This is a genomic window from Roseibium sp. RKSG952, from assembly GCF_009711355.1.
The window spans coordinates 1-56,742 of sequence record NZ_SMMF01000942.1; the positions used below are offsets into that span (position 1 = coordinate 1).

General features: G+C 57.2%; 55 protein-coding genes and 2 tRNA genes (1 of these 57 only partly in view). 35 read left to right on the plus strand and 22 right to left on the minus strand.

Going from position 1 to position 56,742, the window contains the following annotated elements; translation table 11 throughout:
- Nucleotides 1–105: 105 nt before the first annotated feature.
- Complete coding sequence (locus tag E1297_RS28695; RefSeq protein ID WP_155144302.1) at nucleotides 106–1,080, minus strand: complex I NDUFA9 subunit family protein; 975 nt, start codon at nucleotides 1,078–1,080, stop codon at nucleotides 106–108.
- Nucleotides 1,081–1,247: 167 nt separating this feature from the next.
- Between E1297_RS28695 and E1297_RS28700 the strand changes: the two genes are divergently transcribed.
- The 20 genes from E1297_RS28700 to ptsN all read left to right on the plus strand — a co-directional run bounded on the left by E1297_RS28700 (nucleotide 1,248) and on the right by ptsN (nucleotide 20,310).
- Nucleotides 1,248–1,334, plus strand: a tRNA-Leu gene (locus E1297_RS28700).
- 336 nt (nucleotides 1,335–1,670) lie between these two features.
- A complete protein-coding gene (locus E1297_RS28705) occupies nucleotides 1,671–2,549 on the plus strand; it encodes a Rossmann-like and DUF2520 domain-containing protein (RefSeq protein ID WP_155144304.1) in 879 nt (292 codons plus the stop codon).
- 228 nt (nucleotides 2,550–2,777) lie between these two features.
- On the plus strand, nucleotides 2,778–4,979 hold the full coding sequence (locus E1297_RS28710) for a TonB-dependent receptor (RefSeq protein WP_155144305.1): 2,202 nt from the start codon (nucleotides 2,778–2,780) through the stop codon (nucleotides 4,977–4,979).
- A 65-nt stretch (nucleotides 4,980–5,044) separates the two neighbouring features.
- A complete protein-coding gene (locus E1297_RS28715) occupies nucleotides 5,045–6,367 on the plus strand; it encodes an MFS transporter (protein WP_155144307.1) in 1,323 nt (440 codons plus the stop codon).
- 117 nt (nucleotides 6,368–6,484) lie between these two features.
- Nucleotides 6,485–6,904: a hypothetical protein gene (locus E1297_RS28720; RefSeq protein WP_155144308.1), complete on the plus strand. Its 420-nt coding sequence runs from the start codon at nucleotides 6,485–6,487 to the stop codon at nucleotides 6,902–6,904.
- A 12-nt stretch (nucleotides 6,905–6,916) separates the two neighbouring features.
- Entirely contained in the window at nucleotides 6,917–7,615 is a 699-nt protein-coding gene (locus tag E1297_RS28725; RefSeq protein WP_155144310.1) for a MotA/TolQ/ExbB proton channel family protein, read from the plus strand.
- The gene (locus tag E1297_RS28730; RefSeq protein WP_196223428.1) at nucleotides 7,605–7,985 is read left to right on the plus strand and encodes a biopolymer transporter ExbD; all 381 of its coding nucleotides are present in this window, start codon (nucleotides 7,605–7,607) and stop codon (nucleotides 7,983–7,985) included. Before E1297_RS28725 ends, E1297_RS28730 begins: the two co-directional genes overlap by 11 nt.
- A gap of 10 nt (nucleotides 7,986–7,995) precedes the next feature.
- On the plus strand, nucleotides 7,996–8,391 hold the full coding sequence (locus tag E1297_RS28735; protein ID WP_155144312.1) for a biopolymer transporter ExbD: 396 nt from the start codon (nucleotides 7,996–7,998) through the stop codon (nucleotides 8,389–8,391).
- Nucleotides 8,388–9,518 carry a TonB family protein gene (locus E1297_RS28740; protein ID WP_155144314.1) on the plus strand — a complete coding sequence of 377 codons (1,131 nt, stop codon included), beginning with the start codon at nucleotides 8,388–8,390 and terminating at the stop codon, nucleotides 9,516–9,518. The genes E1297_RS28735 and E1297_RS28740 overlap by 4 nt, the downstream gene beginning before the upstream one ends.
- A 54-nt stretch (nucleotides 9,519–9,572) precedes the next feature.
- Nucleotides 9,573–10,640, plus strand: a complete 1,068-nt coding sequence (locus tag E1297_RS28745) for a siderophore-interacting protein (RefSeq protein WP_196223429.1) — start codon at nucleotides 9,573–9,575, stop codon at nucleotides 10,638–10,640.
- Between the two features lie 337 nt (nucleotides 10,641–10,977).
- Nucleotides 10,978–13,398, plus strand: coding sequence for a heavy metal translocating P-type ATPase (locus tag E1297_RS28750; protein ID WP_155144317.1), 2,421 nt, complete (start codon nucleotides 10,978–10,980; stop codon nucleotides 13,396–13,398).
- 11 nt (nucleotides 13,399–13,409) lie between these two features.
- On the plus strand, nucleotides 13,410–13,793 hold the full coding sequence (gene cueR, locus E1297_RS28755; protein ID WP_155144424.1) for a Cu(I)-responsive transcriptional regulator: 384 nt from the start codon (nucleotides 13,410–13,412) through the stop codon (nucleotides 13,791–13,793).
- A gap of 189 nt (nucleotides 13,794–13,982) precedes the next feature.
- Nucleotides 13,983–14,399: a cytochrome c gene (locus E1297_RS28760; RefSeq protein ID WP_196223430.1), complete on the plus strand. Its 417-nt coding sequence runs from the start codon at nucleotides 13,983–13,985 to the stop codon at nucleotides 14,397–14,399.
- A 225-nt stretch (nucleotides 14,400–14,624) separates the two neighbouring features.
- Nucleotides 14,625–15,245 (plus strand): ribonuclease D, encoded by a 621-nt coding sequence (locus tag E1297_RS28765; RefSeq protein ID WP_155144320.1) that lies wholly within the window; start codon nucleotides 14,625–14,627, stop codon nucleotides 15,243–15,245.
- 27 nt (nucleotides 15,246–15,272) lie between these two features.
- Nucleotides 15,273–15,929, plus strand: coding sequence for an LPS export ABC transporter periplasmic protein LptC (lptC, locus tag E1297_RS28770; protein WP_209016049.1), 657 nt, complete (start codon nucleotides 15,273–15,275; stop codon nucleotides 15,927–15,929).
- On the plus strand, nucleotides 15,926–16,462 hold the full coding sequence (lptA, locus tag E1297_RS28775; protein ID WP_209016050.1) for a lipopolysaccharide transport periplasmic protein LptA: 537 nt from the start codon (nucleotides 15,926–15,928) through the stop codon (nucleotides 16,460–16,462). Before lptC ends, lptA begins: the two co-directional genes overlap by 4 nt.
- Nucleotides 16,463–16,553: 91 nt before the next feature.
- Nucleotides 16,554–17,342 carry an LPS export ABC transporter ATP-binding protein gene (lptB, locus tag E1297_RS28780; protein WP_368669724.1) on the plus strand — a complete coding sequence of 263 codons (789 nt, stop codon included), beginning with the start codon at nucleotides 16,554–16,556 and terminating at the stop codon, nucleotides 17,340–17,342.
- Between the two features lie 72 nt (nucleotides 17,343–17,414).
- The gene (gene rpoN / locus E1297_RS28785) at nucleotides 17,415–18,956 is read left to right on the plus strand and encodes an RNA polymerase factor sigma-54 (protein WP_155144322.1); all 1,542 of its coding nucleotides are present in this window, start codon (nucleotides 17,415–17,417) and stop codon (nucleotides 18,954–18,956) included.
- A 237-nt stretch (nucleotides 18,957–19,193) separates the two neighbouring features.
- On the plus strand, nucleotides 19,194–19,781 hold the full coding sequence (gene raiA, locus E1297_RS28790; protein WP_155144324.1) for a ribosome-associated translation inhibitor RaiA: 588 nt from the start codon (nucleotides 19,194–19,196) through the stop codon (nucleotides 19,779–19,781).
- Between the two features lie 61 nt (nucleotides 19,782–19,842).
- Entirely contained in the window at nucleotides 19,843–20,310 is a 468-nt protein-coding gene (ptsN, locus tag E1297_RS28795; RefSeq protein WP_155144326.1) for a PTS IIA-like nitrogen regulatory protein PtsN, read from the plus strand.
- A 116-nt stretch (nucleotides 20,311–20,426) separates the two neighbouring features.
- Here the strand turns inward: ptsN and mdoH are convergent, their stop codons facing one another.
- Nucleotides 20,427–22,205 (minus strand): glucans biosynthesis glucosyltransferase MdoH, encoded by a 1,779-nt coding sequence (gene mdoH, locus E1297_RS28800; protein WP_155144328.1) that lies wholly within the window; start codon nucleotides 22,203–22,205, stop codon nucleotides 20,427–20,429.
- A gap of 175 nt (nucleotides 22,206–22,380) precedes the next feature.
- Here mdoH and E1297_RS28805 point away from each other — a divergent pair, with 175 nt between their 5' ends.
- Genes E1297_RS28805 through E1297_RS28820 form a run of 4 tightly spaced genes read left to right on the plus strand, consistent with a single transcriptional unit; the run spans nucleotide 22,381 to nucleotide 25,681 of the window.
- Nucleotides 22,381–23,409: a zinc-binding alcohol dehydrogenase gene (locus E1297_RS28805; protein ID WP_209016051.1), complete on the plus strand. Its 1,029-nt coding sequence runs from the start codon at nucleotides 22,381–22,383 to the stop codon at nucleotides 23,407–23,409.
- 17 nt (nucleotides 23,410–23,426) lie between these two features.
- Nucleotides 23,427–23,828 carry a 6-carboxytetrahydropterin synthase gene (locus E1297_RS28810; protein ID WP_155144329.1) on the plus strand — a complete coding sequence of 134 codons (402 nt, stop codon included), beginning with the start codon at nucleotides 23,427–23,429 and terminating at the stop codon, nucleotides 23,826–23,828.
- 3 nt (nucleotides 23,829–23,831) lie between these two features.
- Nucleotides 23,832–24,896 (plus strand): glycosyltransferase family 4 protein, encoded by a 1,065-nt coding sequence (locus E1297_RS28815; protein WP_155144331.1) that lies wholly within the window; start codon nucleotides 23,832–23,834, stop codon nucleotides 24,894–24,896.
- The gene (locus E1297_RS28820; protein ID WP_155144332.1) at nucleotides 24,893–25,681 is read left to right on the plus strand and encodes a class I SAM-dependent methyltransferase; all 789 of its coding nucleotides are present in this window, start codon (nucleotides 24,893–24,895) and stop codon (nucleotides 25,679–25,681) included. The genes E1297_RS28815 and E1297_RS28820 overlap by 4 nt, the downstream gene beginning before the upstream one ends.
- A 3-nt stretch (nucleotides 25,682–25,684) precedes the next feature.
- Here the strand turns inward: E1297_RS28820 and E1297_RS28825 are convergent, their stop codons facing one another.
- The 3 genes from E1297_RS28825 to E1297_RS28835 all read right to left on the minus strand — a co-directional run bounded on the left by E1297_RS28825 (nucleotide 25,685) and on the right by E1297_RS28835 (nucleotide 28,916).
- A complete protein-coding gene (locus E1297_RS28825) occupies nucleotides 25,685–26,692 on the minus strand; it encodes a glycoside hydrolase family 5 protein (protein ID WP_209016052.1) in 1,008 nt (335 codons plus the stop codon).
- Between the two features lie 378 nt (nucleotides 26,693–27,070).
- Nucleotides 27,071–27,832 carry a cobalt-precorrin-6A reductase gene (locus E1297_RS28830; protein ID WP_155144336.1) on the minus strand — a complete coding sequence of 254 codons (762 nt, stop codon included), beginning with the start codon at nucleotides 27,830–27,832 and terminating at the stop codon, nucleotides 27,071–27,073.
- Nucleotides 27,822–28,916 carry a cobalt-precorrin-5B (C(1))-methyltransferase gene (locus E1297_RS28835; RefSeq protein WP_155144338.1) on the minus strand — a complete coding sequence of 365 codons (1,095 nt, stop codon included), beginning with the start codon at nucleotides 28,914–28,916 and terminating at the stop codon, nucleotides 27,822–27,824. Before E1297_RS28835 ends, E1297_RS28830 begins: the two co-directional genes overlap by 11 nt.
- Nucleotides 28,917–29,037: 121 nt before the next feature.
- On the opposite strand from E1297_RS28835, the gene cobA reads away from it, so the two are divergent.
- The gene (cobA, locus tag E1297_RS28840) at nucleotides 29,038–29,907 is read left to right on the plus strand and encodes a uroporphyrinogen-III C-methyltransferase (protein WP_155144340.1); all 870 of its coding nucleotides are present in this window, start codon (nucleotides 29,038–29,040) and stop codon (nucleotides 29,905–29,907) included.
- Nucleotides 29,904–31,217, plus strand: coding sequence for a cobyrinate a,c-diamide synthase (locus tag E1297_RS28845; protein ID WP_155144341.1), 1,314 nt, complete (start codon nucleotides 29,904–29,906; stop codon nucleotides 31,215–31,217). The genes cobA and E1297_RS28845 overlap by 4 nt, the downstream gene beginning before the upstream one ends.
- On the opposite strand, the gene E1297_RS28850 is transcribed toward E1297_RS28845, so the two are convergent.
- From E1297_RS28850 to E1297_RS28895, 10 genes are all read right to left on the minus strand, one after another.
- The gene (locus E1297_RS28850) at nucleotides 31,205–31,834 is read right to left on the minus strand and encodes a class I SAM-dependent methyltransferase (protein ID WP_155144343.1); all 630 of its coding nucleotides are present in this window, start codon (nucleotides 31,832–31,834) and stop codon (nucleotides 31,205–31,207) included. The genes E1297_RS28845 and E1297_RS28850 overlap by 13 nt on opposite strands.
- Before the next feature lie 82 nt (nucleotides 31,835–31,916).
- A complete protein-coding gene (cobM, locus tag E1297_RS28855; protein ID WP_155144345.1) occupies nucleotides 31,917–32,693 on the minus strand; it encodes a precorrin-4 C(11)-methyltransferase in 777 nt (258 codons plus the stop codon).
- Nucleotides 32,690–34,537: a precorrin-3B C(17)-methyltransferase gene (gene cobJ, locus E1297_RS28860; RefSeq protein WP_368669719.1), complete on the minus strand. Its 1,848-nt coding sequence runs from the start codon at nucleotides 34,535–34,537 to the stop codon at nucleotides 32,690–32,692. Before cobJ ends, cobM begins: the two co-directional genes overlap by 4 nt.
- Complete coding sequence (gene cobI, locus E1297_RS28865; RefSeq protein ID WP_196223431.1) at nucleotides 34,507–35,232, minus strand: precorrin-2 C(20)-methyltransferase; 726 nt, start codon at nucleotides 35,230–35,232, stop codon at nucleotides 34,507–34,509. The genes cobJ and cobI overlap by 31 nt, the downstream gene beginning before the upstream one ends.
- Complete coding sequence (gene cbiE / locus E1297_RS28870) at nucleotides 35,229–36,440, minus strand: precorrin-6y C5,15-methyltransferase (decarboxylating) subunit CbiE (protein WP_155144349.1); 1,212 nt, start codon at nucleotides 36,438–36,440, stop codon at nucleotides 35,229–35,231. Before cbiE ends, cobI begins: the two co-directional genes overlap by 4 nt.
- A complete protein-coding gene (locus tag E1297_RS28875; RefSeq protein ID WP_155144351.1) occupies nucleotides 36,437–36,694 on the minus strand; it encodes a hypothetical protein in 258 nt (85 codons plus the stop codon). The genes cbiE and E1297_RS28875 overlap by 4 nt, the downstream gene beginning before the upstream one ends.
- Nucleotides 36,691–37,353 carry a precorrin-8X methylmutase gene (locus E1297_RS28880; protein WP_155144353.1) on the minus strand — a complete coding sequence of 221 codons (663 nt, stop codon included), beginning with the start codon at nucleotides 37,351–37,353 and terminating at the stop codon, nucleotides 36,691–36,693. Before E1297_RS28880 ends, E1297_RS28875 begins: the two co-directional genes overlap by 4 nt.
- Nucleotides 37,354–37,355: 2 nt before the next feature.
- The gene (locus E1297_RS28885) at nucleotides 37,356–38,459 is read right to left on the minus strand and encodes a sirohydrochlorin chelatase (RefSeq protein ID WP_155144354.1); all 1,104 of its coding nucleotides are present in this window, start codon (nucleotides 38,457–38,459) and stop codon (nucleotides 37,356–37,358) included.
- Nucleotides 38,456–38,704, minus strand: a complete 249-nt coding sequence (locus E1297_RS28890) for a DUF6732 family protein (RefSeq protein WP_155144355.1) — start codon at nucleotides 38,702–38,704, stop codon at nucleotides 38,456–38,458. Before E1297_RS28890 ends, E1297_RS28885 begins: the two co-directional genes overlap by 4 nt.
- A gap of 310 nt (nucleotides 38,705–39,014) precedes the next feature.
- Nucleotides 39,015–40,301, minus strand: coding sequence for an Hsp70 family protein (locus tag E1297_RS28895; protein WP_155144357.1), 1,287 nt, complete (start codon nucleotides 40,299–40,301; stop codon nucleotides 39,015–39,017).
- A 211-nt stretch (nucleotides 40,302–40,512) separates the two neighbouring features.
- Here E1297_RS28895 and E1297_RS28900 point away from each other — a divergent pair, with 211 nt between their 5' ends.
- The 4 genes from E1297_RS28900 to E1297_RS28915 all read left to right on the plus strand — a co-directional run bounded on the left by E1297_RS28900 (nucleotide 40,513) and on the right by E1297_RS28915 (nucleotide 44,185).
- Nucleotides 40,513–40,947 carry a DUF2946 family protein gene (locus E1297_RS28900; protein ID WP_155144359.1) on the plus strand — a complete coding sequence of 145 codons (435 nt, stop codon included), beginning with the start codon at nucleotides 40,513–40,515 and terminating at the stop codon, nucleotides 40,945–40,947.
- A 75-nt stretch (nucleotides 40,948–41,022) separates the two neighbouring features.
- Nucleotides 41,023–42,450, plus strand: a complete 1,428-nt coding sequence (locus tag E1297_RS28905) for a PepSY domain-containing protein (protein ID WP_155144361.1) — start codon at nucleotides 41,023–41,025, stop codon at nucleotides 42,448–42,450.
- Between the two features lie 159 nt (nucleotides 42,451–42,609).
- The gene (locus tag E1297_RS28910; RefSeq protein WP_155144363.1) at nucleotides 42,610–43,131 is read left to right on the plus strand and encodes a glycine cleavage system protein R; all 522 of its coding nucleotides are present in this window, start codon (nucleotides 42,610–42,612) and stop codon (nucleotides 43,129–43,131) included.
- A 70-nt stretch (nucleotides 43,132–43,201) separates the two neighbouring features.
- Complete coding sequence (locus tag E1297_RS28915) at nucleotides 43,202–44,185, plus strand: NAD(P)H-binding protein (protein WP_368669720.1); 984 nt, start codon at nucleotides 43,202–43,204, stop codon at nucleotides 44,183–44,185.
- Nucleotides 44,186–44,274: 89 nt separating this feature from the next.
- Here E1297_RS28915 and E1297_RS28920 read toward each other — a convergent pair whose 3' ends face one another.
- The 5 genes from E1297_RS28920 to E1297_RS28940 form a co-directional block, all read right to left on the minus strand.
- Entirely contained in the window at nucleotides 44,275–46,083 is a 1,809-nt protein-coding gene (locus E1297_RS28920; RefSeq protein ID WP_155144366.1) for a sulfatase-like hydrolase/transferase, read from the minus strand.
- Nucleotides 46,084–46,177: 94 nt separating this feature from the next.
- Nucleotides 46,178–47,977, minus strand: coding sequence for a sulfatase-like hydrolase/transferase (locus E1297_RS28925; protein WP_155144368.1), 1,800 nt, complete (start codon nucleotides 47,975–47,977; stop codon nucleotides 46,178–46,180).
- Nucleotides 47,978–48,209: 232 nt separating this feature from the next.
- Nucleotides 48,210–48,869, minus strand: a complete 660-nt coding sequence (locus E1297_RS28930; RefSeq protein ID WP_155144370.1) for a hypothetical protein — start codon at nucleotides 48,867–48,869, stop codon at nucleotides 48,210–48,212.
- A 574-nt stretch (nucleotides 48,870–49,443) separates the two neighbouring features.
- Nucleotides 49,444–50,316, minus strand: a complete 873-nt coding sequence (locus E1297_RS28935; protein ID WP_155144371.1) for a hypothetical protein — start codon at nucleotides 50,314–50,316, stop codon at nucleotides 49,444–49,446.
- A 353-nt stretch (nucleotides 50,317–50,669) separates the two neighbouring features.
- Nucleotides 50,670–50,759, minus strand: a tRNA-Ser gene (locus E1297_RS28940).
- Nucleotides 50,760–51,047: 288 nt separating this feature from the next.
- Between E1297_RS28940 and E1297_RS28945 the strand changes: the two genes are divergently transcribed.
- From E1297_RS28945 to pabB, 3 genes are all read left to right on the plus strand, one after another.
- Complete coding sequence (locus E1297_RS28945; RefSeq protein WP_155144373.1) at nucleotides 51,048–51,374, plus strand: hypothetical protein; 327 nt, start codon at nucleotides 51,048–51,050, stop codon at nucleotides 51,372–51,374.
- Nucleotides 51,375–51,428: 54 nt separating this feature from the next.
- Entirely contained in the window at nucleotides 51,429–52,079 is a 651-nt protein-coding gene (gene msrA / locus E1297_RS28950; protein ID WP_155144375.1) for a peptide-methionine (S)-S-oxide reductase MsrA, read from the plus strand.
- Nucleotides 52,080–52,320: 241 nt separating this feature from the next.
- Nucleotides 52,321–54,135: an aminodeoxychorismate synthase component I gene (gene pabB / locus E1297_RS28955; protein WP_155144377.1), complete on the plus strand. Its 1,815-nt coding sequence runs from the start codon at nucleotides 52,321–52,323 to the stop codon at nucleotides 54,133–54,135.
- Nucleotides 54,136–54,199: 64 nt separating this feature from the next.
- Here the strand turns inward: pabB and E1297_RS28960 are convergent, their stop codons facing one another.
- A complete protein-coding gene (locus E1297_RS28960) occupies nucleotides 54,200–54,805 on the minus strand; it encodes a nucleotidyltransferase family protein (protein WP_244327923.1) in 606 nt (201 codons plus the stop codon).
- 254 nt (nucleotides 54,806–55,059) lie between these two features.
- Nucleotides 55,060–55,509: a hypothetical protein gene (locus E1297_RS49255; protein WP_196223432.1), complete on the minus strand. Its 450-nt coding sequence runs from the start codon at nucleotides 55,507–55,509 to the stop codon at nucleotides 55,060–55,062.
- Here E1297_RS49255 and E1297_RS50975 point away from each other — a divergent pair.
- A complete protein-coding gene (locus tag E1297_RS50975; protein ID WP_305793818.1) occupies nucleotides 55,489–56,259 on the plus strand; it encodes a flagellin in 771 nt (256 codons plus the stop codon). The genes E1297_RS49255 and E1297_RS50975 overlap by 21 nt on opposite strands.
- A 204-nt stretch (nucleotides 56,260–56,463) precedes the next feature.
- A protein-coding gene (locus E1297_RS28970; RefSeq protein WP_155144379.1) for a hypothetical protein crosses the window boundary here: on the plus strand, nucleotides 56,464–56,742 show its 5' portion. Its footprint extends 81 nt past the window's final position; only the first 279 of its 360 coding nucleotides appear in the window; its start codon is at nucleotides 56,464–56,466; its stop codon lies beyond the right edge, outside the window.

Below are 56,742 nucleotides of genomic sequence, written 5' to 3' on the forward strand. Positions count from 1 at the left end.
CAGCTTCTCGAACGATGCCCCGCATCGTCCTTCGAAACTTGCTTGGCCGAACCGGCTGAAAACCGGGTCAAGAGGGTTAATCATTCGGGCTGTTGGTATAATGCGTCACGGGACCGGATGCGCGTCGTACTGTCCGTGTGTCCGGTAGCGCTCCAGATAGCTTGGCAGGATGGCGGCAAGCGTTGTCGGCTCAAGCCCCATGCCTTCAAGCGTCCGGTTGTCGGCTTTCGCTGTTTCGGAAACGATATTGTCGGACCTCAAAAGCGCGACCTGATCCGCGGTCAGCGGTGCGCCCGGCACCATCTGCAAGATCCGTCCCATGACGCTTGCGACCGGGAACGGCAAAGGCGCCAGCAGACGGCGGCGTTGGGTGATCTCCATCATCAGTTCAAGGCAGTCCTTGAATGTCTTGATTTCCGGTCCGCCAAGTTCGTAGGTGGCACCGGATTTCAGCTCGCCATCAACCGACTTGGCAATGGCTTCCGCAACATCGACGACATAGACCGGCTGGAATTTGGTTTGTCCGCCACCGATGAGCGGCAGGGCAGGGGCCAGCCGCGCCATGCTGGCAAACTTGTTGAAAAAGTCGTCTTCCGGGCCGAAGACGATGGAAGGCCGGTGGATAACGCTGCCGGGTAGCGTTTCGAGAATGCCGGCTTCGCCTTCTGCCTTGGACCGGGCATAGGCGGATTTCGAGTTGGCATCGGCGCCGATGGCCGAGACATGCACCACGGAGGAGAGGCCCGCTGCGCGGGTGGCTTCTGCGATTGCCCTTGGTCCGAAAGACTGGATGGCATCGAAGGATTGTTTGCCGCTCGGAGCCAGGATGCCGACGCAGTTCACAACGGCATCAGCCCCCAGAACGGCGCGCTCCACAGACCAGCGATAGCGCAGATTTGCCTGAACCGGCATGATCTGGCCGGGCAATCCCAAAGGCTGGAGATGCTCGGCAAGGTCTGGCCGCCGCACTGCCGCACGCACGCGGTATCCCCGCTGGGCAAGGGCCTGGACCACATAGCGGCCAACGAATCCGGATCCGCCAAACACGGTGACAAGTTTACCGTTATATCCCCTGGCCATATCTGTGCCCTCTGTCGCGTCAAAAAAGTCGCGGCTCTCCCGCCGTCGTCAGCTCGTCTCTTAGCCGGTTGATGTCGGCCTGTGAAGGGCTGCCTGTTGAAGAATGGAAAACTCTGCCATTAGGTGATTGACAAGTCTGTGACTGCCCCTTAGAAGCCCCTCTCACAGCCCAGGTGGCGGAACTGGTAGACGCGCTAGCTTCAGGTGCTAGTGCCCTTACGGGCGTGGAGGTTCGAGTCCTCTCCTGGGCACCAATTCCCCTCAGGCAAATGTCTGAGAAAATAAAGAAACCGGCCATTGGCCGGTTTTTTTGTTTTGGACGTTGGCGGAAGCGGATCCGGGATCATGGCCAGCGTACCAGGTCGAGGTCGCCGTTCTCGTTGCTGACGTCCGGCTTGGAGCGTTTGAATTCGTGTCACACATCGCTGATTGATCACTGCTGCCTTTCATTGGCAGAGTGAGGGCACTATTGCCTGTAATCTCTTCACTCACCCAACTGGCGAGCCAGCATTTTCCGGACCCAACTTGCCGTGGCTGGAGCATGGGGCGATCATGACGGAGCGCAGGTTTGCAGGGTAGGGTGATCAAGAATGCAGACACTTAACATAATCGGAGCCGGGAAGGCCGGATCCGCACTTGGTCTCGTACTGGCTGGCTCCGGGGTGCAGGTCCGGTCGATCCTGAGCCGTTCGTCCGCGTCGTCCGAACGCCTCGCCGGTCTGTTGGGGCAGGGGCATGTGGTGGACGAGATCGCAGATCTGGAACCTGCCAATCTGACGATGATCGCAACCGGCGACGATGCCCTGGCTGCGGTTGCGTCCAGCCTCGCCGAGAGCGCACCGTTTCAGGGTGACCGGTCAGTCGTTTTTCATGTCTCGGGAGCCGTCTCCTCTGCGGTTCTGGCACCTCTGTCCGGTCGTGGGGCAGCTGTTGCGAGCATCCACCCGGTTCAGACCTTTTCCAGCCCGAAAGCCGATGCCTCCCGTTTCGCGGGTACGTGGTGTGGAATCGAGGGGGATGAGGCCGCTCGTGCCGTCTTGAGGCCGGTGTTCGAGCGGGCCGGCGCACGCTGCTTTGACGTCTCAAGTGAAGGCAAGGGCCTCTATCACGCAGCGGCGGTGATTGCGTCGAACTACCTGTTTGCTTTGATCGAGGCCAGTTTCCGCTGCTATGAGGCTGCCGGTTTGGACCGGAAGCTGGCTGCGGAAGTTGTCAGGCCGATCCTTCACGCGACGGTGGACAATGCACTCGACCTTGGGCCGGCACAGGCTCTATCAGGTCCGATCGCACGCGGTGACCACGGCACGATTGAAAAGCATCTTGCAGCGCTGCAATCGGTAGCGCCTCCCGTTCCAGAGTTGTATCGGGTCATGGGCGCGCTTGCGCTGGAGTTGTCAGCAGAAAAAGGGGGCGCTGCAACGGAAGATCTTGCTCGGATCAAGGAGTTGCTGGCTTCAAGGAAAGCCTGACTGGAATACTGTCAGGGTTCCGGAACAGGGACAGGTCTGCCCCTACGGAATCATGACCCTACGCAATTGTGACCATATTGCAACGGCGCCCGGATGTGTGCGGTGCAACCGTAATAAAACTTGAATATTAAAGTCATGCATGATGGTTTGCGCGCCAAAGCGGTAGCCAGGCAGAGTGCAGTCGAGCCACCGTAACTTATTCAAATATATTGGAATTGGGGGCTCGATATGGTGTCGAGAAAGCTCGCGCTGTCGCTGATGGCGGGATTTGTGGTCATGCCGGCACAGGCGCAGGAAGCCGAACCGGCCGCAGCGCAGCAGGTCGAGGACGGCAGCTATCTTCTGGACACGATCATCGTCACGGCAAACCGTACAACCAGCGACATTGCAACTGTTGCGCAGTCGGTGATCGTTATCGATGAGCAGCAGATCGAGGAAGTCCGCTATGGATCGAATGATCTGGCAGACATCATCTCGTCCCTTGTTCCCGGCTATCAGCCGTCGAACCAGACCATTTCCGGGGCTGCTGAAACTTTTCGGGGCCGAAGTGTCCTGATCATGGTTGACGGTGTTCCCAGGAACACGCCGCTTCGCGACAACTCCCGTGTTCTTTCATTGATCGACATTGACACGATCGAGCGCATTGAAGTCGTGAATGGTGCGTCAAGCCTTTATGGCGCAGGCGCGACCGGTGGAACGATCAACATTATCACCAAACGCGGAACGAGCGAAAAGCCGGTTGTATCCCTGCGGACCGAGCTGAGCGCGTTTACGGAAAATCCGGGTGAATCGTTGTCACCGAGCGCCAATCTCAATATTGAGGGGCGAAAAGACAAGTTCGACTATTTCCTCAGTGTTTCCGGCCAGCTCAGTCAAAATGCCTATGATGGGTACGGAAATGAAATGCCATCCGATGCCTTGCTCGGCCAAGGCAGCAGTGACCACGCAAAACAGTTCAATCTCTTCGGCGGCGTTGGCTATGAAAACGGATCACGCCGGTTCGATGTGACCGCCGACTGGACGTACTTTCGGCAAGATCCGGACTATCTGACCGATTATTCGACAAGTCCGGTCTCACCCGACTACGGCACGGATTACTACGGCGATCCGGCAGAAGAGAACTCTCAATATTTCACGGCGACCTTCAGCGAAGCGGCTTTCCCGCTGGGTGCATTGGAGATCAAGACGTTCTTCAATCATATGGAAAAGACGTCTCCGTTTTCACAATACGATCCGATTGCGAACCATACAGTGTACACTGTCGGCGGTTCCACCGACTTCAACCAAACAAAACTGGTTTCTGATCGTGCCGGTGTCACCACAACAGTCAATTCGGAGCTGGATAAAATATTCGAAGGTGCTGGGGTTACTTGGGGGGCGGAATACGTTTTCGATCACACCCGGCAAGAGTTTGTAGATGGTGTCGATGCAATCGCGCCGATGACCCAAAACCAGATCGCGGCATTTGCTCAATTGGAAGTGCCTTTGCACGAACGTGTCCGGGTTCAAGGTGGCGCAAGGTTCGATCAGTTCTTTTTGACCGTAGATGATTTTACACGCCCTACTTATTACACTTCAGCGTATAAAGAGCAGGGTTTTGTGGGTGTCGTCCCTGCTGTTGATGTAACAGGTGGCTTCTTCACTTATAATTCGCCGACTTTCAATGCTGGTGTCGTGGTCGATTTAACCGAATATATGCAGGCCTTTGCCAATTTTTCTCAAGGTTATTCCTTGACCGATATCGGAGCCTACACACGGCGTGCAGGTACGAACACGGGTAAAGAAGCATTTGCCGTGATCGAATACGGATTAAGATCGATAGACTACAGCGACATCGCGCCAGACCCACAGATCGTCAACAACTACGAGATTGGCTTGCGTGGAGATTGGGGGCAATTCCGCGGAATGGTAACCGGCTACATCTCAACTTCCGAAGACGGCACTGTATTTGATCCAAGCGATAATCAGGTCTCGCAACAGGAAGAGCAGATCTGGGGTGCCGAAGTCACTGCCGAGTATGATGTAATCGATACGCTCACAATCGGAGGCGTCTTTTCCTACACGGATGGACTTTATGATGGTGACGGCACAGGAGGATTGAACTCCCGCATTCCGTACGGCCGCGTTCCAAGTACATTCAAGACCAATCTGTATGGTGAATGGCAGTTGCCACATGACTTCGTTGCGCGTGGTGAAATTGAACACTTCTCCGGGCGAAACGCCAATACGGACGAAGAGAAAGAGCTGAAGGGTGCGACGCTCGTCAACGTCGGCCTGACCCGGGATTTCGGCAAGGCGGGGGCGTTTGCCTTGTCGGTCCGCAACGTGTTTGACACAGACTACATCAATCCGACGGCAACGGCTTTGCGCGGTTATGATGTCGCGGGGCAGGGCCGGACCATCGCGTTGACCCATACCATCCGTTTCTGATCCCTTGATCCCAAGCGCCACGGTTTCTTTGGAGACCGTGGCGTTTTCCTGTTGAGGCCTGCCAAATGACCGAGCGCCAAGCGACTGCCGCAAACGAGCCTACCGCACCAACCGCGCCCCAAGCGGCTGGAGACGGAATTCGCGGGCAGATCCCGTTGTTCGTGACCCTCTCGGGGCTCTATCTGGCGCAAGGCATTCCGACCTATCTGATTGCGGCGGCCCTCCCGCCGGTCCTGCGGGAATATGGTGTGTCGCGCAGCGCCATCGGTTTCTTCTCGCTCTTGATGTTGCCGCTGGTCCTGAAATTTCTCTGGGCTCCACTGATTGACCGGTTCCGGCTGTTGCCCATCGGACACCGGCGCGGCTGGATTGTTCCGATGCAGCTGGTGACGGCCACCGGCATCGCCGCAATGGCGTTTGTCGAGCCGACCGACGTCATGGGCCTGTTTGCAATCTGCACCGTTCTGGCAGTCGCCATGTCAACGCAGGACATCGCGACTGACGGTTATGCCACGCAGAAGCTGACAGAAAGGACCCGAGGCATCGGCAATGCCTGCCAGGGAGGGGCGGTTGCCTTCGGTGTGGTGATCGGCGGAACCCTGTCGCTGGTTCTGTTTGAAACCTTCGGCTGGACCGCGACGCTTCTCTTCGTGGCCGGATTGAGCCTTTTGCCGCTCTTTGTGACCCCTCTCATGCGGGAGGCCGGAGCGGCTGAAGAAGATGGCTTGATGCTGCAAACACGCCAGATCCCCTCCAGGCCGTCCTTGCGGGCCTTTTTCAGGCGGCCGGAAGCGGTGCGGATCCTGATTGTTGCGCTGGTGTTTCGGGCAAGCGAGGGCCTGGTCAAGGCGATGGAAGGGCCGTATCTGGTGGATGCGGGCCTGCCGCTCTCCTGGATCGGTTATCTGTCCGGAGCATCCGCCGCCACTGCCGGGATCATCGGCTCGGTGCTTGCGGTTGCCCTGATCAAATGGCAGGGCACGGAAAAGGCGCTCCTGACCCTCGGCACGCTCAGAACACTGTGTTTCGGCCTGTTCGCGTTTCATGCGCTCGGTTGGGTCGATGGCATTGCGCCGGTCATGTCGGCTGCGGGTTTCCAGACCTTTATCCGCTACATGGAAATCGTGGTTCTTTATTCCCTGTTCATGTCGGTGGCCTCCAGGGACCAGCCCGGAACCGATTTTACCATCCTCGCCTGCGCCCAGCTGATCGTCTATCTGATCGGGTCAAGCCTTTCGGGCATGATCGCGGACCGGGTCGGCTATGACATGTTGTTCGTGATTGCCGCTGTCTTGTCCGGCCTGGCGGTTCTGCTGACGGGCAAGATTTTGGCCCTTCCCATTCGAGAGAACGTGAACTCTGAAATATCGGGGGTTGAAAACCGATAGCGAATTGGTGAAAACAGCGATGAAATTTGGAGTGTAAGTCTCAACAATCCGCCAATCGCAAACCGCATCGGGAATTTCTTGAAGCGATTACCGCCGATCAGCCAGGAGCCTTGACGCATGAAGAAACGGTCCATCGCCGGGGCGATCCTTGCAGCGCTGCTTGCACAGGAGGTTGCGGCCGGGCAGTCAGACGGACTGTCCATTCAGCTGAACAAGGCCGAAACGGTCGGTGATGCCTGCCGGGTGACGTTGGTCGTGCAGAACGGCATTGGTGCACCGGTGGAAGCCCTTGGGCTCGATCTGGTGTTGTTCGACCAGTCGCAGACGGTGTCCAGTTATGCAGCGGTCGATATCGGAGCCCTCCCGGCAGGCAAGACGCGGGTGCGCCAATACGATGTTGCCAAGGACGGCTGCGGCAATGTCTCCCGTGTCCTCGTCAACGATGTCAGGGCCTGCGAAATCAGCGGCGCCCAGAGCCCGAAATGCGCCGAGGCCCTCACACTCCAGTCCGCAATTGAAATCGATCTGATTTTTTAAGGCATAGGCCCCATGACCGCATTTCCAGCTTTTCTTCATCCGATTGCCGGTCTGGTGGACCAGGGCGGTCCGATCGTGGCAATTCTCCTGGGGCTGTCCCTTGTGGCGGTTGCCCTGATCATTGCCAAGGGGCTGCAATTTGCCGCCGCTGGTGTCGGAAGACACGGGCAGGCGCAAAAGGCGCTCGACCTGTGGCAGCGCGGGGATCTTTCAGGCGCTCAGGCGGCGGTCGACGGTTCCAGATCGGTCATGTCGGGCGTGATGGGCAAGCTGGTCCGCGCCGAAAGCATCGATGCGTCCGAGACCAAGGCTCTTCGTGAAGACATTGAACGGGTCTGCAATGTGGAGATCAACAAGCTGCGCGCCTACTTGCGCCCGCTCGACATGATTGCACAAACTGCCCCCTTGATCGGGCTGCTCGGCACGGTTCTGGGCATGATCGAGGCTTTTCAGGCCATGCAGGGGGCCGGAGCTGCCGTCGATCCGTCGGTTCTCGCGGGCGGGATCTGGGTCGCGCTGATGACAACCGCGGTCGGGCTTGCGGTGGCGATCCCGGTTTCGGCGATCGTTGGCTGGTTTGACGGCCGGATCGAAGCGGAACAGGCGGAAATGGAAGCGCTTGTGACAGCCTTCTTCACCGGTGCAATTGCCGACCGCGGGGTGCCCCGCGTGGTGGCAATGCAGGCCGGAGACCGGCGTCATGCGGTTTAAGCCGCGGCCGCGGCGAAAGGCTGTCGGCCTGACGTCATTGATTGACGTGATCTTTTTGCTCTTATTGTTTTTCATGCTGGCATCAAGCTTTACGCGCTATCAGGCCATGCCTGTGGCAACAGGCGGTGAAGGCGGCGGTGCGCCGGTCAAGCCTGCCTATTTGCGGGTTCATGCGTCTGAGCACATTGATCTCAATGGCATGTCCGTGTCCAAGGCCGAGCTTGCCGGACGGTTTTCCGAATTGGCAACCGGGGATGACAGAGTGCTTGCGATCTGGTCCGGGCCGGAGGCGCTGGTGCAGGATGTGGTCGATGTCATGTCGGCTGCCCGCAGTGCCGGTCTGAAAACCGTACTGGTGACCGGGAGGTAGCGGCGTCGCGATGGGATTGCGCAAACACACCAAACGCCAGCCGGTTGAAAACACCATTCCGTTGATCAACGTGGTTTTTTTGATGCTGATCTTCTTCCTGTTTGCGGGAACGATCCAGCGTGACGACGCCCGGGATCTGGAGCCGCCGTTCGACATCGTCGAGGACGAGGCGATCCGCTCGACCGGTGCGCTGATTCTGTCCCGGGACGGCAAGACCTATTTTGAAGGTCGGCAAGTGGGCGTGCCGGACTGGTTCGGCGCGAAGCAGCAAAACACGCCGGACGAGCCGGTCCGGGTTGCAGCCGATGCCGATCTCAAGGCCGATCTGCTCGAAATCGTCCTGAAGGATTTGAAACAGGCGGGCGCGGGCAATGTGGTCCTGATCACGCGGAAAGGCGCACCATGAGGTTTGGACGCTTCCTTGCCGCAGGTGCGGTGCTTTCGGCTGTCGCTCACGGGATCGGCTCGGCGCATTTTGCATCCGACCCGAATGAAGTCCAGGTCGGGGCCTCCAGGGGCGGTGCCGTCTCCGTCATCGGATCGCTTGAAGATCTGGTTCAGGGCACCAGTGTGCCGCTGGAGGCGGTCGAAACGCCGGAGGAGCTGGTTGAACCTGTCGAGGCAGCGGAGGCTGTGACACCGGTTGAGACACCGCAGGAGATCACGCCTGCCGCTATGATTGAAGCGTCGCCCGTGGTTCAAACGCCGGTGGCGGATGCGGTCCCGGTCGAACCGCTTCCAACCGAAGTTTCTGCTGTTACGCCGGACCTCGCACCCGTCAGTGAGGTCGCGCAGGTTCAGGGAGTGACAGGCACCCAGCCGGTTTTGCCCTCTCAGGAATTGCCGGTGGTTGAACCGCAAAAACCGGTCGAAATTGTCAAGACACAAAACACCTCTGCAGCCGTTGAATCACGAGAGACGATTGTTGAGGCTGAGCCTTCAAAACCCGTCGAGATCGCAGCTGCGTCTGTAGCTGATGTTGCGGCTGAAGTGACACCCGAGCCCGCTCCGGTCAGCGAAGTTGTTCCGGACGTAGTGGAAACACAGGACACGGAATTGCCTGTCACGGAAGCTGGCACTGTCCCGGCCCCAATGGCAAAGCCACCTGCGCCGAAACGCGAAAAACAGCAGGTCGCCCAGAAAGTGAAGCGCGGCAATGCCGAGCAAAACTCTGCCAAGGGTGGTGAGCGGGTCACAAGCAAGGTCGCAAAATCCAACGTCAACGGTCGAGCTGATTCAACCTCCAATGATGGCGGGCGGGCTGCAAAATCGAACTATTATGGCAAGGTGGTCGGGAAGGTCCGGCGCAAACTGAAATCCCAACGCCGCACACCTCCCAATGTCGCCAGAGTGGGGTTCACGATCTTGCGGTCGGGTGGCGTACAAAACGTCAGGATCGTGGTTTCCTCGGGAGATTCGCGGGCTGACGCAGCGGTCATCAGGGCGGTGAAACGAGCTGCACCTATGCCGAAAATTCCCGGGAATATCCGAGAAGAAAGACTTCCCGTCGTTATCCCGATCTCATTTCAATAATTCTTGCTGCGCGCACATGGTGCCGGGCGATCCCTTCTGATGGAGACAGCTATAATGTTCACCGCCTCATCTTCGATCGCCCTGGAAAATGCTCATTGTGTGTTCGAAGCGCTTCTGTCCCATATGCGCGAACACGAGGTTGTTCTGGAGCAGAATGCTGATCACGCATTCACCATCCATACCGGCGACAACCGGATCGAAGTTGCCGTTCAGGATCAAAACCTGGATCTGCGTGTCGCTGCAACATCCCCAAGCAGTCTGCATTTCTTGAAAGAAGCTGCGGTCCTGCATCTGGCCGAGCTTGATGGCTCTGCGGCAGAGACCATGAGATGGTTCGGCGAAGGAGCGGCTTTTGACAGGAACGACGCACGGCCCGTGAATTTCCAACTGGTACAGTTTGTCAGCCGAACGGACCTCTCGGACGGCATGATCCGACTTCGGTTGAAATGTGGCGATCAGTTCGAGGCCCTCTGGGACGGTGGCATTCACGTCAAGTTGATGTTGCCCAAGACACCGGGACGTACGCCGGTTTGGCCATCGATTGCGGCCAATGGCACGACTGTCTGGCCGCAGGGCGAGGACGCTTTGCATGTACGCTACTACACAATTCGCAGAGTGTTTCCGGGGCTGCGGGAAATCGAGGTGGATGTGGTCAGTCATCCCGGCGGGGCTGTTTCTGACTGGGCCCAAACAGTGTCTCCGGGGGCGGAGATCGGGCTGATGGGTCCGGCAGGCGGGGAAACGCCCGACCAAAATGCTCATGTCATGATCATCGGAGATCAGACCGCACTACCGGCAATCTACCGCATGCTTGAAGACCTGCCGGCAAGCGTTACCGGTCATGTGATCGGGGCCGCAGACGGCCTGAATGAGCTTGTGGCGTATTTACCGGAAACCGCATTGACGCTCCACGCGATCCCGGAAAGTGCTTTTGCAGAACAGGTCGTCGGGCGCGCGGACGAACTGGCGAGGGAAGGGACACCGACATTTGCCTGGTTTGCCGGTGAGTACCGGAACGCACAGGACCTCCGGAAGCTCTTCAAACGTTCCTTTGGCCTTGGAAAAGGGGCGCAATACGCTTTTACCTATTGGCGCAAAGGGCAGGAGCTGGATGCGCGTTAGGTGTTGCTACTGCGAAAATTCAACTAAAAATAGTATTTCATGCAGATCAACAGACTTGGTTGGTAGAATATAGGTTGTAAAACCTCACAATTTTGAAAATAATTTTTAATTATTTTGCGTGATTTTATTATCTTGGAGCAGCTGCTGTAACATGTCGACAAAGTTAAATTGGTTTAATGGCTTGGACGTGCTTGATTTAAGTTCATCATTTCTGACGTATTGTGATACCGTGTTTTAATGCTGGTTTGTGTCCCTCTGAGCACCTGATTCAGCCTTGACCTTCCAGTTACTGGAATCTCTATCTCCGGTAAGATTTGAACATGATGAGGTAGGTCACATGGCGCACGACACTGAATTGGAACCGGCCCACAAGCATCATTCACATGAAGGTTGCTCTGGCGGTCACCATCACCACCATCATGATGCGGTTGATGCTCATGAGGGGGAAAACGTTACAACTGTAAAAGATCCGGTCTGCGGAATGAACGTTCCCTTGGGCAAGGGCAAGCCGACCTTGTCCCACAAGGGAACGGACTATCATTTCTGCAGCAGCAAGTGCCACGACAAGTTCGAGGCCGATCCCTATTTCTACGTCTCCGGCAATGCCGTTATCAAGAAGCAGAAGGACGCCGAGAAAGCGGCAGACGGCAACCTTTTTACGTGCCCGATGCACCCGGAGGTCGTTCAGGAAGGTCCGGGTACTTGCCCGAAATGCGGAATGGCCCTGGAGCCGATGTCAGGGGTGTCGGATGAACCGAATGAGGAGCTGACCGATTTCACCCGCCGCTTGTGGATCAGTGTCGGACTGGGCATCCCGCTGGTTATTCTGGCGATGGCCCCTTACGTCGGGTTTCCGATTCGAAGCTGGATAGGCGAACAACTCTCTCTATACATCGAAGTGATACTTGGAACGCCTGTCGTCCTTTGGGCGGCCGCTCCATTCTTCAAGCGTGGTTGGGACTCGATCAAGACCCGAAACTACAACATGTGGACGTTGATCTCTCTAGGGGTTGGGGCTGCATATATCTACTCCATGATCGCGACATTCCTGCCGTTCCTGTTTCCGGACAATATGAAAACAGATGCCGGTCACATGCCCGTCTATTTCGAAGCGGCGGCGGTTATCATCGCGCTTGTGTTTGTCGGGCAGGTTCTGGAGCTCAGAGCCCGTGAAAAAACTGGAGACGCGATCCGGGCGCTGATGGATCTGGCACCGAAAACGGCCCGGCGCGTGACACCGGATGGCGACGAATACGATGCGCCGCTTGACAATATTCTCGGCGGCGACCGTCTGCGGGTCCGCCCGGGCGACAAGGTGCCGGTGGATGGCACAGTGCTGGAAGGCGCGTCTTCGGTCGACGAAAGCCTGATCACCGGTGAGCCGGTTCCGGTGGAAAAGACCGATGGCGACACGGTGACCGGCGGCACTTTGAACAAGACCGGCAGTTTCATCATGGAGGCGACCCACGTCGGCTCTGAAACGATGCTGTCCAAGATCGTTGAAATGGTCTCTTCCGCACAACGGTCACGGGCTCCTATTCAAGGGCTGGCCGACCGCGTTGCGTCCTATTTCGTGCCAACCGTTGTTGCGATTGCAGTCATCACCTTCTTTGTGTGGTTGGTATTTGGGCCGACACCTGCCCTGATCTACGGGATCGTGTCTGCGGTCTCTGTCCTGATCATTGCCTGCCCCTGCGCCCTTGGACTTGCCACCCCAATGTCCATCATGACCGCGACCGGTCGCGGGGCTCAGGCCGGAGTTCTGGTCAAGGACGCGGAATCACTCGAGCGGTTTGCCAAGGTTGACACGATCGTGGTGGACAAGACCGGGACCCTGACCGAAGGCCGTCCGCAAGTCAGCGATGTGATTGCCGCCAAAGGGTATCACGAGAACGATGTTCTTCTCTGGGGCGCCAGCCTTGAGCGGGCCTCCGAACATCCCTTGGCCGAGGCAATTGTTCGTGGTGCTGAAAGCCGTGGTCTTGAACTTCACAAGGCCGAAGACTTCGAGGCAATCGTCGGTCACGGCGTGCGTGGTCTGATCGATGGCAAGACAGTGCTGCTTGGCAGTGCGAACTTCCTCAAGGGCGAAGGCGTCAGCGTTGAAGATCTGCACGAAGGTGCCGGAGGATTGCAGGACGATGGCAAGACCGCCGTCTATATCAGCGCAGGCGGCACGGCAATCGGCGTGATCGGCGTCGAGGATCCGATTAAGCAGAACGCGGCAGAAGCTGTCGAGGAATTGCATCGGGCAGGCATGATGATTGTCATGGCGACCGGCGACACGGAGCGGACCGCAAAGGCCGTTGCATCCAAACTCGGCATCGATGATGTCAAGGCAGGTGTGAAACCGGAAGACAAGAAGAACCTTGTTGAGAGCCTGCAAGCGCAGGGCCGGAGCGTTGCCATGGCCGGAGACGGCGTCAATGACGCACCAGCTCTTGCGGCCGCTCATGTCGGTATTGCCATGGGAACCGGCGCTGATGTTGCCGTTGAAAGCGCCGGCTTGACCCTGCTGAAAGGGGATCTTGCCGGGATTTCGCGGGCTCGGCATCTGGCAAGGGCGACCGTTCGCAACATCAAGCAAAACATGTTCTTTGCCTTCATCTACAACACGGTTGGCGTGCCGATTGCTGCAGGTGTATTCTTCCCCATCTTCGGCGTCCTGCTGTCGCCCATGCTCGCAGCACTCGCCATGAGCTTCTCGTCGGTTTCGGTTGTTTCAAACGCTCTGCGTTTGCGCCGGATCAAACTCTAGAGGGAGAGATGATGAACATCGGTACTGCATCCCAAGAGTCCGGACTGCCTGCAAAAACGATCCGGTATTACGAGGAAATCGGCCTCGTGCGTCCAAACCGGGCAAAAAACGGGTACAGGGATTATTCGGAATCCGATGTTCATCATCTGAGGTTCATACAACGTGCCAGAGGACTGGGGTTCAGCATTGAGGAATGCCGCCTTCTGGTTTCGCTTTACGACGACAACAACAGGGCTAGCGCCGATGTCAAGGCGCTGGCTCTTGCAAAGCTGGCAGAGGTTGATCGCAAGATAGCTGAACTGCAGGTATTGCGGAAAACACTCTCGTCCCTCGCGTCTCACTGCCAGGGTGACAACCGGCCGGACTGCTCGATCATCGAGGGTCTTGCTGGTTAGGGTGCGGAGTTGACGCCAAGGCCTTGTCCGGATCATGACCGTGCCCCATTCATCTGCGATTGGATAAGTCAACCCGCCGCCTGTCTACCGGCGGGTTTCTTGCGGAAGATGCCGGATCATGAAGACTAGGGAAGTAGGTAATCGATGAGAGTATCAAAGCTCGGAACGATCTTGGGGGGAGGGGTCTTCGTGGCACTCGGCTTGCAAGCCTATGCACATACCGGCGCCACCGGTCTTGTCAAAGAACGCATGCAGGGAATGGAGGCCATTGCAGCCGCGACAAGGCAGGTCGGTCAGATGCTCAAAAACCCGACTGGCTATGATGCTGTTTCGGTCGAAGAATCAGCCCGCATTATTCAGGCACACGCGGGGCAGAACATGACAGCGTTGTTCCCGGAAGGCAGTTTGGAGCCGCCAACGGAAGCAAGGCCGGAGATCTGGACCGATTGGGCAACGTTTGAAGAATATGCAAAGGATCTCCAGAAACAGGCTTCCAGCTTGGAAATCGAGGCTGAACAGGGGCCGGACATTGCGAGACCGCGATTCGGGAAACTGGCGGCCAGCTGCAAGTCCTGCCATGAGCAATTCCGGGCGAAACACAATTGACCGGGGTTCAGCCGCAGAACACATTTCAAGGGGTTGTCGGTTTGAAGTTGTCGCCAATGAGAGAGGGCGGGTCTGAATTCCGCATCTCTTGCGCGCGGATAAACTTGTCATTCGCTTCGGTATGAATTACCTGACGGGGATTGTTCGAGTGACTTAAACGTCACTTTACAGACGCAATTCGCAGCACCAACTGCCCCAAGACGCCGCCAGGAGCCATGACGTCCCATGACGATCCGCTATCACAAGCATGACCTTCCGGATCTTTCCAAATACGCAACGGCGGAGGCGGTGGCGGTCGATTCTGAAACACTCGGGCTGAATCCTCATCGTGACCGGCTGTGTGTTGTCCAGTTGTCTCCAGGCGACGGCTCTGCGGACGTGGTTCAGATTGCCCGGGGGCAAACCGATGCTCCCAATCTCGCGAGTCTTCTGAGCGATCCAGCAAAACCGAAAATCTTTCATTTTGCCCGATTTGACGTTGCAGTCATCCGGCACTATCTGGGCATCCATATCACACCGGTATGGTGTACCAAGATCGCTTCGAAGCTTGTGCGGACTTACACGGACCGCCACGGTCTGAAAGATCTCTGCCGCGAATTGCTGGGAGTTGATTTGTCGAAGCAGCAGCAAAGCTCCGATTGGGCTGCCGAAACGCTGAGTGATGCCCAGCTTGCCTATGCTGCATCGGATGTCCTGCACCTTCATGATTTGCGGGAAAAGCTCACGGCAATGCTGAACCGTGAAGAGCGCCTCGTGATCGCTCAGGCGTGTTTTGAGTTCCTGCCGACACGGGCGGAACTGGATCTGAAGGGCTGGGACGAAACGGATATCTTTGCCCATTCGTAGCTTGCTGGAAAAGGGCGGATTACGGTCTTGGCCATATCGCAAAATCATGGCGCAGCACGATATTCGAAGGCTGCTGAAACCCGTGCGCAGAAGTCTGCGCGGCGGCACAGCATTCTGGTGCGGATTCTGCGGTATCTCCTGCCGGGGCTTGGGCTGTTGGTTTTGGCCGGCATGATCGCCTTGGTGGTTCTTTTCAACATACTTGCGGGACTAGGTGGCGCCAGCGTTACGTTGACCAGCGAGGGCCTGGTGATGAACCGGCCTGAATTGTCCGGGCATGATGGTGATCGTTCCTATAAGATTTCCGCGGTTCGTGCGATCCAGAGGCTTAGCGATCCGGGCGTTATAGATCTGGAAACCATACGTGGAGATATTGTCCTCGGGCAGGGCCAAACCGCGCATGTGACCTCTCTGTATGGAACATATAACAATGCGGCGGAGACCCTGCGCCTCTATGACGGCATACAACTTGAATGGAGTGAAGGGTATACGGTTGACTTACAGGAAGCGTCGATCAATCTGAAGAACGGCGCGCTTAAGACAGATGACCCGGTCATTATACGCTCGGATCGCGGTAGTATTCAGGCGGGACGGTTGTCGTATGATCAGGATAACGGCACCGCTCGTTTCTATGATGGTGTAAAGTTGAAATTGAAGCCCGCGAACGAGGGAACCGAACCATGATGACATCAGCGATCCGGGGGCTCATTGGGGCAGCTATATTGCTTTCAGTTGCAACAAGCGCCCAAGCGCAAACCTTCTCCGACGCATTTGCCGGATTCGGCTCCAACGACAAGGAGCCGATTTCGATCGAGGCAAAGGAACTACAGGTCCAGGACAAGAGCAGTACGGCTACCTTCGAAGGGGATGTCGTGGTGACCCAGGGCGATGCCCGGCTGCAAACGCAGCGCTTAAAGGTCTTTTACGATGGCAAGGCCGACGGGGCGGTTCAGCAACGAATCTCCAAACTGGAGGCATTTGGCAAGGTCAGGATCTCTGCAAAGGATCAGACGGCAACCGGGGATGACGCAAGCTTTGACATGAACAAGCAGATCATGGTCATGACCGGCAAGGAAGTTGTGCTGAGCCAGGGCCCGAATGTGGTGGTTGGCAATAAGCTGACAGTCAACCTGAAAACCGGCAAGGCTGACCTGCAGGCGCCGTCTTCCGGGCGCGTCAAGGTGCTCATCCAGCCCGGTAGCGTTCAAAATCAATAACACTTTGTTACAATAGGCAACTCGACAGGCGCTTGGGGACGGCTTATGTCCGTCCCGAACGCAAACCGGAATTGGTCACATCGTGAAGTTTATTCCATTTGGACAAAACGGCACAAAGCCGTCCCCCGTTGAAAGCTCTCAGGACAGCGATCCGGCTGCCGGAGCGCTTGTTGTTCAGGGGATCGGCAAGACGTATGCCCGGCGTCAGGTGGTGAAACATGTCAGCCTGGAAGTCCGTCCTGGAGAATCGGTCGGTCTTCTTGGACCAAATGGTGCGGGCAAGACCACGACATTTTACATGATCACCGGTTTGATCAGGCCGGATCAGGGCAAGATCCTGCTTGACGGTTTCGATATGACCAGGTTGCCGATGTATCGCCGCGCGAGGTTGGGCATCGGTTATCTTCCTCAGGAAGCATCGATTTTTCGTGGCCTGACTGTCGAAGAGAATATTCGGGCGGTTCTTGAGGTTATTGAACCGAAGCGGAAAAAGCGGGCAGCTGAACTTGACGAGTTGCTTGCCGAATTCGGGCTGACCCATTTGCGCAAGTCACCTGCGATCGCACTCTCCGGCGGCGAGCGCAGGCGTGTTGAAATCGCACGGGCCCTGGCAAGCCGCCCGTCATTCATGTTGCTCGATGAACCTTTTGCCGGCATTGATCCGATTGCTGTTGGCGACATTCAGCAGCTTGTGCGTCATCTGACGCAGCGCGGCATCGGTGTGCTGATAACCGACCACAATGTCCGCGAGACCCTTGGACTGATTGACCGTGCGTATATCATTGCATCAGGGGAAGTTCTGACCGAAGGCCTGCCGGCTGACATCGTCACAAACCCGGACGTGCGCCGCCTTTACCTGGGTGAACAATTTACGCTTTGATGGAAGGTGGCCGCGTGTAGTATAAGCAAGAAGCGGACCAAACCTAGTCAAAGAAGGGTTCATCGGGTTTCGATGGCACTGTCGACAAAGCTTGAAATGCGTCAAAGCCAATCCCTGGTGATGACGCCACAACTGATGCAGGCAATCAAGCTCCTGCAACTGTCGAATCTCGATCTGCTTGCCTATGTCGAAACCGAACTTGAGCGCAATCCGCTTCTTGAGTCGACCGAGGTCCCGGCAAACGGAGACAACACGCCTGCAAACCAGACGGATGGCTACGAAGCGCCAGAAGAGACGCAATCCAGCAGGGAGGAGCCCAATGCCGGCGACTGGATGGAAAGCCAGCTCGAAACCGGCTCCGAGGCAATTGCTGCCCGTCTTGACACGGATCTTGGCAATGTGTTTCCCGACGAACCCGGTGTTCCGGCGTCACCGGACCCTGCGGCCCTGAAGGGCGGCGACAGCTACAAGAATCTCTCCAGCGGGACGGCGAGTGAAGACTACAACCTTGAGGCGTTTGTGAGCGAAGAGGAAACACTTCTGCAAACGCTTGAGGATCAGATGAACCTCTCGCTCAAGGATCCCGTGGACCGGTTGATTGCAGGGCATCTGATCAACTCTCTTGATGAAAACGGTTACCTGCATGGCGATCTTGCCGAGGCGTCTGAAACGCTAGGCGTCAGCCTTGAGAGAATTGAAACGGTTTTGGCGGTCTTGCAAACATTTGAGCCGGCTGGAGTCTTCGCAAGAAACCTGTCGGAGTGTCTGAAGTTGCAGTTGATTGAAAAGAACCGCTTCGACCCTGCGATGAAGGCACTTCTCGACAACCTCGAGCTCCTGGCAAAGCGCGACCTGACAACTCTGCGCCGGATTTGCCGGGTGGATGATGAAGATCTCCGCGAGATGATTGGCGAAGTGCGGGCACTCGATCCCAAACCGGGTAGCATTTACGGGGCAGCCCATCTTCAGCCGCTTGTCGCCGATGTGTTCGTGCGCAAGGCCAATGACGGGACCTGGTCTGTCGAGCTCAACTCCGAAACCCTTCCGAAGGTTCTCGTTAATCAGACCTATTACGCGACGATCTCGAAGAACGCGAAGAACGAGACCGAAAAGGAGTATCTGACCGATTGTCTGCAGACGGCAAACTGGCTGGTCAAGAGCCTTGATCAGCGTGCCAAGACCATCCTGAAAGTCTCGGCGGAAATCGTGCGTCAGCAGGATGCGTTTTTGACATATGGCATCGAATACCTGCGGCCAATGAACTTGAAAACGATTGCCGAAGCGGTTGGTATGCATGAATCCACCATAAGCCGGGTGACATCGAACAAGTACATGGCGACCCCAAGAGGGGTCTTTGAGCTGAAGTATTTTTTCTCTTCCGCAATCTCGGCGACCGAAGGCGAAGATGCCCACTCAGCCGAGTCTGTGCGCTATCGCATCAAGCAAATGATCGACGCTGAAGATCCAAAGGCTGTGTTGTCGGATGACACAATCGTAAAGGTCTTGAAGCAGGACGGTATTGATATCGCCCGCCGGACCGTTGCAAAATATCGCGAAGCCATGAAAATCGGGTCCTCTGTCCAGCGGCGGAGGGAAAAGAAGACGCGGTTGTAGATTTTAGCTGCTCAGGTGGACTTTGGAACTCTTCGGCTAAATCGATTTAAATCCCCTTCGGCCAATTGACTTAAACGTAACCTGGCCGTATACGACCGCCCGCAAGGCCACTTGGATGAAGGGGATGGCGCGAAAGCGCAGAGTGGTCCATTCTGTGAGCCCAGAATATACCTATATTCTGTGTGTCGGCTAACCAACGCCGGCGGACTGTAGTCTACACAACAAGAAGAGGTCCCCATGGCATTGCGAGTTTCGGGAAAGAACGTGGACGTCGGTGACGCGCTTCGGATCCACGTCACCGACCGGATTGAAGACGCTCTGTCCAAGTACTTTACGGGTGGCTTTAACGGCCACGTGACGTTAAGTCGGGAAGGCACGGGTTTCAAATCCGAGTGTATGTTGCACCTCGATACGGGCGTCGTATTGCAGGTTTCTGCGCAAGACCATGACCCGCGGGCCAGCTTTGATCTGGCCGCAGAAAAGATTGACAAGCGGCTCCGGCGTTACAAGCGCAAACTGAAGGACCACCACGCCCACAATGGTGCAGGCAAGGATGTTTATGACGCCGCATCATATGTTCTTGCGTCGACGGAAGACGACGAGGAATTGCCTGAGGACTTCAACCCGTTGGTTATTGCGGAAACATCTGCCAAGGTGAGGACCTTGACCGTTGGGATGGCCGTGATGGAATTGGACTTGACCGAGGCTCCGGTCGTCATGTTCAAGAATGCGGCAAACGGCAGCGTCAATGTCGTCTATCGGCGGCCTGACGGAAATATCGGTTGGATTGACCCGACATTGGCGGCAGGTAGTGCTGTCAATTAACAAAATAAAAATGGTCGGCCTGATTATCAGGCTGACCAACTAGGTGTTTGTAGGCAAGAAAATGGATCTAGGCGATCTTATCAAAGGCGACGCAGTATTTGCCAACCTGAAGGTCAAGAGCAAGAAGCAGGCAATCCAGGAACTCGCAGCGAAGGCCGCAGAAGTGACAGGCCTGTCCGAACGGGAAATATTCGACACGTTGTTGCAACGTGAACGCCTCGGATCGACAGGAGTTGGGCACGGGGTTGCGATCCCCCATGGAAAATTGACCCGCCTCGACCGCCTCGTCGGCCTGTTCGCAAAGCTCGAACATCCGGTAGACTTCGATTCCCTTGACGATGAACCGGTTGATCTGGTTTTCCTGCTTCTGGCCCCGGAGGGGGCTGGAGCAGATCACCTCAAGGCTCTCGCCCGAATTGCTCGTCAGCTCCGTGACCCGTCTGTTACATCAGGTCTTCGAAACGGAGCCGATTCAGAAACAATTTACCAGCTTTTGACAAAACCCCTGACCTCGTCGAATGCCGCGTAGCTTCGTATGGATTGGGTGCAGTTTTCTTGGGAACGATGTTTTCGGAACCACCTGCTCATGCAAGTCTCAGGCAGATAAATCTGCCTGAGGCCCAAGGGATGTATATGAGGCACGGCTCAAGTAGGTGCTTCGGCTGCTGATGCGGTAGCCGCAACAACCGGTTCGGGCCGACTGTTTCCAGCATCTGCGAAAGCAGGCAGATCCAGCATAAACAAGGGCTCGGGCGGGTCGGATTCTTCCGGTATCCGCCACAAGGTCGACTTCGTGCCAAGAAGGCCTGCGAAGCGCGTGGACAGGAGAATAGCGAATGGCACGGCCAGAAGCGGTCCAACTGTGATCGGCAGCACCGGCCAAACCAACGAAAGTGGTTGTGTCATGACCCACGCTGTTCCCATTACACCAAACAGTGTCTGAGGCCAGAGCTTGCGCATTGCCAGTCCAACCGGCAAGCGTGCAACGCCACGCGCCTGCGCGCCCCAGCCGATGGTCTTGCCGAAGGCCAAACCTGCCATGAACAGAGTATGGGCAACAGCCATCATCGGGGCCATCATTGCGGCATAAACGACTTCACAAACCGTGCTGATGACCACGCGAATGCCTCCGCCGAACTGGCGTCGAAGTGAGGGGCGCACGAGGATGTCCAACACCGTTGCGATCTTGGGCGCAAAGACCATCGTCATGATGGCAACGAAGATCAGCAATCCGGTGTCGGGCCGGAAGGGGGCGAAGTCGGTTGCGGTTAAACCGAGGATAGCTGCCGATATCATGAAACTGAGCCAGGCAGGCGATGACAGGAACATCAACATCGCCAATGCCAGCTGGATACGGCTGATGGGCTTCAAACCCTTCATGGTCAGCAGGCGGCGGTATTGCAGATTGCCCTGGCACCAGCGAAGGTCGCGCCGGATGAATTCGAGCAGGTGCGGCGGGTTTTCTTCATAGCTGCCGCCTTCCTGGGGCAGAACCCTGACTTCATAGCCCGCGCGGCGCATCAGCACGGCTTCTACCTGATCATGTGACAGGATCGGGCCGGCCAGCGGCCCTTTGCCCGGCAAGTCGGGCAGCACGCAGTGCTGCTTGAACGGTTCAAGGCGCAAGACGGCGTTGTGGCCCCAGTAGGGTCCGCACTCGCCTTGCCACCATGCGCTTCCGATTGTGTAAGAGCGCATTCCGAGACGCATGCCGAACTGAAAAACACGTGCGAAGGCACTTGCCGACGGAAGCCCGACTGCAAGGCTTTGCAGAATTCCCAGCTTTGGGTTTGCTTCCATACGGCGCACCAAAGTGAGAATGGCGTCTGCCGTCATGAAACTGTCAGCATCAAGGACGAGTGCAAAATCATGCTCGCCGCCCCACCGTTCGCAAAAGTCTCGAATGTTGCCGGCCTTGAAACCGGGATTGTTTTCCCGGCGCCGGTAGATGACCGGGATTTGGTTCCCCCATATCTTGCGCAGCCTGTCCGCCATGCGGCGCTCTGAAGCGGCGATGACGTTATCGGAGCTGTCACTGAGAACGTAGAGCGTAAAGTTGTTGGCCTGTGCGCTCGTTGTGAGGTCCTCGAGCATGACGGAGAGGTTTTTTTCCAGCCGGTTGACCTCTTCGTTTCTGATGCAGGACAAAATGGCTGTTCGGCTTGTGGTCCCTGCTGTGTCATCGCCGTGGTTTATCGGGCAGACATAGTTTGCCGGATCCCTTGAAAAGCGCATGATCAGCAGTCCGATCGTTGCGTTCCAGAAGCCAATGATTGTCCAGGGCAAGGTAACGAGAAAACTGACGAAAATGATGATATCCAAAAGCCCGAAGCCTCCGGGCGACAAGGTGATTGCCATCAATGCCGCCATCAGCAGGAAACTAACAGTAACGAGACCGGCGAAAGAAACGCGACGCACAAGCATGGGCTCATCCAAACAATTTTAACTACGCGGTGGGTATGTGAGTAAACGGGGAAACTTCCCGGGGAGAACTTGATACATATGGTGATAAACCAAATGGCCGTTACGAAAGGTTTTGTCCAGTGCTTTCCAATACTACGGCATTTTGTTGGAAACGGTTCATTTTTCGGGTCAATTCATGAGCAGGCAGATGGATACGGGAATGCTCTCGATAACGGCCAAAGCCCTTTGGTATACCGGAGTGCGGCAGGCTGAGATCCGAAACGAGGCAATAGCCCGGCCGGATTGTGGTGAGAAAGCCCTGGTTCGTACTCGAGCAAGCGCAATCAGCAGGGGTACGGAACGGCTTGTGTTCAACGGAAAGGTCCCCGCGGGTGAGTGGGCGCGCATGAAAGCGCCGTTTCAGGGTGGGGACTTTCCGTTTCCCGTGAAATACGGATACGCCAATGTCGGCGTTGTCGATGCAGGGCCGGAGCCGCTGGTCGGGGTACGGGTTTTTTGTCTGTATCCTCATCAATCCGCCTTTGTTGTTTCGAGTGATAGTCTGGTGCCGATCCCCGATGGGGTCTCCGATGACAGAGCGGTTCTGGCTGCCAATATGGAAACCGCCCTGAATGCTTTATGGGATGGAAATCCATCACCGGGGGATCACATATGTGTGGTCGGCGGTGGCTTGGTTGGTTTGCTTACTGCTTATCTTTGTTGTCAAATTCCCGGCACAAGGGTTACACTGGTAGATGTGAACCCGGCCAGGCGGGGTATAGCGGACCGGCTCGGTGCGCAGTTCGCGTTGCCGGGTGATGTTCCCGGGAATCAGGACCTTGTGTTCCACGCCAGTGCAACAGCCGACGGATTGGCGACGGCTCTTCAGGTGGCCGGAAACGACACCGGCATTGTTGAGCTAAGCTGGTATGGAGACGCCAGTGTGCCTGTTCAATTGGGGGCGGAATTTCACAGCCGGCGCTTGCGCCTCATATCCTCTCAGGTCGGAACGATTCGCCCCGACCGGCAGTCGCGCTGGACATTCCGGCGCCGGATTGAAACCGCCATGTCTCTTCTCAATGCCAAAAGCCTTGATTGCCTGATTACGCATCACATTGATTTTACCGAGCTACCTGCACGTCTTTCGGGACTTTTTGACCCGGCTGCGGATGTAATTGCGGCGGTGGTGAACTATTCAGACGTAACCGACAACACACTTGGATAAATCAAAAAGGACTGTCCATGTTTGCCGTTGAAGTCAGAGACCACATCATGATTGCGCACTCGTTCAAGGGGGCGTTGTTCGGCCCGGCGCAGGCGCTCCACGGAGCGACATTTGTGATTGACGCCGCCTTTTTTGCCGCACAACTGGATGCCAACGGTGTCGTGATCGACATCGGACGGGCCCATGAAGCGCTAAAGCAGGTGCTGGAACCGCTCAAATACAAGAACCTTGACGAGCTTCCCGAATTTGCAGGCAAGAACACCACGACAGAGTTTCTCACTCAGCATATCCATGAGCATCTGGCTGCGGCAGCACGTGAGGGGCGGTTGGGGCGCCCAGGCAACGAGCTGTCGTCCATCAGGGTTTTGATATCTGAATCACACGTCGCCCGTGCTTGGTATGAAGCGCCGGTCGCCTAGGCCATGAAACATCTGGTTTTTGCCTATCCGGGTGACATTACGACACCAACCGGGGGGTATGGCTATGATCGCCGTATTCTGGAGGGGCTGACAGCACTTGGCTGGATGGCTGATCTTTTACCGCTTGGCGACGGATTTCCGTTTCCTGCCGAAGAGACTTGTTCAATAGCGGAAGCGGCTTTGCTGGCAGCACCGAAGAATGCCCCTCTTTTGGTCGATGGACTTGCCTTCGGGGTCTTGCCTGATGCCGCTGCCAAAGTCGCATCTGACCGCGATGTGATTGCTCTGGTTCATCATCCGCTGTGTCAGGAAAATGGATTGGGATCAGAGACTGCGCAGGCTCTCAAGATCTCGGAAGAAAGTGCCCTGAAACATGTGGCGCATGTTGTCGTCACCAGTCCGGCGACCGCGCATCAGGTGCGGGCCCTTTTCGCTATCCCGGCAGAAAAGATCACTGTGATTGAACCGGGCACGGTCCGCGTCCGGGTGGAGCGCCGGAAACCATCCGATATGGTTCGATTGTTGAGCGTTGGAACAATCGTGCCCCGCAAAGGCTACGATTTGTTGTTTTCGGCCTTGAGCGAAAGCGCGCACCTGGATTGGCATTTGGACATTGTGGGTGACACAACACGTGATCCGGACTGCTTCACCGATCTCACCGATCTTCTCGACGCGTTGGGACTTGCCAACCGCGTGGCTTTTCATGGCGCGGTCGCCGAAACGGACCTTACGCAATACTATGCAGCGGCCGACATCTTTGTCCTTGCCAGCCGGTATGAAGGATATGGCATGGCCTATATGGAGGCGCTGGCACACGGACTGCCGGTGGTTGGCAGTGGAGGCGGAGCCGTGCGCGACACGCTCGACCGTGGCGGCACGGTTTATTGCGGGGTGGAAGATGTGGCGTCGCTTGCGCAGGCCATGCAAGAGTTGCTGAGCGACAGGAAAAAACGAGAGGCATTGTCCGTCGAGGCCAGGCATTCGGCTGCAACGCTTCCAACCTGGGAACAGGCTGCATTGAAATTTGCGGAAGTTCTCGGGCAGTTCGAGCAAGGAGGGCAGCCATGAGCAGTTTTTCAGCGGACTGGCTCTTGTTGCGAGAGCCGATTGATTTGGCTGCCCGGAATGCTTCCGTTGAAGCTGCTTTTTTGCAAGCTCTTCTGGGGTCGGGTCCCTTGCTGGATCTCGCGAGCGGCGCGGGCTCGACCGTCATGGCCTTGCGGGACCGGCTGCCAGCCGAACAGTCATGGATACTGACGGATCATGATCCCGCCTTGATTGAAACGGCGAAATCCCGGTTTGACGGCAACTCCCGGGCTGGGTTCATGCAAGTGGATCTCGCGGCCGGGCTCGACCGCCTTCCGTTTAATGATGTGTCCGGTGTGACGACTTCTGCCTTCCTCGACCTTGTTACAGGGGAGTTTCTTGAAGGATTGGTCGATAAGGTGACACGTTCAAAGCGGCCGTTTCTGGCCAGCCTGACATATGACGGAAGGGCTTGGTGCACGCCGGAGGATCCGCTTGACTTTGAACTTACGGCAGCGATGAACGCGCACCAAAAAACGGACAAGGGATTTGGGACAGCTCTCGGCCCGGATGCCGCGCATGTTGCGGCCAGGCTGTTTCGGGAGGCGGGCTACGAGGTTGTAACCGGCACATCGGATTGGAATGCCGGTGATGATGCCAGCGAGTTTTTGGAAATGTTGTGTAGTGGCTGGGTGGATGTCGGCGTGCAAGTGGCTTTGGACAAGTCACGCCTTGAAGAATGGCACAGCACGCGTGCGTGCCAGATCGCAACTGGCCAACTGCAAATGGGCGTCGGACATATTGATCTGGCAGCGTTTCCGGCCTGAGCCTTACCTTTCAGGATACTGGCAATCCCGGCGCGAACTATGGTCAGATTCAAGGAATGGGATGAGTGTGGCCATTTGCGGCCTATCAATCCCGTCTTCCGGCTGGATCGAATAGGGATAGGCGCCCCACCATTCACCGGCAGCCCAAATTGTCCAGCCGATCCAGATATCCGGCCGACGATTGATAAAGGTGGCAATTTCCTTGACCCCGTCGAGGCAGGACCTGTTTTGCGAACCACCGAACTCTCCAAGGAACCCCTTGTAGCCGAACGTCTCGAGCCAGCCGGAGAACCGCTTTAGTGCCGCCAGTGCATCTGCGGTTCTCGAACAGGAGGTGCCGGTGCCTGAAAAGTCAGCGTCCAGGTATTGATGGACTTCGATTGCAAAATTTTCGGCTGGATCGGTAACGGCAAGCATTACTTCCGCGTTTGAGCCACCGTCCTGTTGATCAAACCAATGGCTGGAACCGGTCCAGATTGTTCCCGGAACAAGAACGAGATTGTCTGCTCCCGTGTCTCTGATCGCACGTATTGCGCGGTTTGATGCGTCCAGCCAAGTCCTGGCGGTCAAATCCACCGGCTCGTTCATCAAACCGAAGACAATGTCCGTTTTTCCCGGATAAAGGCTGGCGAGCCGACCCCAGAAATCCGCAAGCGCGTCAACGGGGACATCTCTGCTCCCGATCGCTCTACCGTAATACTTGCCGTAATTGTGCGGATTGAGGATCACTGTCAGACCGTTCGCACGCGCTTCGGCAATGCTTTTGGTCAAGTGTCCCAGTTCTTCGGGTTCGAACGGACCGAACAATTCCGGCTGGATGCGCTCCCACTGGAACGGCAAACGCACCGCGTTCATTCCCTTCGACGCAAGGTATTCATAGGTTGCGGCGGACGGAAACTGATGTGTCACGCCGTACGTGCCTGGCTTGTCCTCCGCTTTGCCGAATTCGCCGCCGGAGACATTTGCGCCGTAAAGGCACGTTTCAGCCTGAACCGGAGAGACAGTTGTCATTGTACCCCCCAAAGCGGCAAGGGTGGACGCGGTTGCCAAGAATGCCTGCGTGGTCAAGCGACTTCGTATCATGGGTACCACACACTCCAGAGCTGCTGTTGCTTTTTGGATCGAGCGTCAAAGCCAAAGATGACCGGTCCAGGGGCGCTTGGCCTTTCCTTGGGACGGCTGCTGGTGTCCGCTTGAGGTGCTGCGGTTCAGCTGCTGTCATTTGGTGTGGAGGACAACATTGCTCGGGATCCGGTCCTTCCAAAGGTACTAATGGCCAAGTGCTTGTTTGATGTCTTGTCGTAGACATCCGGCAATCTGCTGACCGGCACAATTCGGTTGCAGTGCCTTGGCGTTGAATGAAGCATTGGGCTGTCCTCAAATGTTCCCTCAGCTTGTCGGCTTTAGTGCTTCGGTGACCCAGTCGCACAGACCTTGCACGGATTGCGCCGCCGGAACCTCGGGAAGGCGGGGGCGCTCGATCATGATCACCGGCAGCTGCAACCGGTTTGCGGCCTCGATTTTTGCATATGAGCGCATGCCTCCACTGTTTTTGCAAACGATGTGATCGATGCCATGCGCTTGAAAGAGGGCTACTTCCTCGTCCACGGTCTGAGCAGGGCGGCTCAGGATCAGCTTGCAGTGATCCGGCAGCACAACGGGCGGAGCTTCGATCATGCGCGCTAGAGCAAAGACATCGGTACGATCGGCAAATTGCCCGATCTCCTTGCGCCCGACGGCCAGGAATGCGCGCGCGTGATCCGGAAGCAGGTGCCTTGCTTCATTAAATGATGCCGCCGGTATCCAGTTGTCACCCCGCTTTGGGACCCAGCCCGGCCGTTCCAGCCGGATGAGGGGGCAGGACAGTGATTGGGCAGCAATTGCGGCATGCTGGCTCATGCGTGCGGCAAATGGATGGGTCGCGTCGATCAGCAAGGAGACGCCACTGTCGGCCATGTAACGGGCCAGTCCTTCCGGTCCGCCGAAACCGCCAACCCTTGCCGGAACCGGCAGGTCCGGCAGGTCCTGAACGGCCCCTGCAAAACTCGCCGTAATCCGTGCGTGGGGAAGCCGGTCTGAGAGTTGACGCGCCAGCTGACGGGCTTCGAACGTCCCGGCGAGCAACAGGATATGAGGATGGTTAACCGTCAAAACCGGATCTGCCCGTTACATGTCCCTTGCGGTCGACAATCAGGACCTCAATGTCTACCGGTGCCTTGCGAAGGATGCCGCGTACGGCTGATTTGGTCCTGACTGCAAGAGCGGAACTGATGTCGGCACCGGCCGCAGTTGCGAGATCAAGGACCTCCTTGGCGGTGTTTGCAGTCAATGTCCGTTCAATCAGGGGCTCCGGTGCACCGGTCTCTTGCAGCAGGTCGGCGAGGAATTCGAAATCGACCTGGCTGCGGGCTGAATGCAGATCCATGGCGCCTTGGGCGAGTTTGGTGAACTTGGCAAAACCGCCAGCCATGGTGAGTTTTGGAACCGGATGGGCCCTCAGGTATTTCAGCATTCCCCCGGCGAAGTCGCCCATGTCGAGATAGGCCGCTTCTTCAAGCTCATAGCGGGCACGTACGGCATCTTCGGACGTTGATCCGGTTGCGCCGACCACATGGTCCAGCCCGGTGGCGCGGGCAACATCGATGCCGCGATGGATCGAGGCAATCCAGGCCGCGCAGGAAAACGGACGCACGATGCCGGTCGTGCCGAGCACGCTCAATCCTCCGACGATGCCGAGACGGGGATTGAGTGTCTTGAGGGCAAGGTCCTCGCCTCCCTTGATCGAGATCTCGATCTCGACCATTCCGGAAAACGGCAACTCTTGACGCACTTCCTCGACCGCGGTTTCCATCATTTTGCGTGGAACCGGATTGATGGCAGGTTCTCCGGGCGGGATCGGAAGGCCCGGCCGGGTGACCACGCCGACCCCCCTGCCGGCCAGAAAGCGCACCCCGCCACTATCCGGGGCAATGCGGACCGTGGATGTAATTTCCGCGCCATGGGTCACATCCGGATCATCTCCGGCATCCTTGATGATGGTTGCGTTCGCCGTGCCCTCCGAAAGGCTGTGGCGGCACAGGACAAAGTCTGCTTCGGCCCCTTTGGGCAAGGTAATCTTTACCGGGTCCGGAAAGCGGCCGGAAACGAGTGCGGTCAAGGCGGCTTTTGTGGCCGCTGTTGCGCAGGCACCCGTCGTCCAGCCGCGCCTTAGTTCCGTCGGTTTTTCCCGTGTCATGCCGGACTTATAGCCGGTTTTTCGTGCCGTGCACCTTTGCATTTCCCTTCCATGTCGCAGACAGGTCGAATTTGACCGGAACCGTGCTTGGCGTAGGTCTCTGACGGGAGTACAAAAGGGCATGAGCGACGCATTGCATCTTCCCCAAAGTATTGGAAACCTGCCGGAATTCGAACAGGGGTGGGTTTGGCTTGCTGGTGCTGGTCCGGGTGACCCCGGTCTTTTGACGCTTCATGCGCTCAACGGTTTGCGGCAAGCCGATGTCGTTGTCTATGACGCATTGGTCGACAAGAGCATTCTTGAATGGGTCAAGCCGGGCGCGCTTGTGGATTATGCGGGCAAGCGCGGGGGCAAGCCGAGCCCGAAGCAGCGTGATATCACACTGAAACTGATCGACTATGCAAAGGCTGGCAAGCGCGTCTTGCGCCTCAAGGGCGGCGATCCCTTTGTCTTCGGGCGAGGCGGCGAAGAGGCATTGGGACTTGTTGGTGCCGGTGTGCCGTTCCGCATCATTCCCGGCATTACCGCCGGGATCGGGGGCATGGCTTATGCCGGCATTCCGGCAACCCATCGCGATACCAATCAGGCTGTCACCTTTCTAACCGGACATGACCAGACCGGTCTCACTCCTGATGCAATCAACTGGGAGGGAATCGCCAAGGGCTCTCCCGTGATCGTGATGTATATGGCGATGAAGCATCTGGATACGATTGCCGGCAAACTGATAGCCGGTGGGCGGTCTGTGGATGAGCCTGTGGGTATCGTGTGCAATGCGTCTTTGAATGGACAGCGGGTTCTGGAAACAACGCTCGGGACATGTGCCAAGGATGCTGCTGCTGCGGATCTGGAGCCGCCAGCGATTGTCTGTGTCGGCGAGGTGGTCCGGTTGCGCGCGGGGCTTGACTGGCTGGGGGCAATGTCCGGGAAGGTTCTGATGTCCGATCCCCTGAACCTTCATGAGACGGCCGGTTCGGCCGTCCGTTCCGGATGAGCCATCCTGCAAGAGGGTTTTTGATCGCGGCACCGCAGTCCGGGGCTGGCAAGACCACGCTGACGCTTGCGCTTTTGCGTGCGCTGAAAAACGCAGGCAGATCGGTGGCCTCGGCAAAATCCGGGCCGGACTATATCGATCCGAAATTCCACGAAGCAGCATCCGGCTGCACATGTATCAATCTCGATGCCTGGGCGATGGCGCCAGAGGTCTTGCGTCAACTGGCATGGGATCATGCGCGTGGAGATGATCTGTTGCTCGTCGAAGGGGCCATGGGGTTGTTTGACGGGGCTGCAAATGGAAGCGGATCTGCCGCGGACTTGAGCGTGCATTTGGGGCTTCCCGTCGTTTTGGTGGTTGATTGTGCCAAGCAGGCCCAGTCTGTCGCCGCGCTTGTGGCCGGTTTCCGGAATTTCCGGACCGGTGTGGCGGTGGCTGGGGTCATTTTGAACCGGGTTGGGAGCGTGCGTCATGAAAGCATGCTCCGTAATGCGCTTGATCCGCTGGATGTGACAGTGGTTGGGGCAATCCCGCGCAGTGAGGCGTTACGTCTGCCGGAACGCCATTTGGGACTGGTTCAGGCTGGCGAACATCCGGATCTCCCGGCCTTTCTGGATCTGGCTGCGGAAATCTGTGCCGGTCATCTCGACCTTGGGGCTCTGGAAGCACTGTCCGAACCGCTGGGACCTGCTGGTCACAAAGCGGGTTCCGTGTTGCCGCCGCCCGGTCAGCACATTGCCGTTGCAAGCGATATCGCCTTCGCCTTTGCCTATCCGCATCTCTTGGAGGGCTGGAAGAAAGAGGGGGCCGAAATCAGCTTCTTCTCACCTCTGGCCGACGAAGCGCCTGACAGCCACGCTGACGCCGTATACCTGCCGGGCGGCTATCCGGAACTCCACGCCGGTATTCTGGCGCGTGCAGACCGGTTCAAATCGGGGGTGAGGACGGCCGCGTCACGGGGCGCGCTGGTCTACGGCGAATGCGGCGGTTACATGGCCCTCGGCGAGGGCTTGATCGATGCGGACGGCACCCGGCACGGCATGATCGGACTGTTGCCCCATGCGACAAGCTTCGCGACCCGGAAGCGGCAGCTCGGATACCGGTCAGTGACACCGCTGGCCGCCATGCCATGGCAAGGCCGTTTGTCGGCTCACGAGTTTCATTACGCTACCATCGTTTCCGAGGGACCGGGAGAGCGTTTATTCGCAGCGCGGGATGCCGAGGGCAATCAGTTGCCGGAAATGGGGCTGCGGTGCGGGTCTGTGATGGGCTCGTTTGCCCATGTGATTTCACAAACTCAGGTGACCTGAAGGATCACCAACTGGCACATGATGCCTTCCTTGGTGTGATAGGGGCTCAGTGTAATCGACAGGACGGAGACGGACCGCCCGGCCTCCAGTGCCTCGACGTGGTCCTTGAAGCCGTCAGCTTCCCAGGCACTGTCGCGCACCGTGATGACGATTGGAGCACCCGGTTTTGCGATCCGGATCAGGTTGTCCAGCCCTGCCGGACCGACATGGCCACTGGTGAAGACGCCAGCGCTGACGATCCCGTCATAAGTGTCTTCCGCGAACTGGTTGAGCGGGCCCGTCAGATCTGCCTCGCTGAGTTGGCGGTAGATCCCGCGTCTTGAGGACAGCACCAGCATTTCCGGTGTCAGATCAACGCCGTCAATCGTGAGCCCGGTACGGCGTTTTCTCAGTTCTGCTCCGACCAGCCCGGTTCCGCATCCGGCATCAAGCACTATCGCCTTTTCGCCGATATGGCGTACCAGGGCTTCAGCCGCGATCCGGGGGGCGACATACCCGATCGTCTCCAGAAGCTCCTGATCGTAAACCTCGCCCCATTCCGTATAAAACTGCCTAATGGCATCCGGATTGCCATCCAGGGCGATGGCGCGTTCAAGTAACGGATTCTGTCCGGTCATAAGGGATCCTCGCATGTCAGGATTTGTCCAGCCTATGCGAAGAGACCTTATGGATGCAAATATCTATAGTTGCATTTATGGATTATGCTCTTTTTGCTTTCTTCTTTGGCCGCAAAACGTGGACATGATCCGCGTCATAGAGCGCGCTGTCCCGGAAGTCCGCTTCCGGTTTCAGGGCGTGGCCGACAAAAATCAGGGCAGTTCGGGTGATTTTCGCTGCCCGTACCTTGTCCGCGATGGTCGAAAGCGTGCCGTGAATGAAGGCCTCGTCGGGCCAGCCGACCCGGTAGGCCACGATCACCGGGCAGTCGGCACCGTAATGCGGTGACAATTGTCTCTCGATTTCGCGCAGGTTGCGGATCGACAGATGGATTGCAAGTGTCGCCCCGCTTTTTCCAATCGTATCCAGATCCTCGTTGTTCGGCATGGCCGAGCTTTGCATGGTCGTGCGTGTGACGATCACGGTTTGCGCGACTTCCGGAATAGTCAGCTCGGTCTTGAGGGCGGCGGCGGCGGCTGCAAAGGCCGGTACGCCCGGCGTGACATCATAGTCGATCCCGAGTGCGTCCAGCCGGCGCATCTGTTCCGCCGTCGCACCATAGATCGAAGGATCGCCGGAATGAACCCGGGCAACATCCTGCCCCTTGTAATGGGCGGCCTTGATCTCCTCGATGATCTCCTCAAGGGTCATTGGAGCCGTATCGACGACCCTTGCGTCTCCGGGGGCCGCGGCAACGATCTGCTCGGGCACCAGAGAGCCTGCATAAAGGCAGACCGGGCAGGACTGGATCAGTTTCAGGCCGCGAACGGTGATGAGATCAGGGTCGCCCGGTCCTGCGCCGATGAAATGAACCGTCATGCCGCATCTCCTTGTTGTTCTTCGTGTTTGGGAGCATCAATCCGCTTGGCATAGCCGCGTGGGGTGTAGACGAAGCTATTGCCATCGCCCCGTATCCGGGCCCGCGAATTGGACGAGCCGACCAGAACCGTGGTCAACATGTCGACTTCATCGACGGTCAGGGCTTCAAGGGTGGTGACCCGGACCGTTTCTTCCGGGCGTCCGAGATTGACCCCGAGCACGACCGGGGTATCTGCGGGCCGGTGCTGCAACAGGATTTCACGGGCTGCGGCCAGCTGGGTCCGGCGGCGTTTGGACACCGGATTATAGAACGCGATCACGAAATCACCTTCGGCAGCCGCATGAAGCCGCTTTTCGATGGCCTCCCACGGGGTCAGCAGATCTGAAAGGGAAATCGCGCAGAAATCATGACCGAGCGGCGCTCCGATGCGGGCCGAACAGGCCTGCAAGGCGGAAATTCCCGGGGCATTGGTAATGCTGACACGTTTGGCCGCATCGGAAACGCCACCATTGTCCGTGTCCCGGTCGAGCAGCTCGTAGACCAGCGCGCCCATTGCGTAGATGCCGGCATCGCCTGAGGAAATCAGGGCGACATTCTTTCCCTTGCCAGCCTCTTCTAGGGCAAAGCGGACCCGGTCCTCTTCGGCTCCAAGCGGGAAGTTGTGATGGATCTTGCCGGTGATGTGCGGGGCGACAATGTCGAGATAGAGCGAATAGCCGACAACATCTTCCGCCCGAGACAGAAGCCGGGTTGCTTCCGGCGTGCGCCAGTCATCTGCGCCCGGACCGATGCCGATGACCGACAGGTGCCCGCGTGCCCGGCCAATGGTGTCCGGGTCGAGCGGATGCGGCGCGCTGGCAATGGCGAGCGTGGCATTGGCGGTTTTCTGCTTTGCAAGGATCAGCTGTCCGTCGTTGCCAACAGCAGCCAATGCGGCGCCCTCACAGACACCGTGGCAGCCGACTTCGGCAAACACCACGTCCGACGGGTTCATCAACCGGGGTGCCTGGGTTTCCAGCTCCGAGGCCGTGAAAACACGGAAGGGAACGCCGAGGTGCGCGCTCAGGGCTGCCATTGCCGCCTCATCGGCCTTGAGGTCGATGCTGGCCACGCAGGCAATGGCCCCCTTGGCGATGCCGGTGGCTTCGAGGTGTGCCTCTGCAAGATCGATCAACTCGTCCGAAGCGCATCCGCGGGCGCAGCCAACGCCGAGCACATGTGTTTTCGGATGATAGACAAGCCGCTTGGACGAGCCGGTTTCTGCCGCTTCCGTGATGAAGATGGAGAGCGTTGCGCCATCATCGCGTTTCAGGCTGGCATTTGCCAACCAGCCCGCTTCGCCTTCAATCCGGACACTCGCGCCCGAGAGAAGCTCTGCCATGACCGGTTTGGCATCTTGCGGGTTGGCGAGCACCCATCCCTTCGGCGGTACATCCAGCGCGATGCCGAGGGCGGTATCTCCTGCGGTTGTTATGGCTGCGTGGCCCTCAAGCATATCTGCCAGTTTGCGTGCAAGGTCATTGGCACCGCGATGGCCTCCAAGCAACGGCACGATGCTCGCACCATCTTCGGAAACAGCGATGACCGGCGGTTCCTCCCGCTTGTTGCTTAAGGCAGGGCCGAGTGCCCGGATCAGGATGCCGCTCGCGCAAACGCCAATGATCGGATGTCCTTCCTCAAAAAGGCTCCGGATATGGCCCAACGTGTCGGAGAAATGATGATCTGCCCCGTCGACACGGCCTTGAAGCCCATGGAGAGCGGCCCCGGGAAGTTCCTTGGCTATCCGCTTGGCGGTCTTGAGCCCCGCAGCATTCAGGACGAGAAGGATGGCGGAAGCGTCCACGCTTCGTCTCCCTTGTAAATGAGGATCATTGAAAAATACGGTGCGGTCTCGCTCGTCACATCGGCGAGGCGGTGAACCTGTTGTTCAGGCAAGCTGGCGCGTTCCACATAGCCAGCGTGCTCAAGAAGTCCCATGTCGGCAAGCAGTGCCTTCAACCGTTTGACATGACGCCCGACCTTCATGATCGCAACCGCTTGCGCGGCCTCGACCTTTTCGCGGATTTCTCCATCGGGCAGGGGGCCGGGAATGACCGTCATCACGTCCGTGCGAGCCGTCAGCGGGCGGCGCAGTTGGGCTGCACAGGCGGTGAGCGAGGTCACGCCGGGGACGACTTCGCAGGCAAAACGCTCGGACAATCGCTCGTAGAGATACATGAAGGAGCCATAGAAGAACGGGTCTCCCTCGCACAGGGTGATGACATCTTCACCGTTCTCCAGCGTGGCTGCGATTTCAACCGCAGCCTTGTTATAAATCTCCCGGGCGGGAAACCGGTCCACGCGCATCGGCACGATGATCGGGATTTCGCGGGCGCCTTCTGGAATAAACCGCGCGGCAATGGACCGGGCAAAGCTTGGACCGGTGTCCGGTGCCGGATAGGCGATCACGCGGGCAGATGAAATCAACCGGTGGGCCTTCAGCGTCATCAGGTCCGGGTCGCCCGGTCCAAGGCCAATACCGTAAAGCGTACCGGTCATGTCTTGATCAAACTCCATTGGGTCACGGGCATCAGGGGGCGCCAGCCGGTCAGCCCTCCGACGGCACTGGCTCTTTGAACGGCAAGCCGGGTCAACTCGCCGCCGTGGGTTTGCCACGCGCTCATCAAGACGGCCTCGCCTTCAAGGGTCACCGCATTTGCCACCAGGCGTCCGCCCGGTTTGAGCGCTTCTTGGCATGCTGCGACCATACCGTTTGCTGTCAGTCCCCCGCCGATGAAAACGGCATCGGGACGCTCCAAATCCGTCAAGCCGGCAGGTGCACTGGCATCGCGCAGCTCGAACTGCGGCACCCCAAGGGCCAAAGCGTTTTGTTCCGCCATGTCTCGGCGCTGTGCATGGGGTTCAAACCCGATGGCCCTTGTCCCCGGGGCCGAGCGCAGCCATTCAATGCCCACCGAGCCGCAGCCGGCGCCGATATCCCAGAGAAGAGCACCCGGGTGTGGCTGCAGGGCCGCCAGCGTGACCGCCCGGATTTCTCGCTTGGTCATCTTGCCGTCATGGATGAAGGCGTCATCCGGCAGGCCGGATGTCCGGGTCAACAGCCGGTGACCGGGGGCGGGCACACAGTCGATGGCAAGGGTATGAAGATCGGCGACTTCTGCATGCCAGGTTTCGGCTGTTGCGGAGAGACGGCGCTCCCGGTCTCCCCCCAGATGCTCCAGAACCGTCATGGCGGACCGGCCATAGCCTTCGGACCGGAGCAGGGCTGCGACTTGGGCGGGCGATTGCGCATTGCTGGTGAGTGCCAGAATGCGGGCACCGGGGTAAAGGGCAGCCCGCAGGGTGTCGAGCGGGCGCCCGTGAACGGAAAGACAATCGGTCTCCTGCAAAGCCCAGCCCATGCGCGCAGCGGCGAGCTGAAACGCCGACGGGCTTGGAAGAACGGTCATGTTGTGCGCGGAAAAATGCCGCGCCAGACTTGAGCCGATGCCATACCATTGCGGGTCACCGCTTGCGAGAATGGCGACGTTTTGGCCGGAAAGCTGCTCCAATGCGTCATAGACATGCGCAAAAGGGCTCGGCCACAGGCGTTTTTCGCCGGATATCTCTCCGGCCAGTTCAAAATGCCGCTCACCGCCGTAAACAACACTTGCTTTTCCAAGTGCTGTCCGCCCGGCTGCCGCCATGGAACCATCTTCCCCAATGCCGATCAGGGTCAGCCACGCGGAGCTTTTGGCAGTCGTCATTTCGGCTCCACCAGCCTGAAGGGCTTCGGGTGATGTTCCGGCGCAAGTTTTGCGGGCTGCCCGTCTGCGTTTGCGGTTGGCATCCGTGAGCCGCGCGATTTGTGATGCGCCTTCGGGCCGGCCTCTTGAGCGGGGGAAACCTGCGTTGTGCCCGAAGGATTCGACAGGAACCCGCGGGATTTCATTGCAGGTTTGCGGGATGCCGATTTCATTTTGCCCGGAGTGCTCTTCCGTTCGCTCTGGCGTTCGCTCATCCGGCGGTCTCCTCGGGCAGGCCTGCAGCCAGTCCGTTGACGGCGGCTGCCGCCATGGCAGAGCCGCCCCGGCGTCCACGAATGGCGAGATAGGGGATGCCGAACGGATTTGCGATCAGCGCGTCCTTGCTTTCCGCTGCACCGACAAAGCCCACGGCAAATCCGAGAATGGCTGCGGGTTTGGGAGCGCCCTTGCCGATTTGCTCGAGCAGGTGAAACAGGGCGGTTGGTGCGTTGCCAATGGCAACGACCGCACCGCAAAGCCTTTCATCCCAAAGATCAATGGCGGCCGCGGAACGGGTTGTTCCGATATTCCTAGCAAGATCCGGCACTTCATCACGGTTCAGGGTGCAAACCACGTCGTTGCGTGCGGGGAGAAGCCGCCGGATGATGCCGTTTGCGACCATTTCCACATCAGTGAAAACCGCAGCTCCCGCCTGAAATGCAGCATGAGCCACCTGCCCGACGCCCTCCGACCAGGCCAGATCCTCGACAATGTCGACCATGCCACAGGAGTGGATCAGCCGGATGGCGACCGGCCTGAGCGCTGGCGGCAGGCTGTCAAGTTGGGCCTCTTCACGCACGATCGAAAAGGACTGCCGGTAAATCGCGGCCGGGTCCTTTTCATATGTGTAAGGCGGGCTTGCGGTTTCCTGCATGATCAGGACTTGGCATCCATCGATTTCGGCCCGAGCGGATGGTCCGCATGCGGATAGGGGTGATGGTGGTGCCCGTGATCGTGGTCGTGATCATGATGGTGGTGATCATGCCCATGCCCATGGTCATGATGGCCATTGCCGTGATCGTGGTGGTGGTGATCCTTGGCGGCGCGGACCTGTTTTTCGCATGCGCCGGTGCAGATCTCCTCGCAAAGCTGGCATTCGGCTTCTGCGCCGAGCCCTTCCACGTGGTGGTGATGGCTTTCCTGTGCCAGACCGATTTCCGCCTCGAAGCCCAGCACCTGTTCCCGGTACTTGCACATCTGGCAATTCATCAGGTTTTGTCCCTGCAGGATTTCCTGAACCCGGTCAGCCATTGTGTCGATCACCTGCGGATGATCATTCAGATAGCCGGCCTTCAGGAACTCGATACCTGGATTTTCGGCTGCGACCTCGTCGGCGGCTGCATAGATCCGGGAGACCAGAACGCCGGTGAACAGGAAATACGGGAACACGATCACGCGCTTGTAGCCAAGCTTGGCCGCGTGTTCGAGACCGGGGGCGACCAGTGGAAAGGTCACGCCGGAATAGGAAGTCTCCGCCCAGCCGAAGCCGAAGCCTTCCCACAACAGACGGGTGATCTTGCAGACATTCGAATTCGCATCCGGATCAGAAGCGCCACGTCCCACCACCATCAGCAGTGTTTCGTGCAGTGGCACATCTGTTTCCGCGGCGTCGATGGATTCCTGGATACGGGCAGCGGCCGCCCGCACCATACGGGTATCGACAGCAAGCTCGCGGCCATAGGAGATCTGCATCTCCGGGTGCATGGCCTGATAGGTGTTCAACACCGAGGGGATATCGTTCTTGGCGTGACCGGCGGCGAACAGCATGCCCGGAACGGCCAGAACGCGGGTGCAGCCCTGCTCGCGCAATTTGTTCAGGCCGTCATGGATCACCGGATTGGCGAATTCGAGATAGCCATATTCCACGGGCCAATCGGGGAAGCGCGCCTTCAGGCCTTCGGCGAGCTGCGCGAATTGCTTGACGGCACCCTTGTTGCGGCTGCCATGGCCGCAAATCATCAAACCGAGTTTCTCACTCATGATGTTGCCTCGGCCTCCGGCTTGTCTGCATCAACGGGGCCGGCATCGGCATCGTTCCCGGCGGAGTCATTCTTCCGCCCTTTGAGGGCAATCACACCAGCGACAAGGGAAGCCCCGGCCAATGCGGCAATTCCGACCCAATGGGAATGTCCTGCGAGTTCGCCGATATGGCCAGCATGGGCAAAAGCCACGGCCGGCGTCAGGGCCGCGCCGGATAGGGCGGCAAAGCCGATCAGAGTTTTCAAGGTGACGTCTCCCTCGTCCATCACCCGTGGCTTTTCAGCGAAAGCACACGAGCCTTAGTCACATCCTTTATCGGAAGCGTCCAAAAGGGAGAAAGCAGGCGAGCGACATCTTGAGGGGTGCGTATGTCCCTCAAGACTGGTCTCTCGTCGACAGCTCCGGACTTGGTCCCCGATATGGGTCGACCGCAACCGGAATCGCTTTCAGTCCCTTGGGGGACGCCGTCCTGTGCGCGCACCCTAGACAAGGCATTGAAACCGATCAAGCGCAGATGCGACCGGATCTGACCAAACCCCGCCGTCTTACCGGTTGTTAATGTACAGCCCAGTCCGCAGCGTCGTCACGGGTGCCGATCATGGCCAGCCCCTTGGCAACAGAGGTCAGCTCCTCGCCACCGGAAATCCGGTCGGCACCGAAGCGGGTCTTGAACTGATTGCGCAGGGCAGGCACGAAGGAGGTTCCGCCCGTCAGGAACACGTGATCAATGTCCTTGTCCGCAAGACCCGCCCGGGCAAGTGTCTGGTCAAGTGCGCGGTCCATCCGCTTCAGGTCGTCTGCAATCCAGGTCTCGAAGTCGGAGCGGTTAACGGAGGCGGCGAAGTCCTTCCCAAGGGGGGCAAACCGGAGTTCGGCGCTTTCGGCGCTGGACAGTTCTGCCTTGACGCTGGAAACCGCCTTGAACAATGGATAGCCCTGATCCTCGTCGACCAGATCTACGAACAGTTCCAGCTTGTCCTGATCCTCGCACCAGCGCAGCAGTTTTTTAAGTTCCTTGTAGTCCTGTGAGGTCTTGAAGATCGACAGCAGGTGCCAGCGGGCAAAATTGGTGAATAGGTTCGGCGGAACCTCAAGCCGTTTTCCCATGCTGGAGTAACAAGTGCCCTTGCCGATTTCCGGCAGGATCACCTTGTCCAGAATGCGGTAGTCGAACGTGTCTCCGGCAATGCCGATACCGCCGCGTCCGAGAGGGTCGGCGGTCAGGATGTCCCCGGACTTGCGGAACCGCATGAGCGAATAGTCGGTCGTGCCGCCACCGAAGTCGGCCACCAGGATTGTTGCGTCACTGGCAAGGCGGTCGGCAAAGGAAAAGGCCGCCGCCACCGGCTCATAGACGAACAACACGTCCTCGACGCCAAGCCGGGCCAGTGTGTTTCGATACCGGCTCATGGCAAGGCCGTCATCCGGTGAACTGCCCGCAAAAACGACCGGGCGCCCGACCACCACGCGGGTGCCTTCGGGAAACAGGGTTCCGGAAAACCGGTCCCGCGCGCCGGTCAGGAAGGTTTCCATCAGGTCTTCGAATTCAAAGCGGCTCCCGAACACGCCGGTCCCCTTGAACAGGGAACTTGCAACAAAGGTTTTCAGCGACTGGATGAAGCGGACATCGTCCAGACTGTTGAGGAACTGCTGGATCGCCCATGGACCGACTTCCGGATGCGGTTTTTTTGCCGGCCCGCGGTCGAGAAAGCACAGCACGGTCGGCAGGCTGGCGGCCGTCTCTTCCGTGCCGAATGCAACGGTTTGCAAATCGGCAGGGTCATCGCCGGAAACCACCACCGTGTTGGAGGTGCCGAAGTCGAGACCAAGAGAATTGGGCATGTATTAGCCTCCAAAAGCGGCGCCTCCGGCAAGCAGCGGCTTGGCCGGACGAAGCAGAACGGGGTGTGTCTTGAAACGGGGGCGAAGCGTATAGTCCGGACAGGCGGGCAGCGCAACCCGTCTTGTCGATTTAAGACCGCTTTCTCTCACTGACCGCTGCGGCCAGTCGACGCGATTGTTTATTGATAAAATTTCATATACGCGATTCTGTATGAGGGAGCTGAAGTCAAGGTCGGGCCGGAAGAGGCAAATTGCGCGAAAGGCGAATTGGGCCAAGGTGGTCTTGCGCCTGCTGCTCCTGCCGTATGTACTGATTTCCCTGATTCCGGCTGGCTACATGCCGGATGTGGCCGATGATGGTCAGATCAGTATCACGATCTGTACCACAAATGGTCTGCAGACCCTTTTTCTGAACGAAGACGGCACCTTCGACCATGGCAGTCCGGGTGGTGAAGAGGAACCCCGCACAGCAGATGCGTTGTGCGCCTTCTCGGCCCTGTACCATGTTGCCGTATTGCAACCGGATGATCCCGTTCCGCACGTCACAGCCGTAAAAACACGCATTTCGGCTGCAAAATCCGACACGGGCGTCCATTTACGAAGATTTCCCCCGCTCGGCGCCCGGGCGCCACCCGTCAGCATCTGATCCCGACTGAAACTTCGATTTTTGAACTATCGCGGAGGGCCGGCTGCCGCCGATCCCTCCGCCGTGGAGATCATGATGACTGATACCCGACTGGACCTCCCCGGGTCCGCGCATGCGCCGTCGCGCCTTTCGGCCTTTGACAAGCGCTTTTACATCGCCGCCTGGCGTTGGCATTTTTATGCCGGACTGTATGTCGCGCCCTTTCTGATCATGTTGGCCGTGACCGGTCTCATGATGATGTTTATCGCCGTCTTCGATGGCCGGGACGGCGAGAAAATCACCGTCGTTCCGGGGACTGAAACCCTGTCACTGGCCAGCCAGGGTGCCTCGGCGCTTGAGGCTGTGCCGGATGGAAAGATTGTCGAATGGATCGGTGCGCCCGGTCCGGACAGGGCGTCCGTTTTCCGCATAGCTGCCGGCGGCGGCCATCAGATGGTTGCCGTCAATCCCTATAGTGGTGATGTTCTGGAGACGTGGAACCGCCGTGACGGCTGGTATGATTTTGCAGCCGACATTCACGGCACCTTGCTGATCGGTGATACCGGGGACAGGCTGATCGAGATTGCCGCCGGATTTGCCATCGTGCTGATTGTGACGGGCTTGTATCTGTGGTGGCCGCGTGAAGGCAGCCCGGTTCGCGACGCCTTCGTTCCAAAGCTCGCAGCACGCGGGCGGGCGTTCTGGAAAAGCCTTCATTTGACGATCGGCATGTATTGTTCGCTGATCCTGCTCGTCTTTTTGTTGTCCGGCCTCGCCTGGGCCGGCATTTGGGGCGGCAAATTTGTTCAGGCCTGGAGCACCTTCCCGGCGGAGAAGTGGGACAATGTCCCCTTGTCGGACGATACCCATGCCTCGATGAACCATGGGGCGATCAAGGACGTGCCCTGGGGGCTTGAGCAAACGCCAATGCCGGTATCCGGATCCACCGCAGGTGTAACAGGCTTGGGGGATGGGGTGCCGGCAACAGCGGACACTGTTGCCGCTCTCGGGCGTACGCTCGGGTTTGAAGGGCGCTACAGGGTTCAGTACCCGGGCGGTGCCGACGGGGTCTGGACGCTTTCGCAGGATTCCATGAGCAACGACTCCGAAGATCCCGCATCCGACCGTACGGTCCATATTGATCAATATACGGGCAGGATCCTTGCCGATGTCGGTTTTGAAGACTACTCGCTTCCTGCAAAGGGAATGGCTGTCGGAATTGCCTTCCATGAAGGCGACATGGGCCTGTGGAACCTCGTGCTAAACACGGTCTTTTGTCTCAGCATTGTATTTCTGAGTATCAGCGGACTGGTCATGTGGTGGATCCGCCGTCCGAAAGGGGCGGGCTTGCGGCTTGTTGCTCCCAAGCATCCGGATCACCTGCCCCATTGGCGCGGTGCCATGCTGGTGATGTTGTTCCTGGCGCTTGCCTTTCCGCTGGTTGGCCTGACCCTCATTGCGGTTCTGGCGCTGGATATTCTGTTCCTGTCGCGTATTCCCTTCGTGAAGCGCGCCATAGGTTGACAAACACCAGACTGACAAACAATCCGGGGCGGCGGTCTCTGCCGCGCCGGAGCGGGCAGTGGCTTGGGAAGAATTGTCCCGGCTTCCCAAATTCCGTCTGCTTCAGAGCGCTAAAGTCTGCTAGCGTCCTCCCATGACAACAAAATCAGGGAGGTTGTGATGCTGAACCATCTTGTGTTCACGGTGATCGCAAAGGACCGGCCCGGGCTCGTCGAGCGGCTTGCCGAAGCGATTTCCGAGGCCGGGGGCAACTGGGTGGATTCGTCGATGGCCCGCCTCGGCGGGGAGTTTGCCGGGATCGTCGGCGTCGATATTTCCGGTCAAAAAGTGGACGCGCTGCGGGCCAGTTTTGATGCGCTGGCAAGCGAAAGCATTGCAATTACATTGCGCTCCGATCTGAAGCAGGTTGAGCCGGAGACTGGCCAAAAAGCGCAATTGGATCTCTTGTCGCGCGACCATCCCGGCATATTGCTTCAAATGACAAGCGTCCTGGCAACCCATAACGTCAGCATCGAAAACCTTCAGACGTCTGTTGAGCCCGGATCAATGGATGGCGGGCCCATGTTCAAGGCCGAGGCCGAACTGCGGCTTCCTGCCGGTCTTTCGCCGGAAGCCTTGAGTGACGCCCTTCAGGAAACGGCTGCCGACCTTATGGCCGATATCAGCCTGGTCGAGGAATAGCGGAAATAAGTGACATCGCAGGCAAGCCGCGGCGACTGGTCAGAACGAGGTCTTGTTTGGGGAGGATTGCGTGCACGTTGCCAAAAGTGAGAAGCTTCGTGTTCTGCTTTTCGGCGCGACCGGAACCATCGGTCGGGCGGCTCTGCGCGCCATGCAGGACGATGGTCACGAGATTGTCTGTGCTTTGCGGCCCGGTACAACCGGCCCGGCGGATATTCCGGGCGCCCGGACCCTGCAAGCCGATGTCACCAATCGGGAGGCGCTGTTTTCAGAAGCCTTTTCCACGGAGCACTTCGATGCGGTGGTATCGTGTATGGCATCCCGAACCGGCATGCCGAATGATGCATGGGCCATCGACTGCCATGCCCATTTGAATGTCCTGAAGGCGGCGGAAAAAGCGGGGGTCGGCCTGTTTGTGCTTTTGTCTGCAATTTGCGTTCAAAAACCGCGTCTGCAGTTCCATTTTGCCAAGCTTGCATTCGAAAAGGTTTTGAAATCCTCGGCGATCAACCACGTTATCGTTCGCCCGACCGCCTATTTCAAATCCCTGTCCGGGCAGGTCGCGCGGGTCAAGGCCGGGAAACCGTTTCTGGTCTTCGGCAATGGCCGCGCGACAATGTGCATGCCGATCAGTGACGATGATCTTGGTCGGTACCTCGCTGATTGTCTGACCGATCCGTCACGGCTCGACAGGACCTTGCCGATTGGCGGGCCCGGGCCTGCGATCACGCCGATGGACCAGGGGATCTGTCTTTTTGAGGCGCTGGGCCGGAAACCGCACTTCAGGCATGTGCCGCTGTTTGCGATCAAGTCGATCGCCAAAGGGCTGGGGCTTGCCGGAACCGTGCTCCCGGCGCTGGCGGACAAGGCGGAATTTGCACGCATTGGAGCATATTACGCGACCGAATCCATGCTGGTGTACAACCCGGAAACCGGACACTACGACGCTGACGCGACACCGTCTTTCGGGACCGAGACCTTGTGTGATCACTATGACGCGCTGTTGGCGGGGAGAGCGCATACCGAGCTTGGGGCACATCGCGTTTTCAAGTGACACCGCCAAAAAGCTTTCTTGCTGGCGGTTTTATCCGGGGCAAGCCGTGCCGGGTTTAGGTCTCGATCCGACTGTTTCAGGACGCAAGTTCAGGTGAACAGGCTGCGCGGCAGGAAGCTGCCGTCGTCCGTGCCGACTTCCTTGTCGATCAGCTTGTTCATCAGGTCATTCATGCGCAGTATCAGATCCTTGTACACCTCGGGTTCCAGCGCGAGATTGAGCAGTTCTTCTGTGTCCTTTTCCAGGTCGTACAGTTCCAGCTCGTTGTTTTTCAGGATTTCTTCCAGCGTTGTGGGTTGATTGAAATTGTCTGGAGCGAAGTAGCGCGAGAACTTGTAGCGGCCATCGAATACAAAATAGATGAAGCCTTTCAGAGAGACATCCGGCTTCAGCTCGGTAAAGGGCGGAACCCATTCCTGTTTGGCGACATAGACGTTGGCAGCCTTCATATAGTGCCAGTCGACGGTTTGCAGACCGACATAGTTAAAGAGGATTCCCTCCCGGACCGCGTTGGTATCCGCGTTGTCGGGATCTTGCAGCAGGCTGCTGAAATCAACTCCGGGCAGACCTTCAATGGCTTTTTTCCGGTCGGATTCCTGTTTGTTGGTCATGCCGACCAATGTCGGTATCAGGTCGAGGTGACTGGTGATGGAATGGCAGTTCCGCCCCCCGGGATGTTCGGGGTGAACGATGACCTGGGGCACATGGGTTTCCTCCTCGTAAGGCAGGGGCCCCTTGCCGCGCAATCCGCCGTGAGAACCGCCTAGTTCGCCATGGTCCGCCGTGCGCATGACGACGGTGCTGTCCCAAAGATCCAGCGCAGAGAGTGTGTTCAACACGGTCTGCAGGTTCCGGTCGTTGTCCTGAATGAGGTTGAGATAATAATTGTAGTAGATATCCCACATGTCCGGTTTGTCTGTCGGGATAAACCCGAGGAATTCGGACCAGCCTTGCCAATAGGCCCATTGGGCTTCCGGCCGTCCCTTTTCTTTCAGCGGCTGAAAATGGGTGGGGGAGGGCGGAAAATTCCACTTCTTCTCAAAGTGCTCGTTTTCCGGAGGAGGGGTCAGCCGCATTCCGACGGCAGATTCCTGAATTTTTTGCCCTGCCGTGTTCGCATCCGCATACATGATGTCATGCGGGGAAACAAAACTGACAACCATAAACCAGGGGATTCCCTGGCGGTTGAGATCGTGGGCATTGGTCCGGAGCCAGCGAACCGCTTCGCTCCCGGTATACATGTCCGTATCATACGCCTGATCCGGACCGCCGATCTTGTCGCCATCCGGGGCGAACCGGTCAAAGCCGTATTCCTTTAAAGACTCCAGATAGTTGATGTCGTTTTTCGGGTAGATGATGTCCTTGCGCAATTCGAACTTGCCGAAATAGGCGGTCTGATAGCCAAGCGCCTTGAAAATGGTCCCCATGCTTGGCTTGTCTTTGGGAAGGCTGGGAACGTAGCCCAGTTCCATCTGATCATAGATGCCGTTGATTTGAGGTGGTTGACCCGAGAACATCACCCCGCGCGACGGTGTGCACATGGCTGACCCGATATAGTGCCGGTGAAAGGTCGTACCGCGCCGACGGAGTTCTTCCCGCGCCGGCAAGTCATACCCTTCCGTCGGGCGCAGATGATAGGCTTCTTCATCTGAGATAAACAGGATCATGTTGTAGGGATGATCAGGCGCCGCAGTGCGTTTCGCAGAAAATGTCTTCGTACCCGGCGCCAGGTTAGGCGACGTCGCATAGTCTTGTGCTGATGCATTGCCACCAGCCAGAGCGCCGGCGGCCAAGGCGACTGTGCCGGTTTTCAAGACACTGCGCCGGCTTATGCCGGAACCATCTGGCCTTGTGTCGGTCTTATCTTTGCGATCACTTGGTTCAGATTTGTTGTCCATAATCAATCCCCTTCAAACCTGCCTCGGTATCGCAACAACACCTCGATCCGGTTTTGCGAATCGAAACCGGGCAATTGCCCACGGGAACCCTGCTCTAGGTGAACAGGGCCTTTGGCAGGAAACTGCCGTCATTGTTACCGACTTCCCGGGTAATCAGCTCGTTCATCAGCTCATTCAACCGAACGATCAGATCCTTGTTGGCATCGACCTCCATGCCAAGGTTGATCGTTTCCTCCGGGTTGCTTGCAAGATCAAACAACTCGATATCGTTGTTGGCGAGCAAGTCATCGACCGTCGTCGGGGTGTTGAAGTTGTCCGGAGCGTAATAGCGGGCGAACTTGTATCGTCCATCAAAAACGAAACTGACAAAGCCGCGGAGCGATATGTCGGGCTTGTGCTCCGTGAACGGGGGCACCCAGTTCTGCCTGGCGACATAGCCGCAAGCATATTTCATGTAGTGCCAGTCGACGGTCTGCAAACCGACATAGTTGAACAGGACCCCTTCGCGGATCGCGTTGACCGGGGCCGCGTCCGGGGCATTGAGCAACCCGCTGAAGTCCCGCCCGGGCAATCCGCGCAGTACATTGGCCTGTTTTTTCTGGTCTGCATTCGTCAGGCCGACCATTGTCGGGATCAGATCCATATGACTGGTCAGTGCCTTGCAATTCCGTCCACCCGGACGTTCCGGATGCACGATAACTGCCGGAACATGGGTTTCTTCCTCGTAAGGGAGCGGTCCTTTTCCGCGCAACCCGCCATGGGATCCGCCAAGTTCACCATGGTCTGCGGTCCGGATGACAACGGTTGAGTCCCACATTTCGAGTGAGGATACCGTGTCGATGATCTGTTTCAGATTGCGGTCGTTGTCGCGAATGAGGTTGAGGTAGTAATTGTAGTATGTATACCACATCTGCCGTTCGCCGACCGGAATGGTTCCCAGAAACGCGGACCAGCCTTTCCGGTAGGCCTCCTGCGCCTTCGGCCGGCCTGGTGCGTCGATGGGTTCAAAATGGGTTGGCGATTCGGGGAAATCCCAAAGGGTCTGATAATGGGTATTGTCGGGCGGTGGCGTCAGGCGCATGCCGACTTCAGACTTCTGAATGCTTTGCCCCGGCCCATTGGTATCGGCATACATGATATCATGCGGGGACACGAAGCTGACCACCAGCAACCACGGCTTGCCTTGCTTGTTCAGCTCTTGCGCATTCGTGCGTAGCCAGCGCGAAGAGGCGCCTTCGGTATACATGTCCGTATCGTAGGCCTGGTCAGGGCCGCCGACCTTGTCACCGTCAGGGGCGAATGTATCAAACCCGTAGTCTTTCAGGGCATCGAGGTAGTTGATATCGGTCTTCGGATGGATGATGTCCTTGCGCAGTTCGAATTTTCCAAAATAGGCGGTTTCGTATCCAAGGGACTTGAAGATCGTGCCCATGCTGGGCTTGTCAGCGGGCAGGCTCGGCACATAGCCCAGCTCCATCTGGTCATAGACACCGTTGTTTTGCGGAGCTTGCCCGGAAAACATCACGCCGCGGGACGGTGTGCACATGGCTGACGCGATATAGTGATTATGAAACGTGGTCCCGCGTGCCATCAGCTCTTCGCGAGCGGGAAGGCTGTAGTCCGTTGCCTTTCTAAGACGATAGGCTTCTTCATCCGAGATGATCAGGATCATGTTGTAGGGCCGGTCGTGGGATGACTGCCGGCTTGCCGGATGGGGTTGTGACTTGTCCGAGGATTGTGACTGGGCCTGAGCGAAAGCCGGGGCGCTGAGCGTACCAATTGACAATGCCGCTGTTGTGCCACCTTTCAGGATGCCTCGGCGGGTCACACCATCAGGCTGCTGGTCATCATTCGCGAGGGGCTTTTTGTCTTCACTTGCCTTGTCGTCCTGCATGAGGGTCCGTCTCCCTTGCCACTTCGTTCAGGAAACTCTAGCCGGGAAGTTCACCCTGGGGAATGCATAAAAGGATTTTGCGTTACCGGAACCGGTTTCACGCGCTGGCAGCGGCCCGGAGGCGGGGCATTCAATGCCAGCCTGGAGGTAACGCGGGAGCAAGCTTTGGAATTCAAGAACGCGCATTGCCCGTTAGCCGGGCAATGCGCCTGTCAGAGAGATGCGCTGCATTTCATTGTGCGAGGAACGCGAGTTCCGCGGTCAGCATCATGTCTTCCGTCAAGGGGGCCTGGCCGGTAACCAGATAACCGACAAGAGTGGCAAGAGTGACGAATGAAAAGCACTCGCAGCCGGCCCGCACCTTTGGCCATTTTGTTTCTGCAAACTTGTTTGACATCCGCAGGGCCTTGTCTCCCCAAAACTTCAATCCGGTATAGTTGAAGATCAGGTCGAGGACAAAAAGCGACCACGCCGTCAGGATGCGGTAGAATAGGAAACTGCCGCTAAAGACCGCGAAAATCACAGAGGCGGCTTGCACATACATTTCGACCAGTTTGGGACAGCGCAAACTGTTGGACGCAACACCTACAAACCAGAAACAGTAGGCTGCAATGACAATCGGGGGCTCGTTGTGGCCGAGTGGCTGGATTGGTTCATGTGGAGCAAACAGGAGCTGCGTTTCACCGCTTTGATACACATACCCGCCGAGCACACCTACAACCATCAACGTATTCAGGACGTTGAGATATCGCTTGTTCCGGAGCGAAAACAGGATGAAACCGGATGCTTGAAAGGCGAGAAAGCTGTATAGCGCGATCTTTGCCACACTGTTCACATTCACGATGCCGGAAATAAGTCCCGGAAACGCAACAAGTATGGCGATTGCCAGCAAAAACGATCCTTCAATTAATATTAACTGAACAAGGCGGTCTGATTTTCTCCCGAGTCCAAACGCAGTTAAAGTTAATATAGGAAGTAATACAACTTATAAAAGTAAAAAGTATTTTGACTCGTCAACAGTTGACATGATGACAAAGCAAAAAATTAACGTGGCGAAGAAAATCGCAGCATATTTGAATATACTGTCTCTATCAGTGCGCAGAATGGTCTGTTTCCCCTTAATTTATATCTTTGATTTCATCTCTTATTAGGTGGATATCAAAGATATATAAGTAAGAAGTCGTAATTTCTCTGTACATTAAATGTTAACGTAAAATTACTGCGCGGTTAATTAATTTTAATATTGTTAGTGTCACTACATATACGTCACTAGTGCTTAATACTTATCGACTGATAAGGTTATATACTTAATTATCGCGATAAATTGTTATGTATCAATACTAGGGAAGTCCATCGCCGGATGATTTTTTCTGTAAATATGCAGAAAAGCGGAGCGCAAGCGTTTGCGCTCCCCTTTTTGTTCCGGTCCGCGTCCTGCCGGTGTCAGGTTTTTCCGCCAGTCCTGCCTAGCGGAGACCGGCGGCGAGTTCGGCTGTCAGAATGAGGTCTTCTGACAGTTTTGCCCGTCCGGTGATCACGTATCCAACCAGGGTTGCGAGGGAGACGAAAGAGAAGCATTCGCAACCGGCCCGGAGTTTCGGCCATCTGTTGGTGGCAAACCGGTTGGACATTCTGAGTGCCCGTTCACCCCAGAACTTCACACCCGTGTAGTTGAATATCATGTCGAGTACGAATAGGGACCATGCGGTCAGGATCCGGTAGAACAGGAAGCTGCCGCTGAATATTGCAAAGATGACCGAGGCGCTGTGGACATAGATCTCCACGAGCTTCGGGCACCGGCTGCTGTTTGCGATTACGCTTACAAACCAGAAGCAATAGGCGGCAATGATGATAGGCGGTTCGTTGTGCCCCAAGGGCTTGATCGGCTCATGTGGTTCGAATTGCAGGTGATCCGGCGCGCTTTGATAGATATAGCCGAAGAAAATCGCCATCGCCATCAATGAGTTGAAGATGTTGAGGTATCGCTTGTTTTTGTAGGAGAACAGCGCGAACCCGCAGGCCTGGGCAAAGATATAGGCGAACAGCGCAACCTTGATCGCCAGGTCAACATCGATGATGCGCGCCATGACATCCGGAAACGCGATGTAGGTTCCAAGCACCAGCAGGAAAGTGCCCTGGATTGCTATGAGCTGGATCAACCTGCCGGACTTTCTGCCCATCCCGAACGCTATGGGGACCAGCGTGGGCAAGAACAGGACCAGCGACAGGAGCACGTATCTGGAGTCATTGACTGCGAGTTTCACGATATAGCAGAAAACCAGGGCTGCAAGAAAAAGGAATGTATATTTGAAGATGCTGTCTCTATCCGTCAGTAACATTTTCAACTCTCCTTCACGTACCCATCAGGGATTGCATAGTTTAAAGTAATAACCGAGGTATTATAAGTATTAATACTTATAATACGTGATTACCCTTAAACATTACAGGTGCATTACTGGAAAGTGAACGAAAATTAATACGTGGATGTCCGTATTTTTCTGTTTGTCTTGTAAGTGTTTTTACTATTCTATTTAAAATAGAATATTGATGCCTTCCATGTGCCAAAGAGGGGTCTCTGCTCGCATTCTGGCAGCGGTTATCAAAAAGGGGCGAGGAAGGGGTGTTGAGCCTGCGTGCGGAAATGGCAGCAGGTGACGGCTTCAGTCGCTCAATAAATTTGTTCACGGAAAAATGGCGGACAGAGAGGGATTCGAACCCTCGATACGGTTGCCCGTATACACGCGTTCCAGGCGTGCGCCTTCAGCCACTCGGCCACCTGTCCGTCTGAAGCGGTAACCCCGCTTGAGAGTTGCGCAATATACTCATGACTTTCGTGAGCGCAACCACCTTGAAAAAAGAAATTGCAGACCTTCAGATTGCCTGTGGAAGAGTGCCCGAAAAGCGGCGCTCCGCCGCCCCGGGAAGTGACCGGTTTGTTCAAGATCGGCTCACGATACTGTGCAAATTAACCGATATTGAGCTGGAAGGTGCGCGCTGTATATGTAGACCGGGCGCTGGCAGCCTTGTGTTGGGGCGGGTCGCGTCTCAATGCTCGTCAACGGATGGATGAATGATTGCTCTGATCAAGTTTGTTTTCCGGTTGTTTGGCCTGATTTTGGTTGCAATCTCGGTGGTAGCACTTGTTGCAGATGGCAGCCGGTCGATTGCCAGGTCCGAACTGGTCTTCATGCCGCTTGGCCAGGCTTGGTTCAATTTCTCCCCCGAAACACTCAATCTGGCCCAGGCGGCAGTTCAGCGCCATGTCAGTCCGTTTCTCTGGGATCCGGTGATACAGACGCTGCTCACCCTGCCCGTGTGGGCTGTTGCGGGACCCGTCGGTTTGCTGTTTCTTGTGACAAGCGCGCGGCAACGCCGAAGGGGTCCGGTATTGACCTGAGGACTGGGGCGGATCCGTCCGCGCTGCGCAAGAGGACATCGTGCGGAGGGCGGCATGTCTTTCATGACCATGCTTTCGAAAAGATTTGCGCTCCCGGAGCGGCACACAGCCTTGCCGGGCCGCCCTGTGCCACGGTTGCCCGGCGGGCCGCATGAAGTATCGGGAAGGGCTCTGGTGCCGCCTTATCCGGAGGGGTCCAGAATATTGCTTGCCGGGATGGGCCGCTTCCGCTCGGCAGAGCAGCTGTTTTGGTCCGTTCCCGGTGTTTTTGTCACTGCTGCAGGATATGCGGGCGGATACACGGAAAATCCGACCCACAATGAAGTTCACACAGGCCGCACCGGACATGCCGAGGTGGTGCAGGTGGTCTATGACCCGGCCAGTACGGATTTGGAAGCTTTGCTTGCGTTGTTTTGGGAAAACCATGATCCGACACAAGGGATGCGCCAAGGCTCTGACCAGGGCACGCAATTTCGCTCGATCCTGATTGTGGAGGCTGACGACCTGGCATGTGCACAAAGCTCCTTGTGCAGGTATCAGGCCGCACTTTCGGATGCCGGTGTGTCGCGGCCCATTACAACCGTTGTAACTACAGACAAGCCGTTTTATTTCGCTGAGGACTTTCATCAGCAACAGGCTGCGAAACAGCCGTCTGCCGTTCGAAAACCCAAGGGGATTGGCATACCGTTTCCCTTGCATGTGTGATGCTTCGCCGCCGGGTCTCTGAACAGCGTGGTCTGCGGATCAGCTGCCGAGGCCGCATCGCCGGGCAACGCGAGGGTTGATCGTGCCGCTAAGCCAGGTAAATTCCGGTTGAGAGGGTAAACCGGGTTGACGGCGTGTCGGTTGGATGCCATTTGCCGCCGTCTAACGATCCCGCAAGTTCTATGCTTGTGGCAAGATGGGCCTGTTGGTCCGGACAAAGCGGAAATCGCGGCACACGCTCATGGCGTCATTTGAGTTAACGGAAGGTTCTGTTCTTCTTCTGGATGCGTTGCACACGCGCCGGGGCAAGCTGTTTCGGCGGCCGAAGAGGATTATTGAGTGCCGCCACCTCGACGGGGTCGGCGCGGCGCTAAATGCTGTCGAGTGCGCCCGCGCCTCTGGCGGCCATGTGGCCGGGTTCCTCGCCTATGAACTTGGCTACGCCTTTGAGGAGAAGCTGCGGGCATGCTGGAAGCCGGATGGCGAACGTCTGCTTTGGTTCGGTGTTTTTGACGCCCCGGAGGATGTGACGCTGGCCGATGTCCGGCAGTCCTTGTCCGGGCAGGCGGAAACTGATGGCGGGTGGCTGGGCACGCCGGTTTTCGACATGGGGCGCACGGAATATGAGACCGCCTTTTCCAGGGTTCAGCAACATCTCGCCGAAGGTGACATCTATCAGGTCAATCTGACAATGCGCGCCCGTCTGCGCCATGCCGGGCCCCCCGAAAGACTGTTTGCCGACCTTCTCGAAAAGCAGCCGGTGCCCCATGCCGCATTCGTCAAACTGGATGACCGTGACATCCTGTCCCTGTCTCCGGAGTTGTTCCTGGAGCGGGAAGGAAACACGGTGCGTACGCGCCCGATGAAGGGCACCGCACCGCGCGGGATCACGCCGGACGAGGATAGCGGGATTGCCGCTTCCCTGGCCGAAGACCCGAAACAGCGCGCCGAAAACACGATGATCGTCGACCTGATGCGCAATGACCTGTCGAGAATTTGCGAGCCCGGGTCGGTGAAGGTCACCCGCTTGTGCGAGGTCGAGCGCTACAAGTCACTGCATCAGATGACGTCCACGATTGAGGCCAGTCTGGCTCCGGCAGTCGCCTTTCCGGATATTATCGAACGCCTGTTTCCGTGCGGGTCGATCACCGGAGCGCCGAAACTCAGCGCCATGCTGATTGCCGACCGGTTGGAGACATCGCCTCGCGGCGTCTACACGGGGTCCATCGGCCATATTGAGCCCACTGGTGATTTTCGGTTCAATGTTGCAATCCGCACCCTTGATCTGAAGAGGGACGGAGCCGGTCAGGCCGGAACCGGCTCCGGGGTTGTGTTCGATTCCGGGGCGAACCCCGAATATGACGAATGCGCGCTCAAGCTGAAATTCCTGAGCGATCCGGCACCCGGTTTCGGCCTTTTCGAGACACTGGCTTATTTCCCGGGTGACGGCTATGCATTGCTGGAGCGGCATCTGAGACGGCTGGAAGCTTCGGCCGGTTATTTCGCCTATCCGTTCGAGGCGGCAAAGGCGCATCGTATTCTGCAGGAGGCCGCTGCGGAATTCCGTGTGGCGGCGCGTGTCAGGCTGGACCTTGCGCCCACCGGGGACATGAGCATCAGTGCAACGCCGATGCCGGTTCAGACCGAAACCGGAATGTGGCGTGTCGTGCTGGCGGACAGACGGGTCGATCCGGCGAACCGGTTCTTGTATCACAAGACGACGAACCGGGCGTTTTATGATGACACTCGCAAGCAAATCGCCCTGCACTACGGCTGTCAGGAGGTCATCTTCGAGAATACCGACGGCTTCCTGACCGAAGGCAGCTTCACCAATCTCTTTGTGCGGAAACGCGGCCGGCTTCTGACACCTGCCGTCCGGCACGGATTGTTGCCCGGAACCTTCCGGGCGGGGCTGCTTGAGCATAATCTCGCCCATGAGGCGGATTTGACTTCGGGGGATTTACGGGAGGCCGATGCGGTATTTGTCGGCAATTCGGTGCGCGGTTTGATCGAGGCGCGCGTGCACGTCCCAAGTGCCTTGAAGCAGGCGTCTTGACGCGTTTCAAATCCAGCGAGTGAACCGGTGAACAGGCGTTGTGCGGCGCTTCCAATTGCGGTGGTCAGTCTGTTCCGGAAAATTTCTCTGGCCATGGCTCTACTGTCAGTTCGGGCCAGTACTGCATCATTCGGGCCGCCTTCTCGGTGTAAGTTTGCGCGTTGTCCTTCATGAGGTTCGGTACCAGCCGCAGCGCAAAAATATTGGCGAGGCCGAACGGCGCCCGGATCTCCAGCCGGTCCTCGTCCGTCAGCCGCACCGCCACTGCATGGGTCTTTGCCGCATAGTTGGTGAGCGACTCGATGCTGCAGGTGAGCGGCCGGTAGGGGGTGCCGAAGCGGTTTTCATACCAGAGGTGCACTCTCGCCTGATTCCGGACTTCCAAGACACTGGCAAGATCCGGCAAGGCGGCGGCCACCGCGCGGATGACCTTGTCCTCGCCGTCGTAGCTTAGATCCTTGCCGTCGAAATAGATGATATCGAAATCCTTTATGCCGTTCATGAGGTCGCGACGGGTCAGGGCATTCCAGACGGTTTGATACAATCCTCCAGACACCAGCCATGCGTCCGGTAAACCAAGATCCCGTATTTTTTTCAGGATTTTTATCAAATGCGGTGCCGTGCGTATGATCTCCCTGAGGCGGGTTTCACGCTCGGTTTCGGTCGCCAAATAGGGATTTCCCAAGCATGACAGAAAACCTTCGGGCCGTGTCCGCAGCATAATTTCCAAGCCTTTTCAACGGGAAAGGAGATCTCAAACAAAAGTGCGCCGATTCTAGGCTTGTGTCCAGATCTGCAATTATTTTTTCGCTTGTAAAAAATACGAATATTTAGATTTTTTGGTATTAAACAAAAAAGTCGATTTAACGGGAAGTTTTGTGATGTGAATTACATTTTAAAACTGCCCTCAAAAGTAACGTTAGGTCAGGTCAAGGGAAATGGCCGACAGGCGTGAAACGAGGAGCAGAGATCATGGCCCGTAAATTTTTCAAAGGTAACATCCTGAAGCACAAGTCTTTTGCATGGAAAAAGAAGGTTCACGAAAAGAAAATTCAGGAGGAAGCCGGCCGAGACAAGGTTCAGTCTAAACTGGAAGAGTTGAAGGATCGTTTTGAAGCAGACAAGCGTCCGTTGGAGCGCCACGAAGATAAAAAGATCGTTGAGCTGGAAGCCTCCCGTGCGGCTGCTCTGGAGCAGGTCATTCGCATAAACGAACCGAGGGTCGAGGTTGAGCGCGAGGCGCGCACTGATCTTCGCCAGGAAAAGAAGGCGGATCTGCGGGAACAGACAAAACGGGATGTCTTGGAAGAGCGCAAGGCCATCGACAGCCGTATTGACCAACGCGAGCGGGTTTTGGAAGAACGTGCCCAGCAAGAAGATGTTCTGGCCGAAAAGCGTGCTGAACTGCCTGAAACCGCAAGACCTCAGATTGAAGAAAAGGCTGGGCAAGCCGAAGAGCTGCAGGAAAGTGCGTCTGTCGAAGCTGTCGTCGAAACACAAGCGGCGTCCGTTGCATCAGAACTCAAAGCTGCAATTGAAGCCGAAACCGTCGAGCAAGTGGCTGATACGGCTGCGGCTACCGGGACAGCGGCAGCTACCGAAGCTGTTGCATATACCAGTGCTTTGAGTTTTGAATTTGGAAGTACGGCTGAGCCAATCGTATCAACTGCGGCCATCACGCCGGTCCTCATGGATGCGGCCGCAAATAACGAAGAATTGGGGCAATTGTCCATCTCAACCGATCGGGCGACTGCTATTGATCGATCCGTGATTGAGCAGTCCATTGCAGGACGGGTGGACACCCTCGAAGAAGCAATTGCAGCAAAAACTTTCCTCGAAGTACCAACCGGAATCACTGACCGGACAGAGATCCTTGATCTTGTGCGCTTCGAACAAACCAAGGGCGATATTCTCGGTACCATTGAGGATAGGACGGATATCCAGTCAAATTTCATTGAAGATCTGCATTCGCAGTCTGTCGCAGGGATAGGGGCATTCGTGGACGCTGATATGGAAGCAGCTTCGGCAAAATTGCAAGCGCTTCAGGTGCAACAGCAACTCGGAATTCAATCGCTTTCGATTGCAAATGAAGCGCCGGAAAACATTATGGCATTATTTGGCTAATAGGTTTCGGGTCAAAACAATAGCGGCGGGTTAAAATGGCCCGCCGTTTTAATTTGGGTGACCTGCTTTATGTTTCGACGCGCGCAGTCGTCGGCTCGCCCGGGGTCACAAAAATGCAACGGGTTCCTTGTTTAGTGATAACGTCATGACGTGTGGACATGCCGTTGCATGTTGTAGTCAAAGGCATTGTGGGGAGATGCTGTGATGAGTGCCACGACTTTGTCATTGTTGAATTGTCAAAAAAAAGGTTCTTTTGCGCCTTTGTTCATTGTCAAACTTTTCTTGGTAACAGTGTTTTTCCCTTTGACGCCAGACGCTTCGGCGCAAGAGCAGCTTCCCAGTCTCGCCGATATGACGTGCGCGCAGGCTCAGCAGATGGTGAAGAGCCGTGGGCAGGTCGTCATGATGACTGGGCCGGAAACCTTTGACCGGTTTGTGGCGGATGCCGAGTATTGCGATAGCAACATAGACTTTACCATTCCG

Bases quoted from the DNA above. Each gene is read 5' to 3' on its own strand.
- E1297_RS28695 (WP_155144302.1), bottom strand. From the start codon at position 1,080: ATGGCCAGGGGATATAACGGTAAACTTGTCACCGTGTTTGGCGGATCC.
- E1297_RS28705 (WP_155144304.1), top strand. From the start codon at position 1,671: ATGCAGACACTTAACATAATCGGAGCCGGGAAGGCCGGATCCGCACTT.
- E1297_RS28710 (WP_155144305.1), top strand. From the start codon at position 2,778: ATGGTGTCGAGAAAGCTCGCGCTGTCGCTGATGGCGGGATTTGTGGTC.
- E1297_RS28715 (WP_155144307.1), top strand. From the start codon at position 5,045: ATGACCGAGCGCCAAGCGACTGCCGCAAACGAGCCTACCGCACCAACC.
- E1297_RS28720 (WP_155144308.1), top strand. From the start codon at position 6,485: ATGAAGAAACGGTCCATCGCCGGGGCGATCCTTGCAGCGCTGCTTGCA.
- E1297_RS28725 (WP_155144310.1), top strand. From the start codon at position 6,917: ATGACCGCATTTCCAGCTTTTCTTCATCCGATTGCCGGTCTGGTGGAC.
- E1297_RS28730 (WP_196223428.1), top strand. From the start codon at position 7,605: ATGCGGTTTAAGCCGCGGCCGCGGCGAAAGGCTGTCGGCCTGACGTCA.
- E1297_RS28735 (WP_155144312.1), top strand. From the start codon at position 7,996: ATGGGATTGCGCAAACACACCAAACGCCAGCCGGTTGAAAACACCATT.
- E1297_RS28740 (WP_155144314.1), top strand. From the start codon at position 8,388: ATGAGGTTTGGACGCTTCCTTGCCGCAGGTGCGGTGCTTTCGGCTGTC.
- E1297_RS28745 (WP_196223429.1), top strand. From the start codon at position 9,573: ATGTTCACCGCCTCATCTTCGATCGCCCTGGAAAATGCTCATTGTGTG.
- E1297_RS28750 (WP_155144317.1), top strand. From the start codon at position 10,978: ATGGCGCACGACACTGAATTGGAACCGGCCCACAAGCATCATTCACAT.
- cueR (WP_155144424.1), top strand. From the start codon at position 13,410: ATGAACATCGGTACTGCATCCCAAGAGTCCGGACTGCCTGCAAAAACG.
- E1297_RS28765 (WP_155144320.1), top strand. From the start codon at position 14,625: ATGACGATCCGCTATCACAAGCATGACCTTCCGGATCTTTCCAAATAC.
- lptA (WP_209016050.1), top strand. From the start codon at position 15,926: ATGATGACATCAGCGATCCGGGGGCTCATTGGGGCAGCTATATTGCTT.
- rpoN (WP_155144322.1), top strand. From the start codon at position 17,415: ATGGCACTGTCGACAAAGCTTGAAATGCGTCAAAGCCAATCCCTGGTG.
- raiA (WP_155144324.1), top strand. From the start codon at position 19,194: ATGGCATTGCGAGTTTCGGGAAAGAACGTGGACGTCGGTGACGCGCTT.
- ptsN (WP_155144326.1), top strand. From the start codon at position 19,843: ATGGATCTAGGCGATCTTATCAAAGGCGACGCAGTATTTGCCAACCTG.
- mdoH (WP_155144328.1), bottom strand. From the start codon at position 22,205: ATGCTTGTGCGTCGCGTTTCTTTCGCCGGTCTCGTTACTGTTAGTTTC.
- E1297_RS28805 (WP_209016051.1), top strand. From the start codon at position 22,381: ATGAGCAGGCAGATGGATACGGGAATGCTCTCGATAACGGCCAAAGCC.
- E1297_RS28810 (WP_155144329.1), top strand. From the start codon at position 23,427: ATGTTTGCCGTTGAAGTCAGAGACCACATCATGATTGCGCACTCGTTC.
- E1297_RS28815 (WP_155144331.1), top strand. From the start codon at position 23,832: ATGAAACATCTGGTTTTTGCCTATCCGGGTGACATTACGACACCAACC.
- E1297_RS28820 (WP_155144332.1), top strand. From the start codon at position 24,893: ATGAGCAGTTTTTCAGCGGACTGGCTCTTGTTGCGAGAGCCGATTGAT.
- E1297_RS28825 (WP_209016052.1), bottom strand. From the start codon at position 26,692: ATGACAACTGTCTCTCCGGTTCAGGCTGAAACGTGCCTTTACGGCGCA.
- E1297_RS28835 (WP_155144338.1), bottom strand. From the start codon at position 28,916: ATGACACGGGAAAAACCGACGGAACTAAGGCGCGGCTGGACGACGGGT.
- cobA (WP_155144340.1), top strand. From the start codon at position 29,038: ATGAGCGACGCATTGCATCTTCCCCAAAGTATTGGAAACCTGCCGGAA.
- E1297_RS28845 (WP_155144341.1), top strand. From the start codon at position 29,904: ATGAGCCATCCTGCAAGAGGGTTTTTGATCGCGGCACCGCAGTCCGGG.
- E1297_RS28850 (WP_155144343.1), bottom strand. From the start codon at position 31,834: ATGACCGGACAGAATCCGTTACTTGAACGCGCCATCGCCCTGGATGGC.
- cobM (WP_155144345.1), bottom strand. From the start codon at position 32,693: ATGACGGTTCATTTCATCGGCGCAGGACCGGGCGACCCTGATCTCATC.
- cobI (WP_196223431.1), bottom strand. From the start codon at position 35,232: ATGACCGGTACGCTTTACGGTATTGGCCTTGGACCGGGCGACCCGGAC.
- cbiE (WP_155144349.1), bottom strand. From the start codon at position 36,440: ATGACGACTGCCAAAAGCTCCGCGTGGCTGACCCTGATCGGCATTGGG.
- E1297_RS28875 (WP_155144351.1), bottom strand. From the start codon at position 36,694: ATGAGCGAACGCCAGAGCGAACGGAAGAGCACTCCGGGCAAAATGAAA.
- E1297_RS28880 (WP_155144353.1), bottom strand. From the start codon at position 37,353: ATGCAGGAAACCGCAAGCCCGCCTTACACATATGAAAAGGACCCGGCC.
- E1297_RS28885 (WP_155144354.1), bottom strand. From the start codon at position 38,459: ATGAGTGAGAAACTCGGTTTGATGATTTGCGGCCATGGCAGCCGCAAC.
- E1297_RS28895 (WP_155144357.1), bottom strand. From the start codon at position 40,301: ATGCCCAATTCTCTTGGTCTCGACTTCGGCACCTCCAACACGGTGGTG.
- E1297_RS28900 (WP_155144359.1), top strand. From the start codon at position 40,513: ATGAGGGAGCTGAAGTCAAGGTCGGGCCGGAAGAGGCAAATTGCGCGA.
- E1297_RS28905 (WP_155144361.1), top strand. From the start codon at position 41,023: ATGACTGATACCCGACTGGACCTCCCCGGGTCCGCGCATGCGCCGTCG.
- E1297_RS28910 (WP_155144363.1), top strand. From the start codon at position 42,610: ATGCTGAACCATCTTGTGTTCACGGTGATCGCAAAGGACCGGCCCGGG.
- E1297_RS28920 (WP_155144366.1), bottom strand. From the start codon at position 46,083: ATGGACAACAAATCTGAACCAAGTGATCGCAAAGATAAGACCGACACA.
- E1297_RS28925 (WP_155144368.1), bottom strand. From the start codon at position 47,977: ATGCAGGACGACAAGGCAAGTGAAGACAAAAAGCCCCTCGCGAATGAT.
- E1297_RS28935 (WP_155144371.1), bottom strand. From the start codon at position 50,316: ATGTTACTGACGGATAGAGACAGCATCTTCAAATATACATTCCTTTTT.
- E1297_RS28945 (WP_155144373.1), top strand. From the start codon at position 51,048: ATGATTGCTCTGATCAAGTTTGTTTTCCGGTTGTTTGGCCTGATTTTG.
- msrA (WP_155144375.1), top strand. From the start codon at position 51,429: ATGTCTTTCATGACCATGCTTTCGAAAAGATTTGCGCTCCCGGAGCGG.
- pabB (WP_155144377.1), top strand. From the start codon at position 52,321: ATGGCGTCATTTGAGTTAACGGAAGGTTCTGTTCTTCTTCTGGATGCG.